Source organism: Pontibacter actiniarum (assembly GCF_003585765.1).
GTDB lineage: Bacteria > Bacteroidota > Bacteroidia > Cytophagales > Hymenobacteraceae > Pontibacter > Pontibacter actiniarum.
This window is the reverse complement of the sequence record NZ_CP021235.1, coordinates 2,299,856-2,357,526: the sequence shown is the minus strand read 5'-3', so window position 1 is coordinate 2,357,526 and position 57,671 is coordinate 2,299,856. Positions and strand designations below refer to the sequence as shown.

Sequence of the window (57,671 nt, the reverse complement as noted above, 5' to 3'; positions counted from 1 at the left end):
GAAGCCGAGCTAACGGCCCGCTATGAAGCGTTACAGCGGGAACAGGAGAATCGCCTTTTGAAGGCGGAGGGGGAGCAAAAGGGGGCGCAGATAGCTAGTCAGCGGCGGGCTCTTTTGCTGCAGTGGACGCTGATCCTGCTGCTACTGGTGCTGCTGGGATTACTGTATGTGAACCGGAGGAGGCTCAAGGCTACCCACGCGGACCTTCGTGTGGCGTACGGCCAGGTGCAGGAGCAACAGGCGGAGATCCTGGCGCAGGCAATGGCCCTGCAGGAGCAGAACCAGCAGCTTGAGCGGCACAATGCCTTTAAGAATAAGGTGTTCTCTATCGTGTCCCACGACCTGCGGAGCCCCTTCAATACCGTCAAAGGCGTGCTGGGGCTGGCTCAGCAGAAGCACATGTCGGAGGGTGAAACCCGGCACCTGTTCGGGCTGCTGGATAAGGCGATGGAGGTGGCCACGGGCATGTTGGACAACGTGCTGGTGTGGGCCAAATCGCAGCTGGATGTCGCCGGGTCAGAGGCGCAGCCGGTGGAGCTATATGCAGTGGCCGAGCAGAGCGTGCTGCAGGTACGGTCGGAGGCGGAGGCCAAAGATATCCGCCTCGTCAACCAGGTGTCCCGGCACTTGGTTGCTTTGGCAGACAGGGAAAGGCTGGCCTTTGCGCTGCGAAACCTGCTGACCAATGCGGTGAAGTTCTCTTACCCCGGAAAAGAAGTCCGGCTGCAGGCAGGGGAGAGTGGCGGAAAAGTAATCCTCTCTGTGCTCGACCAGGGTCGTGGTATGTCGGCTGTGCACCTGGAAAAGCTCTTTTCCGAGCGCCGCTTCACAACGCTTGGGACCGCGAATGAGAAAGGCACTGGCTTGGGGCTGATGCTCTGCAAAGAGCTGGTGGAGAGCTTTGGGGGCTGCATTCAGGTGGAAAGCGAGCAGGGGAAGGGGAGCGTCTTCACTATTATGCTGTCTGCTGTTATAGGGGAGGCTGTCGTAGCGCGGCAGGAGAAGCCTGTGTCATCTTAACGTGTGGACATGGGCCTATTGAAGGGGTTACTCCTTGGGGACATAGGAGATTGCAGCAGTTTGTCGAATCCAAAGGCAACTGGCCTTCCACACGGCCCGCCACACCTTCGCCATCATGGTCTCGCCGTTGAACGGGGTGCTTATGGAGAGCATGTCGAAGAAACTCCGGCCGACCAACCACAGTACAACGCAGCACTATGCGAAGATACTGGCGTAACAATGGGGGAGGACAGGAAAAGTTCTAAAGGCAGCTTGCTTCACGTAACACTTCCTCTTACAGAAGAGGGGCCTGGAAGCAGGGTCAAAAATTTCACTCAGTAGTAGAACTTGAGATGCCTCTTGTGGTCCTTATTTAAGAGCGTGCTGCTTTGTTATACGGATTCTCCTTTATCAGCATGCACCGGCTGGCCTAGGTCCAAGAAACTCTGTCTCTACGCCTAAGCTTACTGTTAAGAGCAGGCGCTGTGAAAAGCGTCTCTCCCGCTGGCGTTGCTCAGATGAATGCTTACCTTTATGACATTGAGTTTGTTTTTCATAACATGGAAAGGGTCGAGGAGCTTCCTGTGCCCTTTCTTCTTTTATGAAGCTAACGAAAGCACAGGCGGCCTCAGAGGCCCATGTTGCTTTTCACAAGAGCACCGGCTGCGGAAGGGGCTGCTCCAGACACCCATCTAGAACGCCTGAGAATAGCGCCAAAATTTCCAGGAACCCGCTACAAGAGCATTCATGCGAATAAAAACAACCTTGAACAAGAATATCGCGGGTGTGCTAAACCCGCGCCTGCGCCTAGCTTTGCAGCCGGTCCTGGTGCCGGTCTCCCGCTTCTGTAATGTTGTTGGAAGCGCTCGCAGATACCCAAGGACACTAATGCTGGGAGCAAGTTTGATCCGGGTACATCAAACCCACTCAGCAGCTGTGCTTCTTGGCCTCAGGCGGCCTACCCAGCACAACCTGTTGAAGCCTGAGAATAGTTAGGAAGGCAGGAATAAGTTTTTCATTGAAGCATTTCTAAACTCCAGGTTATTCCTTGACTGTAGTTTTCTTAAATTGCTCCGCATACCTTACCATTGCTTCGACAGATGCTTCGGGAAATTCTCAGGTAACTGCTGTACAATAATTCACTTTGCAGTGAACCGTCTAAATGGCAGGTAGCTTTAGGGAGAAAAAAGTACCATTTGAATGTTTCGGCACCAGGGAAAGAGAAGGACTTACAGGCATAACCTAAGGCTGGCAGGCCTGCTATCCTTTATTGCCGGGATGGTCAACATTAGCGGAGTACTGTCGGTAAACACCCTGACAACGAACGTCACCGGTCATTTTGCTTTTTTTGCTGAGCAGGTGGAACGGAAGCAATACAGTTTAGCACTTACCTTTCTGCTCTATATTACCGCTTTTTTCCTGGGGTCGTTTCTGTCAAGCCTTGTGACGGAGCTTTCCTTAAGAAAGGGCTATAAAAGGACCCATGTGGGGCCTGTGTTCTGTGAGATTGTCATCCTACTGCTGATGGGCATGGAGGGGGATCGTATGCTGCAAAGCGGGGTGAGCGCCACTACAGTTGCCTTACTGTTGCTATTTGCAATGGGCTTACAGAACGCATTAGTCACACGGGTTTCAAAATCGGTAGTTAGAACTACCCACCTGACGGGGCTTTTCACGGATTTGGGGATCGAGCTGTCACAGTTGCTATTTTGTAAAAGAGGTGGGCAATGGATGAAGCTTGTACGGAGTGTGAATCTGAAGTTTGCTATAATTTTCTCTTTCTTTGGGGGGGGCATTGTTGGAGGTTATGTATACAGCGTGTTAAACTTAGGAACGCTGCTGGTGGCGTGCGGGCTTCTTGCCTTAGCCTTAGCCTACGATACTCTGAAACTCAGCTACTATCGCCTATTCCGTGCTCAGCACCGAACGTGAGACATCATGGGGACCAATTATATGGCTTATCAGACTATTACCACGAACTCTTGGAGAGAGTACACCTCTTTAGGTGATTCTTGACCGCCAGTGTGAGCGCACCTGTCCGATTTGGTTGCCTATGACTGGAACCTATGAGCAGTGGGAACGGGGCTTTAGAACCATGTATGTGTGTACTCCTGACATACGTTCAGCCACTATCGAATGAGTAGGTCGTCTGTTTTATTGATAGGGGGGTACCACGGGGTAGCTGAAGGCTCGATATTTTACGGTACCGCCTTAAAATACCTGGAATAAGTCTTTGGAGGGCTTCCTTTAGGATTTATACTGGTCTGTGAGAGTGCAGTATGTGTGTGGCGGGTTGATACCTGCTAACAGAGCGAAGTTAAAAGCCATTCTTCCAAATCCAGAGGTTATTTAAAATCATCACAACCTTGAAACGGTAACCTCTACCCTTACGATAGTGAAAAAAACACCGTTCAGAAACCTGTTGATGCTGAGTAGGTGCTGCTGCAGGTTTACCTGTCGCCGCCTCTGTTGCTCCGGTGCCTACGATACTACTGGTCCAGCCATTCTTTGAACGCTTGGGCTTTGCTGTTGCTCACGATGATGTCTGTATCTGAGGCCGGTTGAAGTAACAGGTGCAGCCGTCCTTTAAGGTACGGACGGACTTCCTGCACCGCCCTGATGTGCGCGATAAGCTGCCGGTTAGTCCGGAAGAAAACAGTGCGATCCAATTGCTCTTCCAACTGGTCTAGCGTGTAGTTGATGATAAAGCGTTTCCCTTGGTGCGTTACCAGGAACACAACGCCTTCTTCTGCCCGGAAATAAGCCACTTCCTCCACCGAAACAGCCTTGATGGTCTGGCCCTGTTTTACAAGAAACCTTGTTTTAGTTTGCTGCGGTTGTGCTTGCAGGAATTGCTGCCAACCTGTTATACCTTGCCTGAGGTGCAGGGTCTCATACTTTTTCAGGGCCTGGGCCACATCCGCCGTCGTGATGGGCTTTAGCAGGTAATCCACACTGTTTACTTTGAACGCCTCTATGGCATACTCGTTGTATGCTGTCGTGAAAATAACGGGACATTTTACCTCCACCTGCTTAAAGATGCCGAAACTGCTGCCGTCGGATAAGTGAATGTCACAGAAAATCAGGTCCGGGCTCTGGTGCAGGGTAAGCCACTCCACCGCCTCCTCTACAGACCCAACAGAAGAAACAATACTGGCTTCGGGCCTGAGCCGCGTGATAATGGCGCCAAGGGCATCGGCTGCCAGTTGCTCATCCTCAATGATAAGAGTTCTCATGTTACACAACTTTAAGTAAGGGCAGGCGCACGATGAAGTCCTGCTCCGTTTGCGTTACCTCCACTTCCTGCCCGGTAAGGTAGCTGTACCGGGTGCCAATGTTCTTTAAGCCAATCCTGGTTGATTTTACTTCATCGAGTCGCGGCTGCAGGTTATTCTTGACCACCAGTTTTCCGTCTGCCACAAATATAGAAATCTGAAGGGGCTTCTGCGAAGTATAGCCGTTGTGCTTGATAGCGTTCTCAAGCAGCATTTGCACCGCAGTAGGAGGAAGCTCCAACTGCCGGTAGGCATCCGGGACCTCCACCAGAAACTGCACGTTGGCGCCGAACCGTGTCTTCAGCAGGTGAATATAGGCCTGCACCAGTTCAAGTTCCTTTTTCAGAGGCACCAGTTGCTTGCCACTGCTGTCGAGCAGGGAGCGGTAAACCTCCGATAGCTGACTCAGGAAAGCAGCGGCCCTATCCTGATCAACGTAAATGAGCGAGTTGAGCACATTCAGGCTGTTAAAGAGGAAGTGCGGGTTCACCTGGTTTTTAAGCGCTTCCAGCTGTGCCCTGTAGGTCTCTTTTTGCAGTTGCTCTGCCCGTAAGTGCTCCTCCTGCAGCTGCTTTACTTTCCGTTCGCGCTCCACAAGATAATAGAAGAAGAGGGAGATAATGGCCCCTACCACAAAGCCTAGCCTCACCCGGAGAGGCAGCACCTCCGCGCTTGGCAGGAGGAGGTGCGTCGGCAGGTACACCAAGAGCAGACACAGGAAGAGGCTGCCTGCGATAACGGAAGCGGCCTCTAAAGAAGCATAGATGGAAGCAGGTAGCTTTGGGAAAGGAGGCGCATTGAAGCGCGTTGAAATCCTGTCGTGCATCCAGAAGGTGAAGATCAGGAACAGGAACACGAGCAGCAGTTCTCTTAGCGCACTTGCCTCATACCAGAACACAGTGCCTAGGTTGATGAAGACAAACGTGTAGTAAAAGAAGAGGGATGTTAAGGCTGCTGTACCAATTCTAGTAAGTACAAGATTCCGATTAAGGTGCATCTGCTGGGAGGGCGGTTGTAGTGAAAGGTGTATTTCCTGCTTGGTGCTAATTACTGGAAGTTCCTGCCAATTTGCAAGGGTAATAGGCTGACATTGCCCCTCCTGCCGGCTCTAAAGACACCTGCAAAATACTTTGGAGCACCTCTCATACTTCGGAGAGGCTTTTCCTTTCCGTCGGTTTTCTTTTTCATTCAGGTTATATTCCGGTTCATTCCCCCAAAGTCCCGGTTCATCCGAATCTGGTTTCATAGCCTGCTGTGTCTTTTCATCTTTGGTGCACAAACAGCGCAAAGCTGAAGATAAAAAACAACTAAGAAAAGAACAAAACTATGAAACCGTTAAGACTCCTTCTTCTGCTCCTGTCACTGTGTATTAGCCAGCATGATCTGGCTCAGGGTATGCTTTCCGGCACTGTGCACGACGCCAGCGGGCAGCCCTTGGGCTTTGTAAACGTGGCTGTGCTGAAAGCGGCAGACGGTGCCGTGGTGTCCGGAACAATTGCCGGTGCGGAAGGCAGCTTCCAGATCGGAACGCCAGGTGCTGGCAAGTACAAACTCAGGCTAAGCATGGTTGGCTACACGCCGTTAGAAACAGCCGTGTTTGATGTGGATGGAATTGATTCCAGCAAAGACTTGGGCAGCCTTACCCTGCAGGAAGATGCAGAGCTGCTGGGTGAGGTGGTAGTACAGGCCATGCGCCCTGCCGTGGTAACCCAGGCCGATAAGACGGTGGTGAGCGTGGAGGGTACGGCCATGGCAGGAGGCGCCACTGCTTTCGAGGTGCTCACTAAGTCTCCGGGGGTGTGGGTAGACCAGGAAGGCAATATAAAGCTAAACGGCAAGGCTGGCGTGCAGGTCATGATCGACGGCAGGGCATCATACCTGACCGGCAAGGAGCTGCAGAACCTGCTGCAAAGTATGTCGGCGGAAAACATTAGGGACCTGGAGATCATCACTAACCCTTCAGCCAAGTACGAAGCGGAGGGTGCGTCCGGTATCATCAACATCAACCTGAAGAAGAACACGATGGCCGGTATGAACGGTAGTGTATATGCAGGGTATCAATATGCCGAGCTGCACGGTTACACCGCCGGTACCGATCTGAACTACAAGCAGGGCAAGTGGAGTTTTTTTGCGAGCCTGGATGTGGCGGAGCGCACCCGCTTGCGCACCAATAACATGCTGCGCACCACTTCTGATAACCCAGACGTGCGCTTGAAGCAGCGGATGAAAGAAGAGGGCACCCAATTTGTGCCCGTTTTACGGATGGGAACGGATTATGCTCTCAACAACCAGCATAGTGTAGGTGTGTTCGGTAGGGTTTCCCGCTACCTGGCAGAGGATGAGGTGCAGGCAAACACCTATCTGCGTCATGCAAACCCGCAGAAGGACCTGTATGTAAATGCCGCCAACGTATCGAAGACAAGGTACAGCAACAGTGCCCTGAACCTGCACTACCTAGGCAAGTTGGACACCCTTGGCACTACACTCTCGGCTGATGTAGACTATGTGCGCTTGAAGAGTGACGACAAGGCAAGCTTCCTGAACAAGTTTGACAGCCTGGGCAGTGTATCCCCTGTGAGCGAAGACCTGCTGCTATCAGAGAATCCGACCAGTTACGATATATACTCAGCCAGAACCGATTTTACAATGCTGTTTGATAAGGCGGGTAAACTGGAAATGGGAGCCAAGGTAAGCCACGTCGTATCAGATAACGACCTCCGCTTTTACACAACAGCAGACATGGTGAAACACCTGGACGAGAGCAGAAGCAACCACTTTGTCTACAAGGAAAACATATATGCTGCCTACGCCAACTACGCGGCTCAACTTGGCGGAAAATGGAAACTGCAGGGGGGACTTCGCGCTGAACAGACTGTAGCCGAGGGGCGTTCGGTGACCCTGAGCCAAAGCACCGACCGCAAGTATGTGGACCTGTTTCCGAGCCTCTTTGTGCAGCATAGCGTAAATGATGCGTACCAGATCAGCTACAGCTACAGCCGAGGAATAATAAGGCCGCGTTATGAGACGCTTAATCCGTTCATGTTCTACCTTGACCCTTATACACTGGTAGAGGGCAACCCTTACCTAAAGCCACAGTACACGCATTCCTTCTCGCTTACTCAAAGCTATAGGCAGCGCTATAACTTGGTACTGGGCTACTCGCTTACAAAAGACTTCGTGGCAGAGGTGCCGGTTCAGATTTCTGCAGATCAGGTCACTATACTTCAACAGCAGAACGTGGATGACATGGAGAGTGCGAGTGCTACGCTGGTTGCTCCCGTGCGGGTGTCGGCACGGTGGGAAGTGAGTAGCAACGCTACTTTGCTCTACCAGAGCTATGCACAGAAAAGAGACGATCAGGTATTGCAGAACGAGCAGGTAACGGTTCTAGCTCAAACAAACCATCAGATTCTACTCCCGGCGGATGTGCGCATGGAGATGAATGCCTGTTACCAGGGCCCTGTTGCCTACGGCCTGTACAAACTGGAGGCTAATTGGTGGGTGGATGCTGGCTTAAAACGCTCCTTTATGAATGAAAAGCTGGATCTGAGCCTGAGCGTGACAGATATATTTAAAACCAAGAAAATTGCCGGCAACACCACTATAAGCGGAAACGCGATCACCTCAAAGCAATACAATGGCACGCAGAGCTTTAGGATAAACCTGCGCTATCGCTTCAATAGAGGAGAGAAGTTTGAAACTAAGAAGCGTCCGGTTGACTTAAACGAAGCAGACAGGGCCGGGGGAAACTAGGGGGGAATCGTTGGTACATGTGGTTGAAGCAGAAGAACAGGCCAAATGCCTCGCCCATCACAGACAAGTGTGTTTTTATGTGTTACTGAAGGAAGAAGCAGTAGAACCTGCTAACCAAAGAAACAGCAGTGCCAGATGTCAATCAAACGCATTCAAAATAAAGTCGAACCGGAATCAGCTGTATCCAGTCACAACGTTTACCATAGGATGCCTACCTCCTGACATGCCTAGCAATGGGGCCTCAAGCCCCAGCTTCTCCTGTTCGGATCATATAAAATGACTACCTTAGCCGGAACTCTAACCTAAACCCTATACATATGAAAAAAGCACATCTGCTACTGGCCTCCTCACTTATGCTATCCTTTACTTCCTGCACCTCTAATGAGCAAAACCAGGAAGGTGCAGGTCAGGACTCCATGGCGATGCAAGACTCTGTCGCTGCGGCGAACGAAGCTCCTACACCGGCAGGGGATGTGATGAGCAAGGATGGTTTGAGAGTGTATGCGTTTGACGACTCTCCCAAGTTTCCGGATGCAGCCTTGAAAATGATCGAGCCTGCGGCGGGCGGCACGGTGAAGCCGGGCCCGGTGAATTTCTCCTACGAGCTGGAGAACTACCAGCTTACCAAGGCGACATCGTCCCCGCATGCCGAGCATATGGCCAACTCGCACCAGGGCCAGCATATCCATAACCTCGTGGACAACCAGCCTTACACGGCCCACTATGACACCGCTTTTGCAAAGGAGCTGGAAGAGGGTGAGCATGTGATTCTCTCGTTTCTGTCCCGCTCCTACCACGAGAGCCTGAAGCACGAGGGCGCCTATGACCTGCGCGTGGTGACAGCAGGGAATCCAGCGCAAAAGGCAGACTTTGATGTGAACGCGCCGCACATGTTCTATAGCCGCCCGAAAGGGGAGTATACCGGCGAGGAGGCCAAGCGCATCATGCTGGACTTTTACCTGGTTAATACAGGTCTTTCCCCTGAGGGCAATAAGGTAAGGGCCACCATCAACGGAACAACATTCATGCTGGACAGGTGGCTGCCCTATGTCATGGAAGGGCTGCCGATGGGCGAAAACACCATTAAGCTGGAACTGATAGGCGAGGACGGCAAAGTGCTGCCCGGGCCTTACAACAGTGTGGAAAGAACCATCACGCTGAAAGCCAGCTAAGAAAAGTAAACCCTTATTCCAAAGCCCGGTTGTCCGTTTCCTGTATAGGAGGCAGGTACCCGGGCTTTCGCCATTCTTATGCACGTTACTTGTCGTGAAGCCAGGATTTGAGCATCAAGGTAGTGTCAGTTTTAGAGGGCAACAAGGAGCACCGCTCCAGCCGATGAAGCCGTAAAAAGCGGCGCAGGAACGCCAGTACTGTTTTGCGCGCTAACAGCTACCAGAGGGCCACACTTGTGCTTTCCATGAGAGTCGATTGCTTTAGCCACCAGTATCGGGTGCCTGTCAGTTTGCCTGTTTAAAAAGGGGGGGCGCTTTTGGTTACTGTTACCAGCCCCGCTGCCCTTGCGTAGGTATGGTAAAGCGCCTAAAGCCAAAGCATTTTACGCCATATTGAAACAGCAATCCCTCGTTGCGTATAACTGAAAACACCATGGCGGCTTTACCGGTACTTCCAAGAACTCCGGCCTCATGGTGATGTAAACTCTTTTCCCCACACATTAAATGATTGTTATGGATACTATGAGCACCGTTTCGGAAGCTTTGGACAAGCTTAAAAGAGAAGGCTACATTGTGGATTTCAATTTGGACGACAACTGCCTGTCGTGCCACGGTAATACGTTGAAGATTCACCCCGACGAGTTCGTGGTGGATACGTTTTATCGCTTTGAGGGAATATCGGATCCGGGTGACGAGGCCGTGGTGTATGCCATTTCCTCCACCAAATTGGATGTGAAAGGAACGCTCGTGGATGGCTACGGGATGTACAGCGACGCCAGGGCGGGAGACTTGGTAAAGGCGTTGAAGGAAAAGATAAACGTTAAGAGCGCCAAAGCGCCCCAGGCAGCCCCAGCGGGAGGGCTTCATGAACCTGCCCGCCAGCGTGCGTCCGCACCGCTCGATGGCCCGCTGGTAGAGGTAGACCTGTACTCCTTCAGAAGACAGATCAAACAGGAGCAGACCTGGAGCAGCAGCGATCGGAACGCTATCACGGTTTACAAGACCACTGGCATGCGGATCGTACTTGTGGCACTGCACCAGGGCGCGGAGATGAAAACACACACGGCTCCCGGCATCATTAGCGTACAGGTGCTTGAAGGAAAGATCAGGTTTACTACGGAGTAGCGTGCAGCAGAGGTAGGGGAAGGGCAAATGCTGGCACTTCACGCAGGCATTCCCCACAGCGTCCATGCGCTGGAAGAAGCGGTCTTTCTGCTGACGCTGGCTATTTAAAGAGTGCTTAACAGACGCGTCAAGCTTATGTAAGATGACAAATATCATTTTACGCCCCTATCCTGTGTTGTAACTTTGAGTTGAACTAATGCAGTAATTTATGATAACGAATGAGCAAAAAGAACTGATCAAGGCAACAGTACCAGTGCTGCGTAAGCATGGGGTTGCCCTGACCACGCACTTTTACAGCCGCATGTTTACACATAACCCGGAGTTGAAGAACGTGTTTAACATGGGAAACCAAGGCAATGGAAAGCAGCAGCTGTCCCTGGCATTGGCCGTGTTGGCATACGCAGAGCACATTGAGGACCCCAGTGTCCTGGTTTCAGCCGTGACCAAGATTGGCCACAAGCACGTGAGCCTGGATATCCGCCCGGAGCATTATGCCATCGTAGGCAAGCACCTGCTCGCCTCTATCGGGGAAGTGCTGGGTGAGGGAGCCACGGACGAGTTGATCGAGGCATGGGCCGTGGCCTACCAGCAACTGGCGGATTTGATGACGGGGCTGGAGAAGAGCCTGTACAGCGAGGCGGTGGCGAAGGAAGGAGGTTGGACCGGCTGGCGACCTTTTATTGTAAAGCAGAAAGTAAAGGAGTCGGAGGAGATCACTTCTTTCTACCTATATCCTGCCGATGGGGGCAAAGTTGCTGATTTCCTGCCCGGGCAGTACATCAGCCTGCGCTTGTTCCTGCCGGAGCTAAACCTGCTGCAGCCCCGCCAGTACAGCCTCTCGAGCGCCCCGAACGGCAGCCATTACCGCATCTCCGTGAAAAGGGAACCTGGTGCAGGCGGCAACCCGAACGGTATGATCAGCAACAGGTTGCACGATGCAGTACAGGAGGGCGAAGTGATCGAGGTGGCTCCTCCAGCAGGAGATTTTATCCTTGACACAGGCAAGAGCACACCAGTTGTATTTGTAAGTGGCGGGGTGGGGCAGACTCCCCTGCTGAGTATGCTGGAGTACCTGGCTGGCACGAACAGCGACAGAGAGGTTGTCTGGGTGCACGGCTGCAGAAACAAAAAAGTGCACGCTTTCCGGGAGCCGCTTACTACGCTGGAAACGCAGCATGGCGGGCTGAGAAAACATATTTTCTACGATACCCTGGACGAGGACATGCAGGTGGAAGGGGTATACGAGGGAATCGTGGAACTGGGCAAGCTAAAAGAGCAGGCCCTTTTGGAGGGCGCTGACTATTATGTCTGCGGCCCTGCGCCGTTCATTGAAAAGCAGTTTCAGGACCTGACGGCTATGGGGATTCCGGCCACGGCCATCCATTACGAGGAGTTCGGACCGGCCAGCCTTGTGCTCAGCTAAACCGGCAACAGCACCTACAACCATTTTTCAGCCCCGGCACACTAAAGTGCCGGGGCTCTTTCTTGCCGTACACAGGCCGTTGGGCCAACCAAGGGAAAGCAGGAGCTACTCTCTCGCTTTTCCGGAAAAGAACAGCTTCACAAGGTTCACGCAAAGGCCTGCAAACGTAACTGCCCAGGCTAGAAAGGCCAAGTATACAAAATAACTCGGGATTATTTGAAGGTAAGGGATGTTAAGCGCCTGGGCCAGCCGCCAGGTACAGACGGTGTACATGCCCAGTGGAAAAACCATGCCCCAGTACTGCGGGTGATAGAAGATGGGGAAATGGTTGTAAATGTGGCGCCAGAGGCCCAGCACCACGATGATGGGTATCCACCACGTGCCAGTTGCCCAGAAGAATAGGCTGAACCCTTTCAGGAAGGGGATGAAGTCCAGGAAGCCTGTTGCCTCATTGATATTCATGATAAGCGTGGCCCCTGACAAAGTGCTGATAGCCACAGCCCCCATGTTGATCCAGTAGGGCGGGGCGAACTCCTCCGCTTTCATCGGGAAGAAAGTGAGCCGGTAAAAAATGAGCGTGATCAGGATAATGTAGAGCATACAACCCAGCATATAGCCGCACAAGGCCAAAAAGATGACCCGCTCCGTCGGGAAAGGTAGGTGGTGTGCCAGGAAGGTTGCCAGAATTGCCACCGCCTGCGTAGCCACTACGATGATCAGCCACACACCGTTGACACCCTGCTCCAGTGTGGGCTTTTCCTTTTTTGTGGTGATGTCTATGAAGAAAGTATAGGTGAGGAGGAGCCAGGCCACCAGTGCCAGGTACCAGAGTGCTGCTGCGGTGGCGTAACTTTCTTGTAACAGAATGTGCTGAATACCCAGAATGCAGGAAGCTGCCACTAAGGTCAGGAACCCAGCTCCCTTTGCATGGTTCTTTAGGTCATTGGTAAAGGCGGCAAAGAAGAAAAGCACCCGGCACAGGAACATGAGCAGCATAAAGCCATACAGGAAGTTGTTTATCCAGAAAAGTACGATGCTGATGGTTGGAAAGTCCAGCAGGTAAGCGGCGATGGAGACAATGCCTGTAGACATGACAAGCGCAAAGTAAGCGGGGAACAACTCTTTTGTTTCGGATTTTAGTATAGAGAATAGCGACATAGCAGCTTACGTTTCTCTGGTTTTGTTCCTGAACTTGATGGCAAGCAGCCCCAACTTGTTCAACTTCCTATACTTGGCCACAGGCAGGTAGGCAATACGCCTCTTAGACAAAAGCAAACGGGCTTTTCCACAAGATTGTTTTTATACCTGCTAGAAGGGGCGTTCACTTCTGCAGCCTTCGGGTGGCAACACAGAGTTTGAGAAAGTTACAACAGTTCTCTAATTCGAGCCGTACGCAAGGACAATGCAGTTCTGCCCGCAACATACTAGCTGACTAGCTGCTTTTTAAGAATCCGATGGGAGCGCTGTGTCTGACTGTCATAAACGCAGGGGCAGTTCTTTGTCCTTAACCAAAAGGGCAGAGCTAGGGCCCTGATTTTGTTGTACCGGGCTGAACAAAGAAGTTGCTAAACTTAAAAGAGGCTATTATGTTTAGAATATTCTCTACCCTGAACGGAAAAGCGCTGATCAATGCAGCCGTTGCCACGGTACTCCTGATCGTGTTGGTTTACGTGGGCTCCCGCGATCTTCAGAATTTTGATGCTGCCCTGATTGCTTATCTTTTCGGGTCTATCTTCGCCCTGTTCGGTGTGGTTTACCGCTATTCGGTTTGGCTGCAGCGGCCACCGACCAGGCTCTACTGGCGCCGCACCTGGAAGTTCGTTTTCAGCAAAAGGTTTTTCCCCTACCTGGGCTTTGTCATCTCGCAGTTTTTCAAAAATATACTGTTCCAACGCTTCATTTATCCCCGTGGTAAAACCCGCTGGTGGGGACATTTTTTACTCGCTACAGGATGTATGCTAGCTTTTATGGTGACGTTCCCGCTCACTTTCGGCTGGATCCACTTTACGCTGGCGCCTGGTACGTTAGATACATATGAAGCACATGTTTTTGGCTTCAAAGTGGCGGCGTTTGAACTAGGCGGCCTAGTTGCTTTCAACGCTTTTCACATTCTTAACTGGTGCTCTTTGTTTGTTATCATCGGGGCTATTATGATGATGCGCCGCAGGTTAACCAACGGCGGGCTCATTGCCACGCAGTCCTTCCAGGACGATTGGCTGCCACTGGTTTTATTGCTGGCGATTTCCGTCACCGGTCTGGGCCTTACTTTTGATTATTCCTTTATGCAGGGCAAGACCTTTGAGTTTATGTCCGTGACACATGCCATCACCGTAATCCTGTTCCTGATATGGATTCCATTTGGCAAGTTCTTCCACATCTTTCAACGGCCGGCGCAACTGGGTACCAACGTTTACAGAAGAGAGGGGGCCAGACTGGGCATGGCCATTTGCCCGCATACCAAGGAAGCGTTTGCCACACAGCTGCATGTGGACGACCTGAAGAAAGTAACCAAAGAACTTGACTTCAACTTTGACCTGCCGGATGGCGGAAGCCACCTGGATTATAGCCCGGAAGGAAAGCGCGCCGCCCTGGCAAAAGCACAGTTTGCCGCCCGCGAGCAACAAGGACAGTTCTTTGGATAAAAAGGTGTACTTGGAGAAGCATAGCCAGCGCCTGCATGAACTATTCAGGATTAACTAAAATATAAGTTACCTTCTATAACATGGCAAAATTACCTATTACAGTCGATAAAATCATAGAAGACTTCGGTCCACACGAGGCCTATGCGCCCAAACAGGGATTTCAGGGGCACGCCGAGCCGGACAAACTGGTTAAAACCCACTGCTGCTTTTGCGGGATGCAGTGCGGCATACAGTTAAAGGTGAAGGATGATGTAGTGGTAGGCTTTGAGCCCTGGATGGAGTTCCCGTTCAACGAAGGCCGCATGTGTCCCAAAGGTGTGGTGCGCTACCTACAAAACAACCATCCCGACCGCCTGCTCTCGCCCATTGAGCGGGTAGAGGGCGAAGGCTTTAAGCCGATAGATTGGGAAACGGCCATGAGTCGGACAGTGTCGGAGATTAAGCGCATCCAGAGCACCTACGGTAACGATGCCTTTGCCATGCTCTCAGGCGTATCGCTCACAAACGAGCTGAGCTATATGGTGGGTAAGTTTGCCCGGGTGGCGCTTAAAACAGCTAACATCGATTACAACGGACGCCTGTGCATGGTAAGTGCCGGCGCAGGAAACAAAAAAGCTTTTGGCCGCGACCGCGCCTCCAACAGCTGGGCAGATCTAAAGCATGCCGAAGTGATCATGATCTGCGGCTCCAATGTCAGCGAAACGTTCCCGACCCTGATCCATTACATTTGGGAGGCCCGCGACAACGGCGCAAAGCTCATCGTGGTGGACCCGCGCATTACACCGGTGGCCCGCACCGCAGATTTGTACTTGCCCGTGCGCCCCGGCACCGACTCTGCCTTGTTCGGCGCCATGCTGAACTACCTGGTGGAGAATGACCTGCTTGACCATGACTTCATTGATAACTATACCAGCGGCTTTGAGGAGACCATCTCGTCCGTAAAAGACCACACCCTGGAGTGGGCCGAAGGGATTACCGGCATTCCTGCCGCAAGTATAAGACAGGCCGCCGAAATGTGGGGCAGGGCCAAGACCAGCTTCATGCTACACGCACGTGGCATAGAGCAACACTCAAAGGGCGTGGACAATGTGCTGGGTTGCATTAACCTGGTGCTGGCCACCGGCAGAATTGGCAAGCCTTACTGCGGCTACAACACCATTACCGGCCAGGGGAACGGCCAGGGCGGGCGCGAGCACGGCCACAAGTGTGATCAACTCCCCGGCAACCGCGATATCACCAATCCTGAGCACCGCAAGTACATTGCCAGCGTGTGGGGTATCGACGAAAAGGACATGCCGGGTAAGGGGTTGTCGGCTTACGAGTTGGTGGAGGCTATTCACCGGGGTGAGATCAAGGGCTTGATCTCCATCTGTTTTAACCCGATAGTGTCACTGCCGAACAACAACATGGTGCGGGAGGCATTGGAGAAACTGGAATTCTATGTGGCCATCGATTTTTTCCTGAACGAAACGGCCCGTCACGCCAACATTGTGATGGCCGGGGCACTGCACGAGGAAGAAGAAGGCACGGGTACCACGGCAGAAGGGAGGGTCGTGAAAATAAATGCCGCCGTGCCACCGCCGGGCGATGCCCGGGCAGACGCGGCCATATTGAAAGAGCTAGCTGCAAGGCTAGGGGTTGGTGACAAATTTGCCTACCGAAACAGCGAGGACATTTTCAATGAACTACGGGTAGCCTCGAAAGGCAGCTCGGTAGACTACTACGGCATCACCTACGAAAAGATAGAAAAGAACTTCGGCGTGTTCTGGCCCTGCCCTACCCTTGATCACCCGGGAACGCCCCGGCTTTGGGAGGACAAGAAGTTTTTGACACCTGACGGCAAAGCACATTTCAACCCGGCACCCTATCGGCTGTCGGCAGAACCGGTAGATGCGGAATACCCGATCTTGCTGACCACGGGCCGTGTCGTTTCGCAGTATTTAAGCGGGACACAAACGCGCCGCCTGGGTCGCTTGAACGATTCATATCCAGAGCCCTTGCTGGAGATCCACCCGAGCCTGGCGCAGCAGTATGGCATCAAAGAGCGGGAAATTGTTAAGGTCATGACGAGACGGGGAGAGGCGGAGTTTCCTGCCCAGATTGTGACCACCATACGGCAAGACACTGTTTTTATTCCCTATCACTGGGGTGGGCGCAAGTCGGCAAACCAGCTCACTATTGGCGTGCTCGACCCGACGTCTAAAATGCCGGAGTTCAAGGTATGTGCCTGTAAGCTTGTGCCGACCGGGGTCATCGCACCGCCCTCCAAAGAATCATTAGCCTACCAAAGCAGATAATTTATAGTATAACGACAGAACAAACTTATGGCTTTAGAACCAGAAAAGAACTTTAACCCGGACATGGAATTTTTTGTGGACATGCAGCGCTGCATCGGGTGCCGTGCCTGTGAGGCGGCCTGTGCCGAATGCGAGACAAACGGGCAGGAAACCATGATTCACGTAAATTATGTAGACCGCGCCCATTCTGTACAAACAACGGTACAGGTGTGCATGCACTGCGAAGACCCGGCTTGCGCCAACGTTTGCCCGGCCGATGCCATTGCCAAGGACAGCAATGGCGTGGTACACTCCGCTAACACCTCCCGCTGCATTGGTTGCTCAAACTGCGTAATGGCCTGCCCGTTTGGGGTGCCGAAGAAAATGGAGGCAGCCGAACTGATGATGAAGTGCAACCTCTGCTACGATCGTACCAGCGTGGGCAAAAAACCAATGTGCGCCACTGTATGTCCAAGCGGGGCCCTTTTTTATGGTACTCGCGAAGAGATACGGAAAATGCGTCCCAACAGTGATCCTGTGAATACGTTCCAGTTCGGGGCTCAGACGGTGCACACCAAAGTAAACGTCATGATGCCGAAGGGCAGCACCGCGTTGAGGGTACATTAACAACAAATGATCCATACGATGGCTTACTCACCAAAAGATGAAAACCCGCCGGCCTGGAAACGCGACTTTCCCATCCGGCAGGATGAGGCGACCAATATCTCCCGCCGTGAATTCGCAAAGTTCCTTTGCCTGCTCTCTGGCGGTATGGCGTTTGGAAACGGGTATGTGCTGATCAACTCCCTGATGGCTTCAGACAAGGAAATGAAAGGGGAGCATTTTGTTTGCAACACCTCGGATGTTCCGGTTGGCGGGATGACCATGTTTTCCATCACAGGCGAAAAAGAAATCCCTTACATCCTGATTCACTTGGCGGAGCATGAGTGGCGTGCCTTTGAGCAGAAGTGCACTCATCTATCCTGTGCCGTAGTGTACCGCGATGAAGTGAAGAAAATAGAGTGCCCCTGCCACAACGGTTGGTTCAGCGCTGACACAGGAGAAGTACTGCAGGGGCCACCGCCACGCGACCTGCCGCAGTTGAAAGTAGTCGTGCGGAACGAGAAAGTTTATGTAACCGCTTTTAAAGACCAGGTAAACTAAACAGAAAACGTTTATGAGTGATTTTAGAGAGGCACAGAACCAGGCGCATCCAAACAAAACCAGTACACTGATGCTCGGCATCATCATGCTGCTGATCGGAAACATGAGCATTCAGATATGGCTGCTCTACAGTGCTCTGAACAATGCCCTGGACGAGAACTCAGGACTTGCCGTTGCCGCATTTATCTTTTCCCTGATTCTCTTCCTTGTGAATGTGTGGCTGCTGAAGTTCCTGCCCAATGCCGCGGTACTTCATAACAAGCTTCCGTTACCGGAAAAGGATGTAAACAAGTATAAGGGGGACAGGTACAAATAAATTGACCCCGCGGCACATCAACAGAATAGCGTGGGAAGACAGAAGATGCATTGTTCTTGTAACACCTCCTTCCCAGCGTGCCAAAGCTCACCTATTTCTGCAGAGGTAAAAAAGTGGAAAAGTGAACCCATCGTACCTGCTGCTTTGAGCTGTCATCATTAGCTGGAACGGCACCTGGAAAAGACCCAAGGCAAGAAGCGAGAGGTAAGGCTTGGAGCGGAGCGCTTAGCCATATCATACGGAGGTACCGTGCCCTATTTAATTTTTGGTACCTTTGCCCGATGGACTTTAAGAGAAGAAGACTGGCCGCAACGCTTCGGAACCAGTTAAACTACCCGTTGCAGTTCAATCCTTTTGTGTTCAGCAAGCTGTTTTTGCTGTGGATAGCCGTGGGTATTGTGGGCGGTGTGATCGCCGGCTTTTACTGGACGGTGCTGGAAGGACTGCTGCATTTCCTGGCGCAGTTCCAGGGGCTTTATGTCATTCCGGTTATGGCAGTGGCAGGTTTGCTAGCAGGTTTGGTGATTCACTTCCTCGGCGACCCCGGCGAAATGGACCTCATCGTAAACAACATCCGCTTTAAGGGTGGCAGATTGGAGCCCAAGAACAACCCGTCCATGATCCTGTCGTCGTGGTTGTGCATTGCGAGCGGCGGCAGCGCAGGCCCGGAGGCGCCGCTGGTGCAGGTGGTAGGCTCCACCGGCACCTGGATAGCCCGGAAGCTCAGGATAAAAGGCGAAGACCTGCGTTCTTTAAGTATAGCGGGCATGGCCGCTGCCTTTACAGCCCTGTTTGGCGCCCCACTGGGCGGTAGCCTCTTTGCATTGGAGATCCAACACCACAAACACATCAGCGAATATTACCAGGCCCTGATACCCGCCTTGGTGGCTAGTTGCTCCAGCTACGTTATCTTTCTTCTGGTTACGCACATCGGCATTGGCCCTACCTGGGTTTTTCCGATCTATGCCACGCCCGAGCTAAACGATTTTTTCTATGCCATGCTGTATGCGATGGCAGGCACGGCAGCTGGTTGGCTGTTCATTTTTACAGTGCGCCAATGCCGCCGTATTTTTCAAAAGCTGCATGTACCTATTTATATCAAGATGATGATCGGAGGGTTTATCATCGGTACGATTGCCTACTTTGTGCCCCTCTCCCGCTACTTTAGCCACGATGAGCTGAACGTGCTGCTGGAGGAGCAGTTTACAATGGAGTTCCTGCTTATACTTCTGGGAGCCAAGATACTGGCAATCGCCTTTACCGTTACCTCCGGCTGGCGCGGCGGTTTTATCATTCCGCTTTTCTTTGTGGGTGCTACGGTGGGCATGATTGTGAATACTGCCTTTCCGGGCCAGAACCTGCCTCTGATCATGGTAAGCTGCATGGCCGCTATAAATGCCTGCGTTACCCGCACACCTATCAGCACGACCATTTTGCTGGCCACGCTTACAGGTTTTCATTATTTCATCCCGATACTTTTTGCCAGCCTCACCGGCTTTTTCCTGGCGCCTAAAACACCGCTGATAAACGCGCAGCTGGGCGTAAAGGAATAAGTGGGGAATCAACACCCGAAGCGTGGTGCTCTATCACTGCGCGGCCCACGGCAAAAAATGAACCTGGCCTTCCTGAGGGACAACCCTTTGCTAAGGCTGACGGGTTCAAAAGTATTGCACATGGTTCGGTCGACAAATTACTTGCCGACCGAACCGAAACAATCCAAGAGAACAGACAAACAGGAGTTGCCGTAAAAGGTACCGGTTTTTCAAAGTGTGGATGTAAAGATGCTTCTACTGCCTCCTAAACAGATGGCGGCTTGCCGAACACCTCCTACTTAGTTTCCGCAGAAGGAAGCCCCTTGATTGACAAAGGCGTGGATGCCAGGTTGTCCCCATATTTCATATTTCCTGATCTGGGTACATTTGAGTTGAAGAGGGAGAGGGTATCCATATTGCATGTACAATGCGGCTGACAAGTGTTTCTTTATTGATCTTGTCCCTGGTAAATAGCAATTCTTATGCTAGCTAACTAGAGGAGCTCCTGTTTGTTAGGTGATCGCTAACGGGGGAGTAAAGCGCTACTTCGTCTGCACATAAGGGCGTACCAACGCAGGAAGTGGTGTCTGGCTGGTATGGAGGTACTGCCTTATGGGAGATAGCCTTGGACTACGCTTGATGAAGCCTTTCTGCGGCCTACGTCACGACGCAAGGCTACTGAGGAACAGTTTTTATTCACGCTTCGGTCACTGCGTGATCATTTCCAATTGTGCTGCCAGGTCCATCAGTAACACTCATGAGCTCCCACTAAATGGCTATGCCTAAGGAGCCGAGGCAGACCCCAACCATGCGAGCATCGGCTGTAAGGGATGCTTTGGTGTCTACCAAGGCAATATTTATTTTTAGGCTGAATACCTGTGCTTTTTGAGCGGATTATGCCTCTGGTCGCCGTAGCGTTTATGGTCTGTCTACGGCCAGTGGATTGCTCTACGATCTTTTCGAGTTAGACGCGGTTCAACCAGATGCGGCGGCAATTAGGGCAGTAATCAATCTCAACTCCGTGCTTAACGCTCATCAAAAGCCTTTGATTGTAGCAGCGCACTGCTCAGGTGGCAGTTACTTTGTTGTACTCTTCAACAGAAGCAGAAAATCGCATAGCACCGTACTTTAGTAATTTATTGAACGATGTAAGCCCATGACAAAACTGGTTTAAAAGCTCATGAAAGAGGTTATGCAGCAAGGGGAGCCTTTTTCTTTCCAATTCCACCGACTATGTTCAGCAGCGCAGTACTAACAAGACAGTAGAAGAGTTCTAGTTTCGTGTAGCTTTTGTATTGTTTTCTGTCCCGTCCTAAGAAGAGTTTTTGCAAAAGTTGGCACGCGCATGAAGAGGATAAGAACAAGTGAAAGCGAGCATACCAAAACAGACATAGCAAAAGAGCTACTGCTTTTTACTATGTCCAAGCAGGGTTGGTCAAGAGCAGGAACCTTTCTTCCTTTAAACCTCGTAGTATCGGAACCACAGTACATATGCTTAATATGATGTTGTAGCAGGCACTCTCCACATAAGGCAAAACACGATGAAGATTAGAATGAAGGATAATTCTATCCGGTTGCGGCTGATGCAGCAGGAGGTAGAGCAATTTAAAAATAAGGGAAAAGTTGTTACCACTTCGCAGCTGGGGCCCTCTCTGGCACAAGCCATCAGCTATTCATTGTTAAAAGATGAGGAATCAGAAGTAGTTTCAGCCAGCTTTATTGCTAATAACATCAAGGTGCTCGTGCCGAGAGAATTAGCTAAGAAGTGGACCGATACCGACCAGGTGGGGATAGAAGGGCAGATGTTGTTGAGTGAAGGTGAATACCTGTACATTTTAATTGAGAAGGACTTCAAGTGTCTGCAGGAAAGGCCTAATGAAGATGAGTCGGATGCATTCCCGAACCCATTGGATACAAGATGCTAACTGGAGGTGTTGCCGGCTTTGGTGGAAATCGATTGTAGGTGGCATACAGCACATGGACCTTGCATACACTTACCACTCCGCATTCCGAAAGCCTCGTTTGCCCAGACGACGGTTTGGGTTTTCTATTTGGTCAAGTTTTAAACTGACTTTCGGCATAATCTCAAAGCCTGCTCCTATCAAGGCTTATCTCATATACAAACAGTAGTTCTCCTATTTTTCTAGAGCTGCGTTTGCTGTGGCTGCTTAGCCATTCTTTAGGAGTACCTTAACCGTTCACTGCCTTAGGCTACAGTGGTAGGTGCGCCAGTACAGCCACATCAGCTATAAACAACACGCTTTCAATCCACGTTCTTCTGCTAATGGTAGCAGAAGAACGTGGATTTCCTTCCATTTAGGCAGGTGTTATTCCGGCTGGTAAAGGCCGTGTGTGATGGCATACACAGCCAAGCCCACCCGGGAGGAAACCTGCAGCTTTTGAAACAAGTGCTCCCGGGCGGTCTCCACCGCACGGGGTGAGAGGTGCAGCTCGGCGGCAATGGCTTTGTAGGGCAGCTCCGTGCAGGCCAGGCGCAGGACCTGGAGCTCACGCTCGGTGAGGGTCAGACGTTCGCCCTGCAGGTCCTTTTTAAGGACCTCGCTCACGCTGCCGGCGTAGTAACTACCATTGACCAAGAGGGCATCGAGCGCCATCCGCAGCTCCGAGGGGTCGGCTGTCTTGAGCAGGTAGCCGTTGATGCCGCAGCGGAGCATGCGCAGGATCGTTTCCTCCTCCTGGCCCATGGACAGGGCCAGGATCTTAATACTTGGGTGGTGGGCCTGCAGCCAGGCGGCGGTTTCATAGCCGTTCATAACGGGCATGCTGATGTCAAGCAGCACGATGTCGGGGATCTTCTCCGGGAAAAGTTTATGGGTAAGGTCTTTCCCGTTATCGGCTTCCAGAGTGACGGTATAGTCGCTGAATCCATTGATGAGCTCGAGCAGGCCTTTGCGGAAAAGCCTGTGGTCATCCACAAGGGCTACTTTGGTTGTGGTCATAGCTTGTAGTATTTGGTGTGTAATAGGGTAGTTCTATGGAAACAAGGGTGCCCCGGGGCTCCTGGCGCCGGATCAGGAGACGAGCCCCCATCAGCTTGGCCCGGTAGTGCATGTTGAAAAGCCCGCTTCCTTCGGAGCTGCCCACGCGCGAGGAGAGCTCCGAGGGCTTTATTCCCTTGCCGTCGTCGCTGATCTGTAAGAGGAGCTTATCGCTGTGGTAGGCAAGGCACGCCCGAATGCTGGTGGCTGCGGCGTGCCGGATGCTGTTACTCAGGGCCTCCTGCACCATGCGAAAAACAAGGAGCTTTTTTTCCGCAGGTATGTTCTGCTCCTGCCCCTGCAACCGGAAAGTGGCCGTTAGCACACCGGTTTTTTGGATGGACTGGAGCAGGTCGCGCAATAGGTCCGGTAGGGACTGGTGGTCTACATGCCGGCTGTTGAGCCGCCTGGAAAGGTGCCGCAGGTCAGTAACAGCCTGATCGAGGACCTCCTTACAGAATTGTACTTTTTGCCCGGGAGGCTGGGTGCCGGTCATATCTAGGGTGCTCATATGCAGCCTGATAAGTGCCAGCTGCTGCCCCAGGTTATCGTGCAGTTCCTGGGAGACAGCAAGAAGTGTTTGCTCCTGCGCTTCCAGCCGGGCCTGGAGGATCTCCCGCTGGTAAGCCATTGTCAGGTGATCGAGCTCCTTTCGATGCTGCAGGCGCCTTTGCTGGTAGGTAAGCGTCATCAGGGTAATGAAGATGCTGAGCCCTAACAGAAGGGCAGTGCCTGCGCCGATGATCCAAGGTACATCGCTCATAGGAAAGGAGTTGAAATAGGACAATGGCAAGGGCCTTACGTTGCCGGGCGCAGTGCCTGTTTGCTGCCTAGCAGGAAGGCAATCAGGAAAGTAAGATACAAAAGATATCCGAGAAATTCACTAAAATAGTATAACAGGTGGGCTAACTCAAAGGACTCCACCAGGAGCGTATTCATCAGACCGTAGAGAAAGAAGTTACCCAGTGAATGGAACAACAGGCCAGTGCTGACCCAGAACAGGGGGGCCGTGTGCAGGCGCGCTTCACTCAGGTGGGTGAATATATCGTAGTAATACATAAGGGCGCAGCCGGCCAGCAAGAGGTGCTTAAGTGAGGAAGCGTACGAATTGAACGTGTCGGTGCCCTGCAGCAGGGCAAAGAACAGCGACACTAGCAGGAACAGCGGGATGGAGCTCCGTATTGCTTTGGCAGGGAGCCCCGGTTTGAGCGCCTGGTAGAAGACCAGGGCATAACCCGCATACTGCACGGGCGTGAGCAGGTGATACAGGTACAGGTTCCGCATCAGGTGCCACATCAGGTAAGCGGCATAGCCCTCCAGGAGCAGGGTGAGGGCCAGTGTGGCACCCAGCACCCGGAGCGGCCTGAGTAAGGAGCGGTAACAGGCGCCCCAGAGCAGGAGGTTGGCGAGCAGGAGCGCGAAATGAAGGTAAATATCCCACATAGGCTGGTAAGTAAGAGAGGCACAGGGTATTCCTGTGCCTCAAGATAGAAAAATCAGTCCGCTGCGTCAAGCAGCTCGTCTGCCGGACAGTTAAGCCTTGGCGGGCAGTGACAGCAGTCGTCTACAAAGAGCATGTCCGCCGCTTCGGTCGCCGAAAGCGCCATCGGCTCGGTGACAGGGGCCATGAAAAGCCGGTGCGTCCCATCTTCCTCGATACCATAGTAGACACGGATAAAGGCGCTGTCGGGGCTTTGCTCGAGTAGCTGGCGCACCGAGTCGGTGGTGAAGTTGGCAGCCTGAATCATGGTGTGCTCCTGTGATGGCTGCAGCGAAGCGAGTAACGTACGGTAACGGGCACAGCGCGCCTGAAGCTCTTCCAGGGGCACCTGCAGGGCCACCATCTGGGCCTGGGCCGGATCAGTGAAGTTGCAGGAGGGCTGTTGCGAGGAGGCGTCAGTTTGCCTGGTCAGTAAGGTTGCCATAATGGTGTGGGTTTGAATGAAACATAGATAAACTCGCCTCAAGTAGTACAGGACAAAACACGCATGCAAGGCTGCTCTGCGAGGACACAAGACAGGGGATGACGCTTGTTGTTGTAGGTCAGGGTTTTATGCCTTGCCTGGTGCGTGGCGTAGTGAATATTCCCCGGCAAAGCGGTAACACCCACGGGTGCTGCCTGTATGTTCCCGCGGGCGCAGTGCGGAAGACCCTCTTTTACAGGGGCATTTCCCCTTGCAAAAGGAGAGATGTCAAAAGAGTAAGATCTAGAGCCCTTTCGTGTAGAGGGGGCAGGGCGCTCTTCCAGACCAGCCGAGCGTGCAGGAGGCGCTTCTCCATGAGAAGCAGCCCGTCATTGAGAACTGCTTGTTCGGCGGTGACATTGACCCGAGCTTGGCGGAGACATGCCACCTGCACCTCTGGACAGCGCTGCACCAGGACGCCTACTATCAGCAGGAGACAGGCAGCTACAGCCTCTGCCCAACATCGGCATCAACATGAGGCATAGCAACTTGCGCAAGAGCCGCTACCCGCTCTCTGACGACCTTCAGGATGACTTCGGCAAGAAAGGGCATCGTTTGCATGGCGACTGCGGAGCGGAGCTAAACGACAAGCACACCTACTTCAAGGGGAATAAGAGGCGGCAGGTGACCTTACAAACTGCAGCTTTTGGACATTTAACAGACAGGATTCGAATGGTTCTCTGACCGTTAGTGTAACGAAAGTGCACTCCGAAAAGGACAGTTTCGCCTAGGGGAAGCGAAACTGTACATGCTGTGTTGCTTTAGGTTAATTTCCTCTGTAGGTGGCGTAGCCGTAAGGGGACAGGGTGATGGGAACATGGTAGTGTTCCTTGTCCTTAATTTGAAAGACCACTTCGATAAACGGGTAAAAGCTCTCCGTTTGTTTGCCCTTGAAGTAACCAGCTACTAAAAAGCGAAGCCTGTATATGCCCACGTTAGGACTTTTGGTGGACAGAAATTCCTTTATTCGTCCGTTGTCGTCCGTTCTCTTTTCATCGACCTGTATCCACTGCTGGGTTGTTTCATCCAGTTTTTCCAGCTGAACCGGGACACCTTTGGCCGGCATGCCAGTGGCCACATCCAAAATATGGCTCGACAACTGGTAGGATGAAGTTTGGGCATGCGTAACTGTCGTTATGAGAACAAACAGGAGTAATAAAGCTAGGTTTTTCATGTTGTGCGTGTTAGAGTTAAGGTATAAATAGTGCTGTTGCTGCGGCTTTGGCGATGGTATGGTCGTTTTCAGGTCCGCCGCCGCCAGCTACGCCGATACCTCCTATCACCTGACCGTTATGCCAGATGGGGTATCCGCCGCCAAGCAGCAACAGCTCCGGAAGGTTGGCCAAGTTCTGAGTGTCGGCATTGGCTCTGGCACTGCGGGCCAACATGAGGGTAGGGGTTTTGGTGGAGAGCGCCGTGTGAGGTGGTTCTAATCTTTGCCCAGAGAGGTTTCCAAAGTATTCTTTGTCATGAACAACCTGCAGCGCTAGAAACAAGAAGGTGATTGGAGTGGGGCTAAGACCTTTCAGTCGGGCGAATGTAACGCTAGTTGATAAGGTTAAAGCGGGAAAAGCGTTCGAATGGCGTCCGGAGTGCAATAAAAAAGGCCTTCAGCGTTAACTGAAGGCCTGTCGTGTAGACCGAAGGATTAAATTATCGAACCTTATCCACAGGGACTTCGCTATTTTGAATGATTATCTGCAAGTGGAAGAACAGCGCATCTGTCTGTCCTGCTGAACATAACATGTGTTATGAGAAATACCTACCTGATTGGCTGGAATTGCAGGGTCGGGTTCAGGTACTTTGGCAGGAACAGAAACTTATAGATGGCTTCTTTATACTTAACTTAGTATATCCTATAACCGGAAGTCCAGTTACGTTTAGCCAATTCTTATTGAGCGGCTAAACGTAACTATCATTTAGATCCAGTAGTTAAGCAAAAGTATGACAACAGTAGAAACAACAGTGTTTTCAGACGGCGAAAAAGGAGGAAATCCCTGTCCTTTGATATTTGATCATGGAAATCTATCCACCAATCAAATGTTACAAATAACTAAATACTTTGGATTTGAAAGTGTTTTTATTTCTGAGTCTTCGATGGAAGATATAACTTACAAGTTTAGATATTTTGTGCCAAATCATGAAATGGAAATGTGTGTTCACGCTACCATTGCAGGAGCAACTTTTTTAGCAAAACACGGATTAGTAAAAGAAAATAAAATTCAAATTGAAACTCTTCTAGGCATTATAAATATCAAATTGAATCAAAATATTAATGATTCGATTCTAGTCACGGTAAATCAATTTCCTCCAGAATTTGTGCAAAATAATCCTAGCAAAGAAGAAGTTGCTAAATGTCTGAATACAAATATGGAAAATATAGATACCACCGATTTTCCTATACAATCTGTTTCTACTTCAAGACCCAAATTGATAGTTCCTATTATAAACGATGAACAATTACATGCTTTAAAACCCAATTTTAACGATTTATGGGCTTTATGTACCAGGTATGGTACTACTGGTTTTTATCCTTTCAGCCTTCAGACTAAAAATCAGAACTATGATTTTGAAGCTAGACAATTTCCTAACAACGCAGGATATAATGAAGACCCGGCTACAGGAGTAGCAGCTTGTGCATTAGGCGCTTATTTAACAAAATATAGCAAAAAAAATGATTTGAACAACAAAGGAATTATAATTGGTCAAGGTAAAGCGATGAACAAGCCCAGTAAAATTATGGTTAAAACTTCAAGAATAAATAATGTAACAACTACAGAGGTGAGTGGTTATGCAGGCATATTTGATGAGAAAGATTTGCCTACAAGCGTCTATAGAAACTAGCAGTCTAGGGCTAAATAAAAAAAATAAATTGCCCCACCTGCTTTCAGCCATTGCTTGTGCAGACCGTGAGCTTTTCGTACGCTCAGCAGAGGCCAGTGAAAGGCATATTTATTTCTACGGACGTTGCTCTTGCTTAACATAAGAGGGCCTATGTGCCTGATATAAATAAAATAGAGCCACCCTTCCAAAAAGTATGGCAAAACAATTTTTCAAAAGGACAATGGATTAAGAAAAACTGGAATCTTAGGAAGCTTGATAAACCCATTGACAATGGTTAAAATGCCTGCTGCCAACACGGTACAGGCTCCATGCTCGGCTACGCCTCACTCGCAGCCTGTACAAACCGTTGTAGCATATTTAAATCAATTAAGAATTGGAAAAAGTTAAAAACACTTTTGTTCTGACAGTGCTATTTTATAAAATGCCCTACTCATTGGTGTTAACTCTTTTACTAATTTCTCTCCTAACTTTTTCCTGTAACAGTCAAAGTAGTAGCGTTCAACGAGAGTATTATTCTAGTGGGGCGTTAAAAGCCGAAACTGAAGTACTAAAAAACAATTGGCACGGTAAAAGGGTGGTGTATTACCCAACCGGAAAGGTCGAGACGATAGGCTACTATAAGCATGGTAAAAACCATGGAACCCTTACCGATTATTACGAAGATGGCTCTGTAGAGGGGGAAGTTCATTTTAATGATGGACGCTTGAACGGCATTTCCAAATATTACTACCCTAACGGCACCCTGGAAATGATGGTCCCCTATAAAGATGGTATTAGGGTTGGCTGGGGGAAATTCTATCGTAAAGATGGAAGTTTGGAGTCTATGGAAAGCAAGGTGGTTGATATGTACGAGCAGAATGGAAAGGAAGAGGTGAATCAGGTGCTCATTTTCAATGAAGAGGGGAAAATAATGAAGGACAGCAGCTATTATTTGAGCGTAAGTAATAACTGCGATACACTGGAGCTGGGTGATACCTGTCAGGTAACTGTTACGCTGGAGACACCGATGCTAAAAAAGAACATGCAGTTGCTGGTTGGTGGCTATGATGAGTTTTACAGGTTAGTGGATAAGAGCCAGCAGGATACTGTCCTTGGTAAGGATTTTAAGGCTACCTATACCTTTATTGCAAGAAGTAGGGGACGCCATATACTGCGGGGGCGCGTGGACGACTTCAGAGAGTCTGGTAAAAGCGATACGACCTATGTCCGGCGTGAGCGACGTAGTTTCTTCTCCAAAAAAGTCTTTGTTAAGTGAGTTGAAAAGAAAAACATGCTCCAACGCGCTTGGCTATTAGGTAGCTACGCCACCTAATAGCCAAGCGCGTTGGAGCAAATTTAGAAGATGAAAATAAAAGAGATACTGAAGAAAACAGAACACCGACCTTGGGTACTTCCTACTGGAAACTGGAAGTACTATCAGGAATGGAATAATGCGGTATTTCTACACTGGCAGGTTGACATCAACGAATTAAAGAAATTTGTTCCTGACGACTTAGTGATTGATCTGTTTGAAGGCAAGGCTTGGGTCTCATTGGTAGCTTTTACAATGGAAAAAATAAGGCCAAGAAATCTACCTTCTTTCTCTCCTGTATCTGACTTTGACGAAATCAACATTCGGACATATGTGAAGTACAACAATAAAACAGGTGTATACTTCCTAAGTATTGAAGGCGGAACAAAAATATCTTGTCAAGTGGCCAAAAGCCTATCAGAGCTTCCTTACCGACACTCAACAATAAGAAGGGAAAAAAATTACTATTGCTCTGAGAACAGTAGTTTCAAAGATAGGCTTGAATTAAGATACCAAGTTGGTCCAACAGTGTCTGAGAAAACTAAACTTGACAAATGGCTAACCGAGAGATATGCTCTGTTTCAAGACACAGACGCTTCAATCAACGAATTTGAGATTCATCATATCGAGTGGCCAACATTTAAAATAGAATTTAAGAGCATTGACGTCAAATACCCTAGATTTGACAAACTATTGAGCAGCACCCCAAATCTGAGTCATTATTCGACAGGAGTTGAAGTAGTAGCTTGGGACAAAAAGAAGTATAAAAAACTGGCTCCAACACAAGCTATAGCGCATTAAAAAGCGCCATAGCCAAGTCCGTTGTGCGGCATTATAAGCCACTAAACCCACCATCAAAATTGACTACAACAAGACTTCATTACCTGTCTGGCCTCATGCTAGCCGTTTTTATCGGGCTCCATTTACTCAACCACCTCTATAGCGTTGCAGGGCCTGACCAGCATATAGCATTCATGAAAGTTCTTCGTCTTTTTTACCGCAACGTTCTTGTGGAGGCTGTTTTACTGATGGCCGTGCTTCTACAAATAGTCTCGGGAATAAAACTCTTTAAGAACAACTCAAAGGCAACTGTCAGCAACTTCGACAAACTGCATCGGTGGACAGGGCTTTACTTGGCGGCTTTCTTCGTCATACATGTAGGCTCTGTATTAGCGGGACGTACTGTTTTACACCTGGATACCAACTTTTATTATGGCGTGGCAGGATTGAACACCTTCCCATTCAGCCTGTTCTTTATTCCCTATTATGGACTTGCCACCGTTTCCTTTTTCGGGCATACGGCAGCGATCCACAGTAAAAAAATGAAACAGGTTGTCTTTGGCTGGACACCACAAAGGCAGGCAAAAGCAATTTTAGCCTTGGGTGTTATCGTAGCGGCCTTTATGTTTTATTGCTTGACAAACAAATTTAGAGGAGTGGAAATCCCAACAGAGTACAAGGTTCTAGTTGGAAAATAAAACAGTCGCACAACACTGTATTGCCGCTATGCAAAGGGTATGATACAATCATCTAACACCCGTAAGAAGTAACAAGCTGTTGCCCACGATATGCGCGCACAGCGGCAATACCTGCCACGTTGTAGCACATTAATAATATGAATTGGTTCAAGTCAAGAAAGGAAACAGTTTTCAAAAATGATTGCTGTAGACTTGAGCGAAGAGTATAGAAAGATACTTATTGCTCCTTTCTTTGTTGATGAATCTTGGCTTCGTTATGAGCAAGAGGACGTTGAGGTTTTAAGTTTCGACGTAACTGATGAGCTGTTAGGTGAATCTATAAAGCGGAGCCTAAAAAATTTTGCTGAAAAGAATAAGTACTTGACAAAACGTAATTTGACGGATTGGCCAGCATTTAAAGCCAGCAAACTAAAAACGGTGAAAGAATTTGAAAAGAAGTATTCAAGAATTTCAATAAGTGGATTAAATGAAGCAAACATCTTCCTAGCGATGGACGCTGAAACAAAATCTGGGCATCATGCGCCACTGGATGCCCCCTTTGCTCACATAGAAGATGGCGTTGAGGATGCTGCGAAGAGGCCAAATGCGCTTCCTGCCGAGCATTTCATCTTCCAGTACCTTTTCTATACATTGCCATTGGGTGTCGGTTAAATCACTTGGGTAAGCCATAAGTCTGCAAACTTTTCTTACCCGACAGCCGGCACCTGCTTTTCTATTCAACTAAATCAAAACAGCCTCTTATAGAAGCAGTTGATTTACCTACCCAGAAGGAAGAATAACTCCATACAACAAAGTGCATAATACAGGTTTCGGCTACGCCTCACCCACACAATAGCATGCATACGTTAGACCAAAGGGAATCGATCCGTAGGCTCTTTCCTTCGTGCTGCTACAGCTTCTTTGTGGCAGCACGTATGTGCATGAATAAAAAGAGGGGCTAGAGAAGCCCCTCGTCTGCCAGCGAGTAGTAGCCCTCGCTGGTAAGGATGATGTGGTCGAGCACGGCGATGTCGAGCAGTTCCCCGCCCTGCTTGATCTTCTTGGTCAGCTGCAGGTCCGCTTGGCTGGGCTTGAGGTTGCCTGAGGGGTGGTTGTGTGTAAGGACGATGCCCGATGCGCAAGCTTTTAACGCGGCCACGAAGATAAGCTTGGGGTCCGCCACGGTGCCGGCCACGCCGCCGGTGGAGAGTTCATAGACGCCCAGCACCCGGTTAGCGCGGTTCAACAGAAGCACTTTGAACTGCTCCACGAACTCCAGTTTGCCAGTGTCCCAGCTTTCCTTCAGTACCCGGTAGGAGTCGGAGGAGGAGGTGACCTGCGGCCTTTCGGAAGGTTTCACGCGGTTGCGGTAAGAGAGCTTCACTTCGGCTACTCGGGTGCTGGCGGATTTGAGTGTCTTTTCCATAATCATCTGGTTTTTTAGTGTGAGGAATTGATTATGGTGCCCCTCCTGCCTTCGGCGCCGGACTAAGGGCAAGGTGGAGGCCGGGAAAATGCGGAGGGTCCACGTCCCGTGGATACCCATTTTGCTGGCACTACCTTGTCCCGTGTCCGGTCCGCAAGGCTACCTTTGCCCCAGAATGAATGCCCCCGGTTTTCGCTTTTAGATGGTTATGGGGGATATTGCAGTGGCCGGAGGCAACAGGCTTTGCAGCCGCCCCCTTCCCACCCAAAGCTAACTTCCGTTACTACTACCACGCTGTGGGCATGTGGGAAACCCCTACCGGGTGTTTTCCATATGTCCACAGTCCTCCTTGTAGCAGCATGGCTTCTGCTCTTGAGTGGGATACTTCCCCTTGGGCCTTCACAGGGTGTCCTTGCCGCCTCGGCCTTACGCAAGGATACCCCTTGTTTAGACGCTGATCTGCCTAATTCGTGCAACTCGGCACATCTCCCCGGGCAGTTGTGGGCGTACCGAGGACTACAGCCCGCCATTTCCATGGCGGCAAGGGAAACAGGTCTGCAATGCTGGCGCCGGGAAAGATGGCAAGCGATGGGGGCCTGTCTGAAAGCGGTCTCACCAAACTCGCTTATCATGATACACTTCACAGACCAGCTGCATGTCCGCCTGACGGAGGAACTGCAGCGTATTGCCTTGGAATCAGAAAACCACTTACAGCGGGCCGAGCGTTCCTGTCGAGCCGTGGAGGCCTCCCTGGAGGAACTCAAGGCTTACACCAAAACACATGCCTTCCCCGACCAGCAGGCCGAGATCACCTTTTTCAAAGAGGTCAAACCGCGCTTTCTCAAGGAATTGTTCTATTTCATTGAGCTGTTTTATTTGGAGGCTTTCCAGCCAGTCGGAGGCCGGAAAAAGCGGCGGGCCTATCTGCAGCAGGCGCTCGATCGCGTATCTGTTTTCTTTGACCGCCACCAGCTCCTATATACCTACTACCGCATGAACCAGTCCCACCTGGACCACCTTTTCTTCCTGCGCGGGGCCGGTACCGCCCTTCTATGGCCGGATTCTACCCAGGAGCTGGATCCCTGCTTTTCTACCCTGCACAGTCATCAGTTGGCCCGGCTGCAGGCCAGTGAGGCACTGCGCGATTACCTGCAGGGTCAGCTGCAGCAGCTCGACCGCTTGCCCGAGGCGACACCAGGTGCGCCTAGGAAAGGCATGCGCCTGGCCTGGACGGCGTCCAAGGCCTCTTTGATTGAGCTGGCCTATGCCCTGCGGAGCCGGGGGCGGTCAATTTCGGACAAGGAGAAGTGAAAGAGTTAATTTCGGGGCTGGAGCAGCTTTTCAATATCCGACTCGGGAACTTCTACCGGGTGTACCAGGGCATGCGCATTCGCAAAAAGAGCCGCACGCCTTTCCTGGACAACCTCAAGGAGAGCCTGGAACAGCGCATGGACGAGGCGGATGAGAACTGACTTTCTTGGGAAATACGCTTTTGACAGCTCACACGGCAGTGGCAGCAAAAGCGGTGCCGACCACTCTGAAAACCCTCCTGCCGGGGCTAGGTCGCCCTCTTGCGTCCTCCAACCGGGGAATTTCCGCTGTCCAGGCTGGGAAAATCCACCATCCCACGGCCAAAAATAAATAAGTGTGAGCTCACAGGGACTTGTCATAAATCCCTTGTCGGTCGCTGCATCTTTGTCTCAGTCGAAGGGGAAACGGATCCCCTGAGAATAAACACGAAACGATGCTGAACGGAATTTCCTGGAGCATGTACCTAGCCAGCGCCGGGGGGCTCCTTGCGCTCTACTACCTAGCGCTGGTGCTCTGGCTGTACAGGCACCGCATGCAACGGCTGCTGCAGGCAGGGAGGCAACCAGCTCCCACTCTCGCCGGGGTACCGGGGGGGAGTGGGGGGAACGACTTAAGCTACGAAGAACTGACAAAAGTGGCGTCTCAGATACGCCACGGCATCCTCACGGAGGCAGGCAAGAATGCCAGCAAGCCGGATCTGCTCCGCCGGATCCACGCGGTACTGGCCAGCCGGGGCGGGTTACGCCAGCCTGCCTCCCGGGGTGCCCTTAACCAGTACATCGTGCAGCAGGCCCACATGCTGTCTGGGGTAAGCTTCACCGAGGCGGAGCTGGAGCAAGCTTGGATAGGGCTTTTCTCGGAAGAGGGGACTGTTGCCGAAGCAAAACCGGATGTTTCACAAGTTAACCCATAGAAAAATGCAAACTGTCAACTCAACTTTCTCTAAACAAGCGGGTGGAATGTTCCCGCGCCCCTGGGCTGGGCTGGCCCTGCTCTGTGTCCTGACTCTGGTAAGCTTCTGGGCCCAGGCCCAGGACGGCAATGCGGGCATCCTAGAGGCCAACCAGAAAGTGCGAAGCTACTTTGACTCGGGCACCCAGCTCATGTATGCGGTGGGGGCGCTTTTAGGGCTGATCGGGGCCGTGAAGGTGTACCAAAAATGGAACGCCGGGGACCAGGATACCGGCAAGGTGGCCGCCGCCTGGTTTGGCAGCTGTGTCTTTCTAGTGGTGGTGGCTACGGTGATTAAATCCTTTTTCGGGGTCTAGGCACAGGGCGCACAAGCACATGGCCACAAGTGTCTATACTCTCCACAAAGGCATCAACCGCCCCATAGAATTTAAAGGGCTGAAGGCCCAGTATATCTGGTACCTGGGAAGCGGGGTGATCGTCCTGTTGCTGGCCTTCTGTCTGCTGTACGCGCTGGGCCTGAGCACCTTCTCCTGCCTGGGCCTGGTGCTCCCGGCTGGGGCTTGGATGATGCGCCGGGTGTACCGGCTGAGCAATACCTACGGCGAGCACGGCCTGATGAAAGAGTTAGCCCGGCGGCGGGTGCCGCGCCTGGTACGCCAGACCGGCCGGGCTGTTTTCCTTGGCAGCGGTCGGGAGGAACAAAGGCTTTCAAACCAATACTAACAAGACGTGATGATGAGCAAAACACTACAAGAACTCTGGCCCCTGCTGGGCGTCGAACATGACTGCCTTCTTTCACGGCGGGGGGAGGTCACGGTGGCCTTCCGGGCGGAGTTGCCGGAGCTTTTTACCCTGTCAGACCAGGAGTACGAGGCCTTTCACCAAGCTTGGGTGAGGGCAATCAAAGCCCTGCCCGAGCAGACAGTCTTTCTCAAACAGGACTGGTTCCTGGAAAGGGGCTACCAGCCGGACTATGCCAAGCCGGAAGCCAGTTTCCTGGCGCACAGCAGCGAGCGCTTTTTTAACGAGCGCCCCTACCTGGAGCACAGCTGCTATATCCTGCTGACCAGGAAGCCGGAGGGGCGCAGGGCATCTACTTCGCTGCGCTCCGCCCTGCTGCGCGCCTCTTCAGTACCGGCGCTGACGCTGCAGCCGGCCCTGCTGCAGAATTTTCTGGACAGCGTGGACCAGTTCCGGCACATTCTGGAGGACAGCGGGTTTGTGCGGCTCATGCGGCTGGGGGAGAGTGAATTGCTCAGCCAGCGCCGGAAGCAGGGCCTGGTCGAGCGCTACTGCACACTGGCTGAAGAGGAGGGGGAGCCGCTGCGCAAGGACCTGGTCTTTGCCGAAGACATCCAGGTAGGGCGTCAGCACGCCAGGCTCTACACGCTGGGTGACGCGGCTGACCTGCCGGCGCTGTGCGGGCCCCGCCTGACCTATGCGCGCTATTCCACGGACAGGACCAAGTTCAGTGTTGGCTTTGCCGCCTCGCTGGGCCAGCTGCTGCCCTGCAACCACCTCTACAGCCAGTACATTTTCCGGGAGGATGCGCAGCGTACGCTGCACCGGCTGGAGCGCAAGCGCCTGCGCCTGCAGTCCCTGTCGGCCTATTCGCGCGAGAATGCCATCGCCCGCGACGCCACCAACGCCTTTCTCAACGAGGCCCTGAGTGCACAGCGCCTGCCGGTGAAGGCGCACTTTAACCTCCTAGTCTGGGCAGAGGAGGCGGCCAAGACGAAGGAGCTCAAGAGCAAGGTCACCGCCGCCCTGGCCCAGCTGGATGCGGTGGCCAAGGAGGAGACGGTCGGTGCCCCGCAGCTTTTCTGGGCCGGCATCCCGGGCAACGCCGGGGACTTTCCGATGAACGAGACCTTTGACACTTTCGCCGAGCAGGCCAGCTGCTTCCTTAACCTGGAGACCGGTTACCGCTCTTCAGTGAGCCCGGTGGGCCTGCGCCTGGGCGACAGGCTGACAGGCCGGCCGCTGCACGTGGACCTTTCGGATGAGCCGGTCAAGCGGGGAGTCTGTACCAACCGCAACAAGTTCATCCTCGGTCCCTCCGGCAGTGGCAAGTCCTTTTTTACCAACCACCTGGTGCGCAGCTATTATGAGCAGGGCACGCATGTGGTACTGGTGGACGTGGGCCACAGTTACCGAGGGCTCTGTAACCTGGTGGGGGGCTGCTACTTCACCTACGATGAGGGGCACCCGATCTGCTTTAACCCCTTTCACATTGAGGGCGGCGGCATGCCGGACACGGAAAAGAAGGAGAGCATCAAAACGCTCCTGCTGGCCCTGTGGAAGAAGGATAACGAGCCGTTCCTGCGCTCGGAGTACGTGGCCCTCTCCGGCGCCCTGCAGGGCTACTATGAAAAGCTCGCGAGCCAACGTGGCCTGCGTCCGGGCTTTGACAGCTTCTATGAGTATGTGCGGGACGAGTTCGTCGTCTCCCTTTCCCGGGATAAAGTGAAGGAGAAGGACTTTGACATCGGTAATTTCCTCTACGTGCTACGGCCCTACTACCGGGGCGGCGAGTTCGCTTTCCTGCTCAATGCCACCGAGCACCTGGACCTGCTCTCCGAGCGCTTCATCGTCTTTGAGCTCGACAATATCAAGGACCACCCGATCCTCTTCCCGGTGGTGACCATCATCATCATGGAGGTCTTCATCTCTAAAATGCGCAAGCTCCAGGGTGTGCGGAAAATGATTCTCATCGAGGAGGCCTGGAAGGCCATTGCGCGGGAGGGCATGGCTGAGTACATCCGCTACCTGTTCAAGACCGTGCGCAAGTTCTACGGGGAAGCCGTGGTCGTGACCCAGGAAGTAGAGGATATCATCTCCTCGCCGGTGGTAAAGCAGGCCATAATCAACAACTCAGACTGTAAGATCCTGCTGGACCAGAGCAAGTATCAGAACAGGTTCAGCCAGATTCAGGAGCTGCTGGGGCTGACCGAGAAAGAGAAGGCCCTGGTGCTGTCGGTGAACAGGGCCAACGACCCCATGCGAAAGTACAAAGAGGTTTTCATCAGTCTCGGGGGAACGCTCTCCAAGGTGTACCGCACCGAGGTGTCCCCGGAGGAGTACCTGGCCTATACCACCGAGGAGCGCGAGAAGGTGCAGGTAGCTGCCTATGCCCGCCGCTACGGAAGTGTGCAGCAAGGCATTGCTGCGCTGGCCCGGGACTTGCAGCAGCCTGATTGCTCACAGCCATCCTTAACGACAACATCATGCGAAAACGCATCCTAATGCTTGTACTGGTCCTCCTGGCAAGCCTGGTCAGCCCACACGGCGCCTGGGCGCAGGATCCCGTGACCGAGGTCATCAAAGCCGGCGTGAAGAAGGCCATTAAGGCTGTGGACCTGCAGATCCAGCGGCAGCAGAACAAGGTGATCTGGTTTCAGAATGCCCAGAAGCAGCTCGAGAATACCATGTCCCGGTTGCGGCTGGGTGAGATCCATGACTGGGTGGAGCGGCAGCGCAGCCTGTATGCCCAGTACTACCGGGAGCTCTACCAGGTCAAAAGCCTGGTGGCTGACTACCAGCGCCTCAGGGGCCTGGCCCGCAAACAGGCGCAGCTGCTGGCCGAGTATGAGCGTGTCTGGCGCCTGCTGCGGCAGGACCCGCACTTCAGCGCCGAGGAGTTGGCCTATATGGCCCGCGTGTACGGCGGCATGCTTGAGGAGAGCGCGCGCCACCTAGACCTAGTCCTGCTGGCGGTGCAGGCCCTCACCACCCAGATGGGGGACGCAGGGCGGCTGGCGCTGCTCAACCGCGCTGCCCAAGGGGTGGAGGCCACGTACAGCGATCTGTTGCGCTTCAATAACCAGAACGTGCTGCTCAGCCTGCAGCGGGCCCGTTCCCGCCAGGAGGCCGAGACCCTCCGCCGGCTCTACGGGCTGCCGTAACGCCGGCTTGCCGACAGGAAACACATTACTTTAACCTTTAAGACAGACAATATGAAAGTACAGATGCTATGCCTGCTCCTTGCGCTTGGCTCGCTGGCGGCCCGGGCGCAAACCTTTGACGAGTGGTTCCGCCAGAAAAAGACACAGCAAAAATACCTGCTCGAGCAGCTGCTCGCCCTGCGGCTGTACGGGAGCTACATGCAAGAGGGCTACGGGCTGGCCCGAGAAGGCCTCTCGGTGATCGGTTTGGCCGAGGCAGGGGAACGGGACGAGCACGCTGCTTACTTCAGCGCCCTGGCCGGTGTGAGACCGGCGGTGGCTACGTCGCCGCGGGTGGCCACCGCCGTGGCCCTGGGCACAAGGCTCCAGCAGTTGTGCCTGGAAACAGGAAGCCAGGCGCAGGGCAGCAAGCTGCTCACCCCAACGGAAAAGGCGTACGTGCACCGGGTGCTGGGCCGCCTCCTGGACGAGCAGGAGGCGGTGCTCGCCGCCCTGGCACAGACGCTTTCCCCGGGCCAGCTGACCATGGGGGACGCTGCCCGGCTGGAACGACTTGATGCCGCCTGCCAGGCCCTGCAGGAGCTCTGCGGTGTGGCCAGGCGCCTGGATGAGCACGTCCGTCTGCTAGCCCTAGCCAAGTGGCAGGAACAAGGCGCCCTGCAGGGCGAGCGACAGTGGCTTTATAGGCAAGGGGAGGGCGAATGAAAAAGTTCTGTCTCCTCCTGCTCTTTGCCATGGCCTGTGGCCTGCGACTACAGGCGCAGTCTGCCGAGGCGCAGCAACTGCTGCTCAACGTCGAAAAGCTTGCCCAGCTCAAGCAGCTCCTCTCGGATATGAAACAGGGCTACCAGGTAATCAACACTGGCTACACCGCGATCCGGCAGGTGTCGGAGGGAAACTTCCGCCTGCACGAGGCTTTCCTAGATGGCCTGCTGCAGGTACGCCCTGCCGTCCGCCACTACAGGCGCGTGGCGGATATCCTGCGCGATCAGTTCCAGCTTGTGCGCGAGTCCGAGCAGGCCCTTCGGCGCTTCCGCGCAGCCGGCTGCTTCAGCGCGCAGGAGCTGGATTACCTGTCTGGGGTCTACGGGCGGCTCTTGGAAGAGAGCTTGCTGCAGCTTGAGGCCCTTTCGCGGCTAATCACCGACGGGCAGCTGCGCATGCAGGACGAAGAGCGCCTGCAGGCCATCGATGCCCTCTTTCTGGACGTGGAAGAGGCCCTGCTGTTTTTGCGGCGCTTCAACGGCAGCACCAGCCTGCTGGCTCTGCAGCGGGCCCGGGCGGGGAAAGACGTGGCGGCTGCGCGCGCTTTGTATGGTATCACCCCTTAACTCACTCCACATGAAATACTGGAAACACAGCCTAATACTGCTGGCCTGTGCGCTGTTGCTACCCGGCCTGCTGCAGGCGCAGGGCCTATCGGGCGAGACGGGCAGCCTGCACCAAGTGCTCGAGCAGCTTTATGGAGAAATGCTGCCCCTGTGCAGCGGCCTCATGCAAGTGGCGCAGGGTATCGCGGGCTTGGGAGCCCTGTGGTATATCGGCTCCCGGGTTTGGCGGCACATCGCCCAGGCGGAGCCCATTGATTTCTATCCCTTGCTTCGGCCTTTTGCCCTAGGCCTGGCCATTGTGTTATTCCCCGCGGTGCTGGACCTTTTGAACGGGGTGCTGTCTCCTACGGTAGCGGCCACCTCGGCCATGGTCGGCGACTCGGACAAGGCCATCGCCGTGCTGCTACAGAAGCGGGAGGAGGCGCTGCGGGGGACGGCTGCCTGGCAGATGTATGTGGGCGAGGCGGGTGCCGGCGACCGGGATCGCTGGTATGCCTACACCCATGAAGAGGCGCCCGCGGGGGAGGGCCTGGTGGAAGGCATCGGCAACGATATCCGCTTTGCCATGGAGAAGGCCTCCTACAGTTTTCGCAACTCGGTGAAGGAGTGGCTAAGCGAAGTGCTGCGTCTGCTCTATGAGGCGGCGGCCCTGTGCATCAACACTGTCCGGACCTTCCAACTGGTGGTGCTGGCGATCCTGGGGCCCCTGGTGTTCGGTCTGGCGGTCTTCGACGGCTTCCGACATACGCTCACTGTCTGGTCTGCCCGCTACATCAACGTGTACCTCTGGCTGCCGGTAGCCAACATTTTCGGGGCCATCCTGGGCAAGGTGCAGGAGATGATGCTCACGCTGGACCTCTCGCAGGTGGAGGAGGCCGGGGAGACATTCTTTAGCCCCACGGACACGGCCTACCTGCTCTTCCTGGTCATGGGGATTGTTGGTTACCTGACGGTGCCCTCGGTTGCCAACTACATCGTGCACGCCAGCGGCGGCAACACGCTGCTCTACAAGATCAGCAACCTCTTCAGCGCCACGTCCCAGGGCACGGCGCAGGCGGTGTATGCCGGAGCCGCTACGGCGGCCGGTGGGGTCGGCAGCACCGCTGTGGCCATCAGCCATTTGGGCAGCTGGGCAGGTGGGGCAGTCTCCTCCCCCGGATCGGGACAAAGCCCGGACGCGCCTTCGGCCTTCCAACACGATCGCATCTCCGGTGAGAAGTAGTGAAGAACCCATAAACCTCTTTATGCTATGTTCACACAAATGAAAAACATTGACAGCGCCTTTCGCCTGGTGCGCGGCTTTGCACTGCTCACCGTGTGCGGCAGCCTGCTGTTGAGCGGCTTTGCCCTGTACCGGAGCCTCCGGCTGGCCCAACAGCTCCAGGACCGTGTCTATGTGCTGGCAGGGGGGCAGGCCCTGGAGGCCTTCGCCGCAGACCGGGACGAGCATCTCCCGGTGGAGGCCCGCCACCATGTGAAAACTTTCCATGAGCTCTTTTTCTCGCTGGACCCGGACGAGCAGGTCATTGAGCGTCACGTGGCCAGGGCCTTGTACCTGGCCGATGCCTCAGCCAAGCGCGAGTACGACAACCTGCAGGAGCAGGGTTTTTACACGGGCCTGATCGCCGGCAATATCAGCCAGCGGGTGGAGGTAGACAGCGTGGCCGTGGACCTGAAGGTCTACCCGTACTTCTTCCGCTGCTACGCCACCCAGCGGCTGGTGCGGGCCACCAGCACGGTATGGCGCAGCCTGGTTACGGAAGGCTATCTGCGCAGCGTCTCCCGCTCGGACCATAACCCGCACGGGCTCCTGATTGAGCGCTGGGTCACCCTGGAGAACCGGGATGTGAAGGTCGAGCGGCGCTAAGCCGTGAGGTGCCTCCTGGAGCAACTGTATCTAACGCACACTAAATCCAAGCCATCATGAAACATCCGACTTCAACCATGTCCTCCTCACGCAGGCGCAGACTCCTGCTTGTCCTGCCTCTTTTAAGCTTTCCCTTCATCACCCTGCTGTTTTGGGCGCTGGGGGGAGGTCAGACGCGGAAGCTGTACCCGCAGGACAGTGCCCAAGTTGGCCTAAACCCGTCCCTGCCCCACGCGCAGCTGGAAGAAGGGATGGCGGCGGGGAAACTGGGCTACTACCAGCAGGCAGCGCACGACTCTGCGCAGTGGCTGGAACTGCAACATAAGGACCCCTATGCCCCGGGACTGGTGGTGGGCGGCCTTCCGCCGGTACAGACTTCTGGTGCCCTGTCTTCCCTAAGCGGAAGCGCTTCAGAGGGATACCAAACGCAGCAGGCGCAGGTGTACCAAAAGCTCCGGCAGCTTGAGGCAGCCCTCGAGGACGTGCCGGTCGTGGCACCTGCGGCGCGTACGCAGGCCCTCCCACAGCAAACTGTCGCCGACATACAACTGGGCCGGCTGGAGCAGCTGATGCGCTCGGCCCAGCACGAGGGCGGCGCAGATCCAGAGATGCAGCAGGTCAGCGGCATGCTGGATAAGATTCTCGATATTCAGCACCCACAGCGGGTCCTGGAAAGGAGCATGCACTCTTCCCAGACGGGGGCAGGGCAGGTCTTTTCGCTATCCTTTGCTGGCCCGGGCGCCCCCATAAGTTTATTAGGACAACATGGACAGGAGGCACCTGTAGATAGTGTGCAAGGCTTTTATGGCTGGGATACCCCCGTAACAGCTGATTTAGCCCCGAATATGCTTCCGGCCGTGGTGCAGGAGACACAGGCGCTAGTTACAGGGGCTATCGTGAAGCTGCGGCTGGAGGCGGATGTACTGCTCAACGGCACGCGGATTCCCCGAGGAAGCTTTGTGTTTGGGACGGTTGCCCTGGAGGGAGAACGGCTCCGGATCAAGGTCAGCAGTATTCGGCGGGGCCAGCGTCTGTTTCCCGTGGATTTGTCGGCCTATGACCTGGATGGGTTGGAGGGACTTTACATCCCCGGGGCTATCACCCGGGAGGTGGCCCGTCAGTCGGCAGACCGTGCCGTGCAGGGCTTCGGCCTTCCCTCGCTCGACTCTTCCCCGGAACTCCAGGCAGCACGAGCAGGAGTGGCGGCCGCCAAGTCCCTGTTCAGCAAACAGGCAAAACTCGTCCGGGCAACAGTGAAGGCGGGCTACCGGGTGCTGCTGCGGGATGCCCGGCAAACCTAGGCTTGCGGTCCATCACCTTTCCTGGCTATATGTCACACGCTTATTTCCAATCATATGAAAAAGAACAACTTCCTTCTGGCATTCCTGTGGCTGCTTACCGCCAGCCAAGCCTTTTCCCAAACTGGCCTACGGGCAGTACGGGGTACCGCCTTGCCCGTGTGCCAGTTGACCGTCTCCCCGAACAAAACCACACACCTTGTTTTTCCCTTCGCCGTCCAAAGCGTAGACCGGGGGAGCGGGGATATCCTGGTGCAGCAAGCAGCCCCTGCCGAGAACATGCTTCGCGTCAAAGCGGCCAGCGCCGGTTTTCGCCAGACAAGCCTGACCGTGCTCACTGCCGACGGGAGCCTTTACACCTTTGTGGTCTCCTACGCTCCGGAGCCGGGTGCGCTCTCGCTGCAGCTGCCCCGGCTACCGCTGTCCGCCGCTCCGGTTGCTTTTCTGCCGGGAAAAGCGAACAGAGCCGTGCTCGAGCGCGATGCGGCCTGTGTGGCGGCAACAGCCGGGGGCAAGCACCGCACCGCCCGCTCAGGGGGCATGCGCCTGCAGGTAGGGCAGTTTCATATCCGTGGAGAGGTCCTCTACTGCCAGTTCCGGATTCGCAACAGCACCAGCACCCGCTATAACTTAGACCAGTTTCGCTTCTATGTCCGGGACCGGCAGGGCCGTCGACGTACGGCATCACAGGAACTGGAGCTAAAGCCCTTGTACATCCACGGGGCAGGTGCGGTGGAAGGGCATACAGAACGTGTACTGGTGGTGGCCCTGCCTAAAGTGACGCTGCCTGATAAAAAGTACCTGGTTGTGGAGCTGATGGAACGAAACGGCGGACGTCACCTGCAGCTTAAGCTGTCCAGCCGTCTGCTGCTGCAGGCCAAGGCTTTCGACCAAGTAGACTAACTGATCTGCATACTTGTTTCATCTAACATGAACGACCATGAACGAGAAAAACTTTGCCTATCTGCGGGACCAGGTCAAGTACACCGGTTTCGGCGAGGGCCTGGAGAGCCAGCTGCGCGAGAAAATGCAGCAGGGGGGAGCTTCCTTTGAGCTCTTCCACAACGTGAGCTATGGTAAGGACCAAATGGCCACGGTACTGGAGTTTCGCAAGTCCAGTCAGCAGGACATGTACTTTTTTAACCGCTACTTGGCGGCCCTCAAGCCCGAACGCGCCGCCGACAGCACCGAGCAGACCTTCTACATCAACAAAGGCAACAATATTACGCTGAAGGAGGCCTACAACCTGCTCAGCGGCCGGGCCGTCAACAAGGACCTGACCAACAAGGAGGGAGAGCTCTACAACGCCTGGTTGCAGCTGGACTTCAAGCAGACCGATGACCGGCAGAACTACCTGGTCAAACAGTTTCACCACAACTACGGCTATGACCTGGAGCTTGCCCTGGGCAAGCACCCGGTTAAGGAACTAAAAGATGCGCAGGAGAAAAGCCTGCTCCTGGAGTCCCTGCGGAAAGGCAACCGGCAGGCCGTGACCTTTGAGCTAGGTGAGGGGCGGGAGGCACGTTATTTCGTGGAGGCCAGCCCCCGGTATAAGTCTGTGAACGTCTACGATGAGCACATGCAGCGCGTGCGGCCGGCGTTAAGCCAGCAGCAGGCCCAGACCGCCGGGCAGGAGCCCCAAAAGACATCGCAGCTGGCGGCCTGGAAGGAAAATCGCGAAGAGGTCAGGCAGAAGCCCCCTCGGAAGGGCCGGTCCATTGGGTCATGAAAAGCGTGTGGCCTGGTTCTCCCGCCCCGGAAGCTAAGGTGCCGGCCAAGCCAGTGGAATGCCCCACGCAGCCGCTCCTGTGGTTTTTCACGGCCATACGTCGGGACCCGCGCATTGGTCCATCCCATATTGCCCTGTATGCGGCCTTGTACCGACGCTGGTTGGAGCAGGCAGGGACGGACCCCGTGCTCGGCTACAGTCATGAGCTGATGCCGGCTGCCAAGCTCTGCAGCAGCGGCACCTACCACCGTGTCCTGCGTGAGCTGCACGCCTACGGCTATGTGCGCTACGTGCCATCCTATAACCGACTGCGGCCGAGTCAGATCTTCCTGCACCCTGAAAGCCGGGGCAGAAAATAGCCGCGCCCTGTGCGGGCAAAAAGGCGGGACTCGGTTCCGCCTTTTTGCATGCTATCCAAGCAACGTTGAAGATATGACCTATGAAATCAAAAGGGAAAAACCCGCTCAGCCCGGAGAAAGCGTTGGAGATCCTGCGGAAAGAGGGGGTGCAGGTGTCGCTGGAGCAGGCGAAATCTATTTTAGAATTTTTGCGGAACTTAGCTAACGCAGCTGTAAGTCAATATTTAAGAAATAGAGACAGCTAATAGACCTTCTCCCGAAAAACCGGAAGGCTGTAGCGTAGCGAATCCGGGTAATACCCACATAGAGTTAAAGGCGATTCGACACAAAGGGCCAGCGTTTACCAAGGCACAGACCACCTCTGCCCTCAAGCAGCCATCGGCAGGTGTTTCTGTAGCCGAGATATGCCGCAAAAGGAGCATCTCCAAGGCCATTTTCTATGCATTTCTGGTTTAGGAGTATCGGAATAACTGAAGCTAGCCCAACTGGAGGAGGGCCGTCAGCTCAAAAAGCTGGAGACCGACCAGAGGTTAGATTAGCAGGTGCTGCAGGGCGTGCTGTATAAAAGGCTCTGTGGCTAACCCAGGTAAAGTCTCACAGGCCATACAAGGCTCCTAATTTGGGAGGTGAGCGGGGGATACGAACGGGCTGCCAACTCTACGCCTCAGCTAGGTCTTATAGATGGGGCGCATCAAGTTTGTCAGGGAGAGTATTAACAAAGCAGCCGACAGGTAACGCAAGAGAAGTGTCTGCCACAGATGCTTTATCTCCTTAAGAGGCTGATTTGATTTAGGAAGATAAAAAAGCAGGTGCCGGCTGTTGGACAAGAAAAGTTTGCAGACTAACAGTCTACTACTATTACCGCAAATGGCGGCGCAATGGTTTCTGGGATCTGCTCCATGACTGCCTCCACAAGGAAGTGAGGGGCAGGCATGGCAAAGATCATTCCCCGAGCGTGGGCATCCTGGACTCGCAGAGCGTGAAGACCGTGCAGCAGGGAGGGCAAAGGGGGGATGATGCGGCCAAGCGGGTGAAGGGACGCGAGCGGCACCTGGTGGTGGACACGCTGGGGCTGCTGATCATGGTGATAGTGCACCGGGCCGACATCAGTGAGCGGCGGGGAGGCCGCTACTTGCTCCTGCGGGTTGCCTCCAGGGTAGGCGATTTCGGCAGGCTCCGCGTCTTCTTCGCTGACCAGGGCTACGGCGGGCAAAAGCTGCGGAACTGGGTCAGGAGCACCTTTAGGGCGCGGGGCTGGAGGCTTCAGATAGTGAACAGGATTCACAAGAATTGCCCAAACGCTGGATTGTGGAGCGAACCTTCGGCTGGCTTAACCTCTACCGAAGGCTCTCCAAGGCCTATGAGCGCAGCACCAAGTCAGCTGAGACCATGATTCAGATTGCCATGACACATATCATGCTTAAGAAACTAGCTGATTGAATTCTAAACAGCCGCTTTCTTCCACTTTATGTTTTGGAAGAAAGTGTAATCTGCTAAAAGCAGGTGCAGCAACCTGCTTAGCCAGTAGTGGTGAAGGGCGGAAGAACCGTACAGGTTATTCGGTGCTATTTGTTGCAGGGCCTCCACTTATATCAACGAGGTACCTGTTTCCTCTTTTGACACCTCGTTCGCAGTTAAATAATTTGATTATTCTGATAGGGGAATAGTGACCTGCCCAACGGTATGCACACTTTGATGTGCCATAACAGCGCAAAACTTTGCAATTGAGGTGGTTTTCCTGTATTATGATTTTTCAAACCTCACTTTAAGAGACAAATACCTATGAGTACCGCTACGCCTGGCGATGGGGTGATAAGGCAGCTGAAAGTTTTGCCGTGGGAGGATCTGAAAGCGTTTGAAAGTTTTTACAAGGAGCACTTTGTTAAAATGGTGATTTTCTGCGAAGGCATCACCGGAGACAAGGACCTGGCAGGGCAGCTGGTGCAGGAGGCCTTTTGTAAGATCTGGGAAAACCGGCACTCCCTACAACACGTCACCACCCCATCCGCTTACCTGTGTCAAACCGTTCGCAACACAGCCCTTGACTATATCCGAAGGTATAGGCGAGAACTGCACGACCAAACGTTTTCCGATGTTGAGTCGGAGAGAGGTGAGCTGCCCTTGTCAGAGCAGCTGACCCCCTTGGTGAAAAGGGCCGCTGCCAAGCTGCCCACCAAGTGCCGCCAGATCTTTGAGATGAGCTATCTGGAGGGCTTGAGCAAAGAGGACATTGCCACCTATTTAGATATTTCCCCCCTAACGGTGAAGAAGCAGCGCGTCATTGCGCTCCGCAAAATCCGTGAGGAGCTCCTGCCGCTTATGGATAAGCTGCTCCTGCTGGTATGGTTGCTAAAATAATGTAGCTGCTTTGCCCTCTCAGCCATTCTCTTTCTTCTCCCGCATGATCTCTGAACTTGTGGGAGTTCGCCATGTCCGGTTGAACACTTTGTCATAGGAATATGAACTCCTCTCAAATATTTTCTGATTTTTTTATAACATTTTACTCCCCTTGGCGTAGCCGCTCGTCTTTTCCCTGAAAGACTTAAACATTGGACTCACAAGATAACATACCTGAAGTGAAATGGCCCGAATACCTGGAAGCTTGGTTTTCCGGGGAGGCGGATGCCGAAACAACGCAGGCGCTGCTGGCCTGGAGGCAGGCCTCGCCCGAAAACGAACGGCTGTTCCGTGCTTATCAACGAGCCTTGGTACCCCATCCACCGGATTGGGCACAGCAGCTGGATGTAAACCGTTCCTGGCAGGAGCTTCTTCCCCGCTTAACAGAGGAGAGCGGGCAGGAGGCTGCAGCGGAAACGAGCCATCGCATAACATGGCGTATACATGCCGTCGCGGCCGCAGCGGCATCAGTGTTGCTGTTGCTTGCCTGGTGGATGATGAGCCCGAAGGTGCACAGGCTGCAGGTAGCTGCGGGGCAGAAAATGGTGTGGCTGCCCGATAGTTCGCAGGTATTGCTCAATGAGCATAGCGTGCTGACCTATGAGGAGGGCTTCGGTGAGGAACACCGCAACCTGACCTTGGAGGGACAAGGCTTTTTTGAGGTAAGGCCAGATAAGCAGCTCCCCTTCAGGATTAAAAGCAAGGCGGCGATCACACAGGTAGTAGGGACAAGCTTTGACCTGCAGGCTTACCCCTCGCAGGCGCGGGAACGTTTGGCTGTGGTGACGGGGGTGGTGCAGTATCAGCCGCTGTCCCCGGAGGGAAAGCCCATAGGGGCGCCTAGGGTGGTGAAGGCAGGACAGAGCCTTACCTCCCAGGGAACGGCGGGAGGAACGGTGTTCAACCCCGCTATTCCAATTGAACAGCTCATCTGGAGCGGCCGCCTGGTATTCCAGCAGGCTACCCTTGAGCAGGTGCTGGATGTGATGGAACGCTATTACGGAAAGCAATTCGTGCTAGAGAACCCCGCCGCCGGTAAATGCCTGCTGACAGCTTCTTTCTACCAGGAAAAACCAAGCGATGTACTGGATGTGATTGCCCTGTCAATGCGCATGGAATGGAAGCAACAGGGGGAGACTTACCTACTTAGTGGAAACGGTTGTACTAACGATATATGAAGAAACGTCTACTCTTATTATTAGCGCTTGGCTGTTGCCTGCGTGTGACCACTGTGCAGGGGCAGCATCCATTGAGTCAGCCCGTTTACCTAGACATGGGAAAGGTAAGCCTGGAGGAGTTGCTGGATGCGCTGGAAGAGAACTACGGGTATGATTTTGCCTACAGCCCGAGCCTTTTGCCGCTGGACACACAAGTGTCTACGCAGTACCAGGGGCAGCCGCTGGCACTGATCCTGGATGAGCTCTTTGGCTCTCTCAATATCTCTTACCAGCTGAAGGGAAGCCGGATCATTCTTACCAAGCCAGCAGCAGTTGCCCAAGAGGTGAGAACGGTCAGCGGTCAGGTGCTCTCCGAGAAGGACAGCGAGCCGCTGATTGGGGCAACTGTGGTCCTGAAAGGGACCAGCAAAGGAACGGTGACGGACCAGAACGGCCGGTATAACCTTCCTGTCTCCTCAGAGGACGCGGTGCTGGTCTTTTCTTACATGGGTAAGCTGCCGCAGCAGGTACCTGTAAAGGCACGCAAGGTTGTCAATGTCATGCTCCGGGATGATTTAGTTCAGCTGCAGTCGGTTGTTGTTACCGGGTACGGTACGGAGCAAAAAAAAGAAGACCTGGTGGGCAGCGTGGAGTTTGTGACGGCTGAGAAGCTCAAGCACCGGCCGGCAGACCGGGTGGACCAACTGCTGGAGGGGGTGGTGCCGGGCCTGCGCTTTGAGGTGCAGAGCGATGATGCCAGCAGTGCCCGCCCCCGCTACCAGACCCGGATCCGGGGAGCAGCCTCCTTTAGCGCCTCCAACGAGCCGCTATGGATCGTGGACGGGGTGCCGGTGTACACCGGGGGGAGCACAAACCTTATTCCAGGCGTTAGCGCCAGCGTGAGCCCCCTATCTTACCTGAATCCCAGTGACATTGAGTCGATTACCGTACTAAAAGATGCCTCGGCCACCTCCATATACGGGGCCAACGGTGCCAACGGGGTGGTCCTGATTACGACCAAGCGGGGCAAGAGCGGAGAGGACCGCCTGAATGTGCGTGTCCGCAGGGGCATCAACAGCATCAGCGATACTAAGTTTCAAGTGCTCTCCGGGGATGAGTTCCGGGAACTGGCGCGCGAGGCCTACGCCAACAGTGGCCTGGATCCGGCTGCCTATCCGTATGGCGGAGAGGCGGATACAGTCAACACGGACTGGTATGATGCTTTCTTCCGCACCGGTCAGACGTCGGATTACAACCTTTCGCTGACCGGGGGAAATGAGCGAACAAAATACTTCATTTCGGCAGGCTATTACAAGGAAGACAAAACCATGCTGGCCAACAGCACGCAACGCCTGTCTACCCGCATCAACCTGGACCAGCGTATCGGTAAGCGGCTCAACCTGAACTTCCGCATGGGCGGCTCCTATAATAAGAACAAGCTGTTCACGCCGGGCGACTACTATTATACGACGCGGCCCAACATCAATCCTTACCAGCCAAGCGGTGACTTCGCCCTGTACGATGGGGTGACAGGCAGCAAGCTGTTCAACAAGCTGGCCGAGGCGGCCCAGAACGATCACAGCCAGAACACCTTTGCCGTGAACGGGAACGTGGGCGCGGTGCTGGTCATTTTGGACGGACTGGATTTTACTTCCCGTAACGGGATTGATTTTTACAACATCCGCGAAGACCAGTATGCCTCCCGCAAGAACTGGTCGGGCAGGGATTTAGAGGGCAACCCGATGGGGTATGCCGACAGGGCGCAGACGAACTTCTTGAAGTGGATCAGCATAAACCGGCTCAACTACAGCAAAGCCATCGGCAAGCACCAGGTGGATGCACTCCTGGGCACGGAAGCCTCAGATGGCAGGCGAACCTCCCTGTCCGGCTCGGGCTACAACTTTGCCAACGACCACATCAAGGAAATCACCTACACGCCCTATGAGACGCAGCGGGCCAACAGCAGCGCCGAGGAGGAGAGTGCCTTCTCAGTGTTCTCCAACCTGAGTTATAACTGGGACCGCCGCTACTACGTGACGTTGAACTTCCGGCGGGATGGCAATTCACGCTTCGGCGATGATGTAAGGTGGGCGAACTTCGCCTCGGCAGGGGCTTCGTGGAACATCCACAATGAGGCCTTCTGGAAAAGCAAGACAGTGAACTTCCTCAAGCTAAAAGCCAGTTACGGAACAAACGGAAACTCGCGCATCGGCAATTATGCGGCCAAAGGGCTCTATAGCTTCGGGGCCGACTACGCCTACAACAACAGCCCCGGCGCGGTGATCTCCACCGGGGAAAACCCGGACTTCAGTTGGGAGACGACCTATATGTTCAACACGGGGCTCCGCATCGGCTTTTGGGACAGGGTGTATTTGGAAGGTGAGTTTTACAGCAATATCACCGACAATCTGATTGACAAGGTGGATGTGACGAGGGCCACCGGCCAGACCCGGATCTACCGCAACGTAGGGAAGGTGCAAAACGCGGGCGTGGAGTTTACCCTTTCCACAGTAAACATCAACTACAGAGACCTGCAGTGGACGACAGATGTGAACCTGGCGCATAACCGCAACAAGATCCTGGAGCTTTACAACGGCAACGATAAGTCCTTTGGCACGAGCATACGCCAAGTGGGTGAAGACGCCAGCACGCTTTACCTGGTGCGCTGGGCCGGGGTGGACCCCCGGGACGGGGCCCCGCTTTGGTATGATGCGGCCGGCAACCTGACCCGGGTGTACGATGTCAACAACCGGGTGCCTGTCGGTTCGACAAACCCTGATTTCTTTGGCGGGATCACCAACAGGGTCAGCTACAAGAACTTCTCGCTGAACGTGCTGCTCAACTACACGGTGGGCGGCTATGCCTTCAGCAGCCTGCGGCGCAATGCGGAGTCTGACGGGGTATACTATATGGAGGACAACCAGTCTAAAAACCAGCTCGACCGCTGGCAGCGCCCGGGGGATATGGCTACTACCCCTAAGCTGATCTGGGGCGTGAGCCAGTCTTCCATGCGCAACTCCACCCGTTTTATCCATAAGAAGACGAACCTTCGCCTGCAGAACATCAGCCTGGGCTATAGCCTGCCGGCAGAGCTGGTCAGCAGGTTCTTCCTGCAGCACGCCAATGCCTATGTGCAGCTGGACAATGTGGGCTTCTGGACTCCTTACAGGAATAGAGAAGACCGGAACACCTATAAAAACTCCTTCTCGCCCTATCCTGTGGAGCAGGTGATATCAGCAGGGCTTAACCTTGGAATATAGTCAAAGTATGAAGAAACGATACAGAAGCCTGTGTGCAGGGCTAATGCTGCTGCTGAGTGCCGGGTGCACCAAAGATTTTCTTGAGAAAGAGCCTATCGGGCGGGTCAGCAAGGAGGTCCTGCTGCAAGACATGGATGGAGCTCGGGCCGCGCTGGCTGGGGCTTATAACCGGATGTCTTATTATTATAGCCGGGAGTTTTTGATGTACCCCGACATAGCCAGCGATGATGTACGCCTGAAGATGACGGGCAACAGCTCGGATGCGCAGTTGGTCCTTTTTAACGAGCATAACTTCCAGAGCAACCCTGACGATGATGAGCTGGCTGTGGGGCACATCTGGCTCAACATCTTTGAGGCCCTGGATAATGTGAACAACCTGATCAACGCTATCCCCCGGCTCAAAGAGCTGGAGCCGACCTTTGTACAGGAGCTGGAGGCCATAAGGGGCCAGGCCCTGATCATGCGGGCCCTGTGTCACTATGACCTTAGCCGGGCATACGCGCAGCATTACACCTTTACGGCAGATGCCCAGCACTGGGGGGCTCCTATCCTGCTGAAGACCCCGGGGCCGGACGATCAGGTGAGGCGTGCCACGATGAAAGATACCTATGCCCAGATTATCAAAGACCTGGAGGAAGGGGCATCGGTTCTGCAGAATGGGCCGGTATTAAGTCCGTTTGAGGCTTCGCACTACAGTGCCTGGGCTTTGCTCTCGCGGGTGTATTTGTACATGGAAGACTGGGAGAAGGCCAAGGCCTATGCAGATAAAGTAATTGAGGCTCCTGTTTATATGCTTACCGACAGTGCCAATTACAAAGCCATGTACCTGGAGCAGCAGCCGGGCGCCGAGGTAATCTGGCAGCTTTATAACCGCGACTACAGTGCCAGCACCGTGGCGGCCGTCTATTCTACCCCTTCCTTTCGCGCGTATGCCTCCGAGCAGCTGTGGGGCCTGTATGATCCGGCAGATGTGCGCGGTACCGTGTTTGGCGAAAGTGGCGGGAAGCATTATTCCCTGAAATACGGGAAGGCCGAAGACCTGCAGGATGACCAGTGGCCGATTGACCCCAAAGTGGTGCGCCTCTCGGAAGTAATCTTAAACAGGGCAGAGGCAGCCTGGCATCTGGGGCAGCAGGCCTTGGCTGCCGCGGACCTAAAGCGTATCCGGGAACGCGCCATGCCTTCGGCTGCGCCGGTGGAGGAGGAGCTGACCGGGGAGCAACTCTATCAGGCCATCAACGTGGAGCGCCGCAAGGAGCTGGCCTTTGAGGGACACAGGCTGTTTGATGTGACCAGACGGAAAGAAGACCTGGTGCGGGGAGAAGGCTGTGCCGCCGCTGTCTGCTTCCTGGAATACCCGAATGTCCGGTTTATCCTGCCGATCCCCTCGCTGGAATTGGATGCAAACAAAGCCATGCAACCTAACCCTGTAATTAATTAAACGATGAAAAAACTGCTGAAGATCGTATTGGTAGCGTTTGTGCCGTTGGTGATGGCTGCCTGTAACAAAGAAGAGGTGGAGCCGTTTGATCACCCCTTCTTCCATATTCATGTGGATAACCAGGATACGGTGGAGGTGCGCTATAACCGCCGGGACACGGTGGCCTACCACATTTACCTGAGCGCCGAACGCCAGTTTGACCCTATTCAGGTGACGTATTCGGTGACTCCGGGTAGTGGCCTGGAGGAGGGGCGCGACTATAGGGTGCTCCACAATAGTAACACGGTGGTTTTCATACCAGGGGTGTTTCAGGTGCCGGTTAAGATCGCCTGGCTCGAACATGACCTGGACCCTGCGCAGGACAACAGCCTTTCTATCAAAATTGAATCGAACTCCAAAGACTATACGCTCGGGTTACCGGGACCGGACCATATCCAACAGCAGCTCGTGCTGATCAAGAAGAAATAACACACCTATGATATCTTATCGAAGTAAATTATTGGTACTGCTGGCAGTACTATGGACCTGTATTGCCTCTGCGCAAGAGTTGCCGCAGGATCCAAACCTGGTAAAAGGAACGCTGCGAAACGGGCTGACCTATTATATTTACCCACATGCAGAGCCAAAGAAGCAGGCCATTGTGCGCCTTTACCTCAAGGCCGGCTCGATCCTGGAAGAAGAGGACCAGCAGGGCTTGGCGCACTTCCTGGAACACATGGCCTTCAACGGAACCACGCATTTTGAGAAGAATGAGCTGATTACTTTCCTGGAGTCACAGGGGGTGAAGTTCGGTTCTGACCTGAATGCCCACACCAGCTTTGACGAAACTGTCTATAAACTGCAGGTACCCCTGGAAAATGAGCAGGTGCTTGAAAAGACCATGACCATCATGGCTGACTGGGCGGGCGGCGTACTCAACGACAGCCTGGAGATTGAGAAGGAGCGCGGGGTGGTACTGGAGGAGTGGCGTAAAGGGCAGGGGGCGTCTGACCGCATGCGAAAGGCGTACCTGCCTATCCTATTGAATAACTCCCGCTATGCCAAGCGCCTTCCGATCGGGAAGACCCAGGTATTGAAGACTTTTCCGCGGGAGCGCATTGTCTCCTTTTACCAGGACTGGTACCGGCCGAACCTGATGGCCGTTGCGGTCGTGGGGGATGTGGATGCCAAAAATGTAGAAAAGCTCATCCGAAAAAACTTCAAAAAGCTTCGAAATCCCAAGCACGCGCGGGAGCGCCAGTATTATGGGGTGCCAGCCCACCGGGATACGCTAACAGCCATTGTGACGGATGCAGAGGCTACTAACCTGGACTTCAGTTTCTTCCGGAAAATGGAGGGCATGTCGGCCATTACCACCAAAGAGGCATACCAGGCTTACCTGATGCGTGTCTTCTTTGACCGCCTGGCCTCTGAGCGCTTTAGAAGGGTTTCTGAAACGGAGACTCCTTTCCGTAGCGGCAGCCTTTCTGTGAGCAACCTGCTGGGCAGCACGGATGCCTTGGCGGGAGGCACCTCCCTTTACCGGGAGCAGATAGCGGAAGGAGTGAAAGGCTATGTGGTGGAGCAGGAGCGCATTATGCGCTACGGGTTTACCCCAAGCGAGATCGAAAAGGTGCGCAAGAACTACATGATGCAGCTCATCCAGTCGGCTGACGGGGAGGAAAAAAGCGACGCCGGGACTTACCTGAATGAGATCAAGGCCAACTTCTATGAGGGCCACGCCATGGTCAGCCGTCAGACGGAGCTGGAGCTGGCCCGTGAATTCATGCCCAAGCTGGATTCCGTGGCTGTGATGAACTACATCCTTTCCCTGCAGGGGGAGGGGAACGTAGTCCTTTTGCTGACAGCACCGAAAAATGACAGCATCCAGGTACCGAGCGAGCAGGAGCTCAAAAGCTGGATTGCCCAGGCAAAGGCCCAACAGGTGCTGCCCTGGGAAAACGCCGAGGAAATCCCGGATAAGTTGCTGCCAGTGCTCCCCACGCCAGGCAATGTGGTGGCCGAGCAGCGTGTTGAGGCCATTGACGCGACTGTCTGGCAGTTGTCAAACGGCGCGCGCGTGGTCATTAAGCCAACGGACTTTGACCATGACCGCATCATCCTGTCCGGCTTCCGCCAGGGCGGCATTTATGCGCTGGACTCCTCTAAATACGTAACGGGCCTGTTTGCCAAGTCTGTGATCGGACTAAGCGGGGCCGGGGAGTTTAGCCGTAGTGGCCTGAGCCGCTTTCTGGCTGGCAACACGGCCTCGGCGACCATGGTGATCGCCCAAAGCAGGGAAGGGCTTGCCGCCAGTGCTGATACCCGCGATACCGAATCGATGTTCCAGTTGCTGCACCTCAAGTGGATGTCCCCGCGGGCCGATTCAACCACCTTTGTCACCACCAAGCAGCGGGCGATTGAGTCCATCGAGAATTCCCTGCTCAGCCCATCCTATGCCTATGGCCGGGCTCTCACTACAATGCTCAACGGCGAGAGCTATGTGACGGCAGCGCTTACGCCGGAGCGTGTACAGCAGCAGCTGCGCTATGAGGACGTGGTGTCGGTGTACAAGGAGCGCTTCGGCTCGGCCAGGGGCTTTACCTTCATCATCCTGGGAAACTTTACGCCCGCGCAGATGAAGCCTTATGTAGAGCAGTACCTTGCCTCGCTGCCGGCCACAGAAGTGCGCACCGACTATGTCTACCATGGGCCTGAGGTGAAAGAAGAGGAAGCCACCCTGGTCGAACACGCCGGAGAGGCTCAGAAAAGCCAGGTAAACCTGTTCTACCAAGGGGATAACTTTGAGTTTAACTATCCTTACATGCTACGCCAACAGCTGCTAGAGGAGGTCCTTAAAGCCAAACTGCGCGTGAACCTGCGCGAGGAAAACGGCGGAGTATATGGGGTAGGGGTGGCCTCCTCCTCCACGGTAAAGCCGGCGCCGCTCTACCGTATTCGCATTGCCTTTACCTGCGCCCCGGAGAATGTGGACTTCTTGGTAGGGGAGGTGGAAAATGAAATTGCTCATGCCGCGGCTGATCCCACCTACTTTGAAGAGGAACTGGTGCGGGTTAAGAAACAGCTGCTAGAAGAGCGCAAGAAGGACATAAAACGCAACACATTCTGGAGCGCTGAACTTCGCCGTCACTTCTACTACGACTTGGCGGGCTGGGAGTACTTCACAGACTACGAAAAACTGCTCAACGGCATCACGGCGGCCGACTTATCCCGCGATGTCCAAAAATACCTGGTGCAGCAGCCTAAGATCAAGGCGATCCTGATGCCAAAAGAAACATCTAACCTTTAAAACCAATACGTATGAAAAACCTTTTCAAACTGAGCAGCCTGATGGCGCTGCTCTTGTTAGTGCTTGTCTCCTCGTGTAAAGACGATGAGGACGATGTAAAGCCCAATGCGGCCAAGGATTTTGCCTCCTTTAGCCTGTTAGCCAGCCACAACGAAGGCGTGGATGAGGATGTAGCAGGAGTGATCACAGGGGATAAGATCGTGCTGAAGGCGCCGAACGCAGCAAACCTTGCGGCACTGGTTCCTTCCTTTACGACTACCTCTGAGCGCTCGATCGTGACCGTCGGCAACGAGGTGCAGGTGAGCGGCACCAGTGTGGTTGACATGACCGCTCCTGTGATCTATACCATTACGGCGGAAGATAACACCACCAAGAACTACACCGTCGAGGTGGTACGTTCGGCGGCTATCCTGTCCTTTGGCTTTTATGCCGAAGATAACCCGGGCGTGCTCTTCAAAGATTATGAAGGCACGGTGAACGGTACGGCTATTTCAGTAGAGGTGCCGTCTGACGCGGCGATCACAGAGCTGGTGGCGCGCTTTGAGACGACAGCCGGCGCTGAGGTGCAGGTAAACGGCGCGGCGCAGACAAGCGGCGAGTCAAGCAATGATTTCACCAGCCCTGTGGCCTATACAGTCGTGGATGGAGAGGACTCTGATGTATTTACCGTAACGGTTGGGCGCCTGACAGCGCCTGTCTGGTCGGTGATCGGCAATGAGGGGTTCCTGGTACCAAGAACAGACGGGCTGGTGATGGCTATTAACCCGGCTACCCATTTGCCCTACCTGGCTTTCCAGATAGACGGTACCATCAACGGAGAGTCTGTACCAAGTGAAGAAGAAAAGATCGCAGTGGTCGCCTATGACGGCACCGCCTGGGACTACCTGGGAGCCAGCACCGGCTTTTCAGAGGAAAAGGCAGATTACGTTTCCCTGGCGTTTGATAAGGATGGGAAACCGTATGTTGCTTACAAAGACTACGTAGACAGCAAGCAGGCTGTGACGGTACAGGCGTATAGCGGAAGCAATTGGGCACCGGTTGGTAACAAGCAGTTCACCGAAGGGCGCTCAGACTATGTGTCTTTGGGCCTGGCCGAAGACAACACCCCTTACGTTGCTTTCAGCGACAGGTCAGAGGCTAGCCTACCTTCCAGAGGCCTGAACATCTACGGTTACAACAGTGCCTGGGTGTCTAACCCGCCTGCCGGTGTGCTGACCTCGGCGACAAAGTTTGTGCGCAGGAACGGAGAGCTATACCTGGCGATCATGGAACGTACGGGCGATGCCAACAAGCCATCGGTGTACAAGTTAGAGAACGGCATGTGGTCAGCGGTCGGTGCCACGCAGTTCAGCGCCAATGGGGAAAACGGCTACATCAACGTAGACATGGACGTAGCCCCGGACGGCACCATCTATGCGGCCTACCAGGAGTACTCTGCCAATGGACGCATTAACTATGTGATGAAGTACGACGGCAGCACTTGGAGCGCTATCGGGGAGCCGGTGAACGTAGGCAGCGAGCGCGATAACTTTAACATTGCCGTTCACCCGGACGGACGTCTCTTCTTTGCTTATGTGGATGATGCGGGACTTAACATCAGGACCTTTAACGAGGCGACCAATAACTGGAATGCAAGCCAGATGCTGATCAGCGGTGGCGTTGGCGAGTATGATATGCAGATCTCTGAGGTGGGTGTCCCTTACGTGGCCGCCGTGCTGGATGAGTCTGACATGACTAAAGTGATGAAGTATGATATT

General features: G+C 53.8%; 54 protein-coding genes and 2 pseudogenes (3 of these 56 only partly in view). 43 read left to right on the top strand and 13 right to left on the bottom strand.

Going from position 1 to position 57,671, the window contains the following annotated elements; genetic code table 11:
* Both CA264_RS10205 and CA264_RS10195 read left to right on the top strand, forming a co-directional pair.
* Positions 1-1,020, top strand: the 3' portion of a protein-coding gene (locus CA264_RS10205) for an ATP-binding protein (protein ID WP_025606861.1). The gene continues 957 nt to the left of window position 1, outside the view; only the last 1,020 of its 1,977 coding nucleotides appear in the window; the start codon falls outside the window, past its left edge; it ends in the stop codon at positions 1,018-1,020.
* A gap of 1,179 nt (positions 1,021-2,199) precedes the next feature.
* Positions 2,200-2,931 (top strand): YoaK family protein, encoded by a 732-nt coding sequence (locus CA264_RS10195; protein WP_025606858.1) that lies wholly within the window; start codon positions 2,200-2,202, stop codon positions 2,929-2,931.
* A 557-nt stretch (positions 2,932-3,488) separates the two neighbouring features.
* Here CA264_RS10195 and CA264_RS10190 read toward each other — a convergent pair.
* The 3 genes from CA264_RS10190 to CA264_RS22090 are packed head-to-tail and all read right to left on the bottom strand — an operon-like array spanning position 3,489 to position 5,462.
* Positions 3,489-4,235, bottom strand: a complete 747-nt coding sequence (locus CA264_RS10190) for a LytR/AlgR family response regulator transcription factor (protein WP_025606856.1) — start codon at positions 4,233-4,235, stop codon at positions 3,489-3,491.
* Between the two features lies 1 nt (position 4,236).
* Positions 4,237-5,271, bottom strand: a complete 1,035-nt coding sequence (locus tag CA264_RS10185; protein WP_084196202.1) for a sensor histidine kinase — start codon at positions 5,269-5,271, stop codon at positions 4,237-4,239.
* Positions 5,272-5,321: 50 nt separating this feature from the next.
* Entirely contained in the window at positions 5,322-5,462 is a 141-nt protein-coding gene (locus tag CA264_RS22090) for a hypothetical protein (protein ID WP_169728053.1), read from the bottom strand.
* Between the two features lie 138 nt (positions 5,463-5,600).
* Between CA264_RS22090 and CA264_RS10180 the strand changes: the two genes are divergently transcribed.
* The 4 genes from CA264_RS10180 (at position 5,601) to hmpA (ending at position 11,747) form a co-directional block, all read left to right on the top strand.
* Positions 5,601-8,027, top strand: a complete 2,427-nt coding sequence (locus tag CA264_RS10180; RefSeq protein WP_025606852.1) for a TonB-dependent receptor — start codon at positions 5,601-5,603, stop codon at positions 8,025-8,027.
* A 317-nt stretch (positions 8,028-8,344) separates the two neighbouring features.
* Positions 8,345-9,199 (top strand): hypothetical protein, encoded by an 855-nt coding sequence (locus CA264_RS10175; RefSeq protein ID WP_025606851.1) that lies wholly within the window; start codon positions 8,345-8,347, stop codon positions 9,197-9,199.
* Between the two features lie 513 nt (positions 9,200-9,712).
* The gene (locus tag CA264_RS10170; protein WP_237151207.1) at positions 9,713-10,324 is read left to right on the top strand and encodes a cupin domain-containing protein; all 612 of its coding nucleotides are present in this window, start codon (positions 9,713-9,715) and stop codon (positions 10,322-10,324) included.
* Between the two features lie 208 nt (positions 10,325-10,532).
* Complete coding sequence (hmpA, locus tag CA264_RS10165) at positions 10,533-11,747, top strand: NO-inducible flavohemoprotein (protein ID WP_036776028.1); 1,215 nt, start codon at positions 10,533-10,535, stop codon at positions 11,745-11,747.
* A gap of 105 nt (positions 11,748-11,852) precedes the next feature.
* Here the strand turns inward: hmpA and CA264_RS10160 are convergent, their stop codons facing one another.
* A complete protein-coding gene (locus tag CA264_RS10160; RefSeq protein WP_025606848.1) occupies positions 11,853-12,905 on the bottom strand; it encodes a tellurite resistance/C4-dicarboxylate transporter family protein in 1,053 nt (350 codons plus the stop codon).
* A 428-nt stretch (positions 12,906-13,333) separates the two neighbouring features.
* On the opposite strand from CA264_RS10160, the gene CA264_RS10155 reads away from it, so the two are divergent.
* The 6 genes from CA264_RS10155 (at position 13,334) to CA264_RS10130 (ending at position 19,698) form a co-directional block, all read left to right on the top strand.
* Positions 13,334-14,389 carry a hypothetical protein gene (locus tag CA264_RS10155; protein WP_025606846.1) on the top strand — a complete coding sequence of 352 codons (1,056 nt, stop codon included), beginning with the start codon at positions 13,334-13,336 and terminating at the stop codon, positions 14,387-14,389.
* Between the two features lie 80 nt (positions 14,390-14,469).
* A complete protein-coding gene (locus tag CA264_RS10150; RefSeq protein ID WP_025606844.1) occupies positions 14,470-16,686 on the top strand; it encodes a molybdopterin oxidoreductase family protein in 2,217 nt (738 codons plus the stop codon).
* Between the two features lie 27 nt (positions 16,687-16,713).
* Positions 16,714-17,292 carry a 4Fe-4S dicluster domain-containing protein gene (locus CA264_RS10145; RefSeq protein WP_025606843.1) on the top strand — a complete coding sequence of 193 codons (579 nt, stop codon included), beginning with the start codon at positions 16,714-16,716 and terminating at the stop codon, positions 17,290-17,292.
* 18 nt (positions 17,293-17,310) lie between these two features.
* The gene (locus tag CA264_RS10140) at positions 17,311-17,829 is read left to right on the top strand and encodes a QcrA and Rieske domain-containing protein (protein WP_025606841.1); all 519 of its coding nucleotides are present in this window, start codon (positions 17,311-17,313) and stop codon (positions 17,827-17,829) included.
* A gap of 13 nt (positions 17,830-17,842) precedes the next feature.
* Entirely contained in the window at positions 17,843-18,145 is a 303-nt protein-coding gene (locus CA264_RS10135) for a DUF6755 family protein (RefSeq protein ID WP_025606839.1), read from the top strand.
* Positions 18,146-18,426: 281 nt separating this feature from the next.
* Complete coding sequence (locus CA264_RS10130; protein ID WP_025606838.1) at positions 18,427-19,698, top strand: chloride channel protein; 1,272 nt, start codon at positions 18,427-18,429, stop codon at positions 19,696-19,698.
* 943 nt (positions 19,699-20,641) lie between these two features.
* On the opposite strand, the gene CA264_RS10125 is transcribed toward CA264_RS10130, so the two are convergent.
* Positions 20,642-20,740 (bottom strand): zf-TFIIB domain-containing protein, encoded by a 99-nt coding sequence (locus tag CA264_RS10125; RefSeq protein ID WP_084196201.1) that lies wholly within the window; start codon positions 20,738-20,740, stop codon positions 20,642-20,644.
* Between the two features lie 490 nt (positions 20,741-21,230).
* On the opposite strand from CA264_RS10125, the gene CA264_RS10120 reads away from it, so the two are divergent.
* Complete coding sequence (locus CA264_RS10120) at positions 21,231-21,602, top strand: DUF7009 family protein (RefSeq protein WP_162912073.1); 372 nt, start codon at positions 21,231-21,233, stop codon at positions 21,600-21,602.
* 402 nt (positions 21,603-22,004) lie between these two features.
* Here CA264_RS10120 and CA264_RS10115 read toward each other — a convergent pair whose 3' ends face one another.
* From CA264_RS10115 to CA264_RS10100, 4 genes are read right to left on the bottom strand one after another with little or no spacing between them, the layout of a single operon-like run.
* The gene (locus tag CA264_RS10115) at positions 22,005-22,637 is read right to left on the bottom strand and encodes a response regulator transcription factor (RefSeq protein ID WP_025606835.1); all 633 of its coding nucleotides are present in this window, start codon (positions 22,635-22,637) and stop codon (positions 22,005-22,007) included.
* A complete protein-coding gene (locus tag CA264_RS10110; protein ID WP_025606834.1) occupies positions 22,606-23,439 on the bottom strand; it encodes a sensor histidine kinase in 834 nt (277 codons plus the stop codon). Before CA264_RS10110 ends, CA264_RS10115 begins: the two co-directional genes overlap by 32 nt.
* A gap of 35 nt (positions 23,440-23,474) precedes the next feature.
* A complete protein-coding gene (locus CA264_RS10105) occupies positions 23,475-24,119 on the bottom strand; it encodes a hypothetical protein (protein ID WP_025606833.1) in 645 nt (214 codons plus the stop codon).
* Positions 24,120-24,172: 53 nt separating this feature from the next.
* Positions 24,173-24,601, bottom strand: coding sequence for a ribonuclease H family protein (locus tag CA264_RS10100; RefSeq protein WP_025606831.1), 429 nt, complete (start codon positions 24,599-24,601; stop codon positions 24,173-24,175).
* 334 nt (positions 24,602-24,935) lie between these two features.
* Between CA264_RS10100 and CA264_RS21855 the strand changes: the two genes are divergently transcribed.
* Together CA264_RS21855 and CA264_RS10095 are read left to right on the top strand one after the other, a co-directional pair.
* Positions 24,936-25,118, top strand: a complete 183-nt coding sequence (locus tag CA264_RS21855) for a hypothetical protein (protein ID WP_157593683.1) — start codon at positions 24,936-24,938, stop codon at positions 25,116-25,118.
* The gene (locus CA264_RS10095) at positions 25,115-25,324 is read left to right on the top strand and encodes a hypothetical protein (protein ID WP_157593682.1); all 210 of its coding nucleotides are present in this window, start codon (positions 25,115-25,117) and stop codon (positions 25,322-25,324) included. Before CA264_RS21855 ends, CA264_RS10095 begins: the two co-directional genes overlap by 4 nt.
* 82 nt (positions 25,325-25,406) lie before the next feature.
* Here the strand turns inward: CA264_RS10095 and uraH are convergent, their stop codons facing one another.
* Together uraH and CA264_RS22370 are read right to left on the bottom strand one after the other, a co-directional pair.
* Entirely contained in the window at positions 25,407-25,814 is a 408-nt protein-coding gene (gene uraH, locus CA264_RS10090) for a hydroxyisourate hydrolase (RefSeq protein ID WP_025606828.1), read from the bottom strand.
* 16 nt (positions 25,815-25,830) lie between these two features.
* Positions 25,831-26,136: a heme-binding protein gene (locus CA264_RS22370; protein WP_025606826.1), complete on the bottom strand. Its 306-nt coding sequence runs from the start codon at positions 26,134-26,136 to the stop codon at positions 25,831-25,833.
* A gap of 448 nt (positions 26,137-26,584) precedes the next feature.
* On the opposite strand from CA264_RS22370, the gene CA264_RS10075 reads away from it, so the two are divergent.
* The 4 genes from CA264_RS10075 to CA264_RS10060 all read left to right on the top strand — a co-directional run bounded on the left by CA264_RS10075 (position 26,585) and on the right by CA264_RS10060 (position 30,253).
* Entirely contained in the window at positions 26,585-27,484 is a 900-nt protein-coding gene (locus tag CA264_RS10075) for a PhzF family phenazine biosynthesis protein (RefSeq protein WP_025606824.1), read from the top strand.
* 373 nt (positions 27,485-27,857) lie between these two features.
* Positions 27,858-28,739 carry a toxin-antitoxin system YwqK family antitoxin gene (locus tag CA264_RS10070; protein WP_025606823.1) on the top strand — a complete coding sequence of 294 codons (882 nt, stop codon included), beginning with the start codon at positions 27,858-27,860 and terminating at the stop codon, positions 28,737-28,739.
* An 87-nt stretch (positions 28,740-28,826) separates the two neighbouring features.
* Complete coding sequence (locus CA264_RS10065; protein WP_025606822.1) at positions 28,827-29,576, top strand: YqjF family protein; 750 nt, start codon at positions 28,827-28,829, stop codon at positions 29,574-29,576.
* 59 nt (positions 29,577-29,635) lie between these two features.
* On the top strand, positions 29,636-30,253 hold the full coding sequence (locus CA264_RS10060) for a succinate dehydrogenase/fumarate reductase transmembrane subunit (RefSeq protein WP_025606820.1): 618 nt from the start codon (positions 29,636-29,638) through the stop codon (positions 30,251-30,253).
* Positions 30,254-30,736: 483 nt separating this feature from the next.
* Here the strand turns inward: CA264_RS10060 and CA264_RS22490 are convergent, their stop codons facing one another.
* Both CA264_RS22490 and CA264_RS10050 read right to left on the bottom strand, forming a co-directional pair.
* On the bottom strand, positions 30,737-30,856 hold the full coding sequence (locus CA264_RS22490) for a transposase (protein ID WP_418313994.1): 120 nt from the start codon (positions 30,854-30,856) through the stop codon (positions 30,737-30,739).
* A 334-nt stretch (positions 30,857-31,190) separates the two neighbouring features.
* The gene (locus tag CA264_RS10050) at positions 31,191-31,658 is read right to left on the bottom strand and encodes a JAB domain-containing protein (RefSeq protein ID WP_025606816.1); all 468 of its coding nucleotides are present in this window, start codon (positions 31,656-31,658) and stop codon (positions 31,191-31,193) included.
* A 333-nt stretch (positions 31,659-31,991) separates the two neighbouring features.
* On the opposite strand from CA264_RS10050, the pseudogene CA264_RS22485 reads away from it, so the two are divergent.
* Positions 31,992-33,130, top strand: a pseudogene (locus tag CA264_RS22485) (RteC domain-containing protein).
* Between the two features lie 272 nt (positions 33,131-33,402).
* A complete protein-coding gene (locus tag CA264_RS10035) occupies positions 33,403-33,882 on the top strand; it encodes a hypothetical protein (protein WP_025606813.1) in 480 nt (159 codons plus the stop codon).
* A 4-nt stretch (positions 33,883-33,886) separates the two neighbouring features.
* The gene (locus CA264_RS10030) at positions 33,887-34,237 is read left to right on the top strand and encodes a DUF4134 domain-containing protein (protein ID WP_025606812.1); all 351 of its coding nucleotides are present in this window, start codon (positions 33,887-33,889) and stop codon (positions 34,235-34,237) included.
* Positions 34,238-34,256: 19 nt separating this feature from the next.
* On the top strand, positions 34,257-34,604 hold the full coding sequence (locus CA264_RS10025) for a DUF4133 domain-containing protein (protein WP_025606810.1): 348 nt from the start codon (positions 34,257-34,259) through the stop codon (positions 34,602-34,604).
* Positions 34,605-34,613: 9 nt separating this feature from the next.
* Positions 34,614-37,127, top strand: a complete 2,514-nt coding sequence (locus CA264_RS10020) for a TraG family conjugative transposon ATPase (RefSeq protein WP_335682916.1) — start codon at positions 34,614-34,616, stop codon at positions 37,125-37,127.
* Positions 37,109-37,786, top strand: a complete 678-nt coding sequence (locus CA264_RS10015) for a hypothetical protein (RefSeq protein ID WP_025606808.1) — start codon at positions 37,109-37,111, stop codon at positions 37,784-37,786. The genes CA264_RS10020 and CA264_RS10015 overlap by 19 nt, the downstream gene beginning before the upstream one ends.
* Positions 37,787-37,837: 51 nt before the next feature.
* Positions 37,838-38,491 carry a hypothetical protein gene (locus CA264_RS10010; RefSeq protein WP_025606806.1) on the top strand — a complete coding sequence of 218 codons (654 nt, stop codon included), beginning with the start codon at positions 37,838-37,840 and terminating at the stop codon, positions 38,489-38,491.
* The gene (locus CA264_RS10005; protein WP_025606804.1) at positions 38,488-39,117 is read left to right on the top strand and encodes a hypothetical protein; all 630 of its coding nucleotides are present in this window, start codon (positions 38,488-38,490) and stop codon (positions 39,115-39,117) included. Before CA264_RS10010 ends, CA264_RS10005 begins: the two co-directional genes overlap by 4 nt.
* 10 nt (positions 39,118-39,127) lie before the next feature.
* Positions 39,128-40,339 carry a conjugative transposon protein TraJ gene (gene traJ, locus CA264_RS10000; RefSeq protein WP_025606802.1) on the top strand — a complete coding sequence of 404 codons (1,212 nt, stop codon included), beginning with the start codon at positions 39,128-39,130 and terminating at the stop codon, positions 40,337-40,339.
* 39 nt (positions 40,340-40,378) lie between these two features.
* Positions 40,379-40,984, top strand: coding sequence for a conjugative transposon protein TraK (gene traK / locus CA264_RS09995; protein ID WP_237151205.1), 606 nt, complete (start codon positions 40,379-40,381; stop codon positions 40,982-40,984).
* A 56-nt stretch (positions 40,985-41,040) separates the two neighbouring features.
* Positions 41,041-42,285 carry a conjugative transposon protein TraM gene (gene traM / locus CA264_RS09990; RefSeq protein WP_025606798.1) on the top strand — a complete coding sequence of 415 codons (1,245 nt, stop codon included), beginning with the start codon at positions 41,041-41,043 and terminating at the stop codon, positions 42,283-42,285.
* A 54-nt stretch (positions 42,286-42,339) separates the two neighbouring features.
* Positions 42,340-43,185 (top strand): conjugative transposon protein TraN, encoded by an 846-nt coding sequence (gene traN, locus CA264_RS09985; protein ID WP_025606796.1) that lies wholly within the window; start codon positions 42,340-42,342, stop codon positions 43,183-43,185.
* 37 nt (positions 43,186-43,222) lie between these two features.
* Positions 43,223-44,011, top strand: a complete 789-nt coding sequence (locus tag CA264_RS09980; RefSeq protein WP_025606794.1) for a hypothetical protein — start codon at positions 43,223-43,225, stop codon at positions 44,009-44,011.
* Entirely contained in the window at positions 44,008-44,370 is a 363-nt protein-coding gene (locus tag CA264_RS09975; RefSeq protein ID WP_051364405.1) for a hypothetical protein, read from the top strand. Before CA264_RS09980 ends, CA264_RS09975 begins: the two co-directional genes overlap by 4 nt.
* Before the next feature lie 80 nt (positions 44,371-44,450).
* The gene (locus tag CA264_RS21850) at positions 44,451-44,615 is read left to right on the top strand and encodes a hypothetical protein (RefSeq protein WP_162912072.1); all 165 of its coding nucleotides are present in this window, start codon (positions 44,451-44,453) and stop codon (positions 44,613-44,615) included.
* Between the two features lie 674 nt (positions 44,616-45,289).
* A pseudogene (locus tag CA264_RS22435) lies at positions 45,290-45,810 on the top strand (IS5 family transposase).
* 342 nt (positions 45,811-46,152) lie between these two features.
* Complete coding sequence (locus tag CA264_RS09960; RefSeq protein ID WP_025606790.1) at positions 46,153-46,728, top strand: RNA polymerase sigma-70 factor; 576 nt, start codon at positions 46,153-46,155, stop codon at positions 46,726-46,728.
* Positions 46,729-46,946: 218 nt separating this feature from the next.
* A complete protein-coding gene (locus CA264_RS09955; protein WP_211332071.1) occupies positions 46,947-47,945 on the top strand; it encodes a FecR family protein in 999 nt (332 codons plus the stop codon).
* 95 nt (positions 47,946-48,040) lie between these two features.
* The gene (locus tag CA264_RS09950; RefSeq protein WP_162912070.1) at positions 48,041-51,184 is read left to right on the top strand and encodes a SusC/RagA family TonB-linked outer membrane protein; all 3,144 of its coding nucleotides are present in this window, start codon (positions 48,041-48,043) and stop codon (positions 51,182-51,184) included.
* Between the two features lie 7 nt (positions 51,185-51,191).
* Positions 51,192-52,625 (top strand): RagB/SusD family nutrient uptake outer membrane protein, encoded by a 1,434-nt coding sequence (locus CA264_RS09945; RefSeq protein ID WP_084196194.1) that lies wholly within the window; start codon positions 51,192-51,194, stop codon positions 52,623-52,625.
* 3 nt (positions 52,626-52,628) lie between these two features.
* Entirely contained in the window at positions 52,629-53,093 is a 465-nt protein-coding gene (locus tag CA264_RS09940; RefSeq protein ID WP_025606785.1) for a hypothetical protein, read from the top strand.
* 7 nt (positions 53,094-53,100) lie between these two features.
* Positions 53,101-55,914 (top strand): M16 family metallopeptidase, encoded by a 2,814-nt coding sequence (locus tag CA264_RS09935; protein ID WP_084196193.1) that lies wholly within the window; start codon positions 53,101-53,103, stop codon positions 55,912-55,914.
* Between the two features lie 11 nt (positions 55,915-55,925).
* On the top strand, positions 55,926-57,671 hold the 5' portion of the coding sequence (locus tag CA264_RS09930; RefSeq protein ID WP_025606781.1) for a hypothetical protein. 6 nt of this gene lie beyond the right edge of the window; the window shows 1,746 of its 1,752 coding nt (coding positions 1-1,746); it begins with the start codon at positions 55,926-55,928; its stop codon lies off the right edge, out of view.
* Positions 57,664-57,671, top strand: the 5' end (the start) of a protein-coding gene (locus CA264_RS09925) for an alkaline phosphatase D family protein (RefSeq protein WP_025606780.1). The gene runs 1,573 nt beyond the window's last position; 8 of the gene's 1,581 nt are visible here — the first part of the coding sequence; the start codon lies at positions 57,664-57,666; its stop codon lies off the right edge, out of view. The genes CA264_RS09930 and CA264_RS09925 overlap by 14 nt, the downstream gene beginning before the upstream one ends.

Coding starts and splice junctions, on each gene's coding strand:
- CA264_RS10195 (WP_025606858.1), top strand. CDS start 2,200: ATGTTTCGGCACCAGGGAAAGAGAAGGACTTACAGGCATAACCTAAGG.
- CA264_RS10190 (WP_025606856.1), bottom strand. CDS start 4,235: ATGAGAACTCTTATCATTGAGGATGAGCAACTGGCAGCCGATGCCCTT.
- CA264_RS10185 (WP_084196202.1), bottom strand. CDS start 5,271: ATGCACCTTAATCGGAATCTTGTACTTACTAGAATTGGTACAGCAGCC.
- CA264_RS22090 (WP_169728053.1), bottom strand. CDS start 5,462: ATGAAAAAGAAAACCGACGGAAAGGAAAAGCCTCTCCGAAGTATGAGA.
- CA264_RS10180 (WP_025606852.1), top strand. CDS start 5,601: ATGAAACCGTTAAGACTCCTTCTTCTGCTCCTGTCACTGTGTATTAGC.
- CA264_RS10175 (WP_025606851.1), top strand. CDS start 8,345: ATGAAAAAAGCACATCTGCTACTGGCCTCCTCACTTATGCTATCCTTT.
- CA264_RS10170 (WP_237151207.1), top strand. CDS start 9,713: ATGGATACTATGAGCACCGTTTCGGAAGCTTTGGACAAGCTTAAAAGA.
- hmpA (WP_036776028.1), top strand. CDS start 10,533: ATGATAACGAATGAGCAAAAAGAACTGATCAAGGCAACAGTACCAGTG.
- CA264_RS10160 (WP_025606848.1), bottom strand. CDS start 12,905: ATGTCGCTATTCTCTATACTAAAATCCGAAACAAAAGAGTTGTTCCCC.
- CA264_RS10155 (WP_025606846.1), top strand. CDS start 13,334: ATGTTTAGAATATTCTCTACCCTGAACGGAAAAGCGCTGATCAATGCA.
- CA264_RS10150 (WP_025606844.1), top strand. CDS start 14,470: ATGGCAAAATTACCTATTACAGTCGATAAAATCATAGAAGACTTCGGT.
- CA264_RS10145 (WP_025606843.1), top strand. CDS start 16,714: ATGGCTTTAGAACCAGAAAAGAACTTTAACCCGGACATGGAATTTTTT.
- CA264_RS10140 (WP_025606841.1), top strand. CDS start 17,311: ATGGCTTACTCACCAAAAGATGAAAACCCGCCGGCCTGGAAACGCGAC.
- CA264_RS10135 (WP_025606839.1), top strand. CDS start 17,843: ATGAGTGATTTTAGAGAGGCACAGAACCAGGCGCATCCAAACAAAACC.
- CA264_RS10130 (WP_025606838.1), top strand. CDS start 18,427: ATGGACTTTAAGAGAAGAAGACTGGCCGCAACGCTTCGGAACCAGTTA.
- CA264_RS10120 (WP_162912073.1), top strand. CDS start 21,231: ATGAAGGATAATTCTATCCGGTTGCGGCTGATGCAGCAGGAGGTAGAG.
- CA264_RS10115 (WP_025606835.1), bottom strand. CDS start 22,637: ATGACCACAACCAAAGTAGCCCTTGTGGATGACCACAGGCTTTTCCGC.
- CA264_RS10110 (WP_025606834.1), bottom strand. CDS start 23,439: ATGAGCGATGTACCTTGGATCATCGGCGCAGGCACTGCCCTTCTGTTA.
- CA264_RS10105 (WP_025606833.1), bottom strand. CDS start 24,119: ATGTGGGATATTTACCTTCATTTCGCGCTCCTGCTCGCCAACCTCCTG.
- CA264_RS10100 (WP_025606831.1), bottom strand. CDS start 24,601: ATGGCAACCTTACTGACCAGGCAAACTGACGCCTCCTCGCAACAGCCC.
- CA264_RS10095 (WP_157593682.1), top strand. CDS start 25,115: ATGAGGCATAGCAACTTGCGCAAGAGCCGCTACCCGCTCTCTGACGAC.
- uraH (WP_025606828.1), bottom strand. CDS start 25,814: ATGAAAAACCTAGCTTTATTACTCCTGTTTGTTCTCATAACGACAGTT.
- CA264_RS10075 (WP_025606824.1), top strand. CDS start 26,585: ATGACAACAGTAGAAACAACAGTGTTTTCAGACGGCGAAAAAGGAGGA.
- CA264_RS10065 (WP_025606822.1), top strand. CDS start 28,827: ATGAAAATAAAAGAGATACTGAAGAAAACAGAACACCGACCTTGGGTA.
- CA264_RS22490 (WP_418313994.1), bottom strand. CDS start 30,856: ATGCTCGGCAGGAAGCGCATTTGGCCTCTTCGCAGCATCCTCAACGCC.
- CA264_RS10050 (WP_025606816.1), bottom strand. CDS start 31,658: ATGGAAAAGACACTCAAATCCGCCAGCACCCGAGTAGCCGAAGTGAAG.
- CA264_RS10035 (WP_025606813.1), top strand. CDS start 33,403: ATGCTGAACGGAATTTCCTGGAGCATGTACCTAGCCAGCGCCGGGGGG.
- CA264_RS10030 (WP_025606812.1), top strand. CDS start 33,887: ATGCAAACTGTCAACTCAACTTTCTCTAAACAAGCGGGTGGAATGTTC.
- CA264_RS10025 (WP_025606810.1), top strand. CDS start 34,257: ATGGCCACAAGTGTCTATACTCTCCACAAAGGCATCAACCGCCCCATA.
- CA264_RS10020 (WP_335682916.1), top strand. CDS start 34,614: ATGATGAGCAAAACACTACAAGAACTCTGGCCCCTGCTGGGCGTCGAA.
- CA264_RS10015 (WP_025606808.1), top strand. CDS start 37,109: ATGCGAAAACGCATCCTAATGCTTGTACTGGTCCTCCTGGCAAGCCTG.
- CA264_RS10010 (WP_025606806.1), top strand. CDS start 37,838: ATGAAAGTACAGATGCTATGCCTGCTCCTTGCGCTTGGCTCGCTGGCG.
- CA264_RS10005 (WP_025606804.1), top strand. CDS start 38,488: ATGAAAAAGTTCTGTCTCCTCCTGCTCTTTGCCATGGCCTGTGGCCTG.
- traJ (WP_025606802.1), top strand. CDS start 39,128: ATGAAATACTGGAAACACAGCCTAATACTGCTGGCCTGTGCGCTGTTG.
- traK (WP_237151205.1), top strand. CDS start 40,379: ATGAAAAACATTGACAGCGCCTTTCGCCTGGTGCGCGGCTTTGCACTG.
- traM (WP_025606798.1), top strand. CDS start 41,041: ATGAAACATCCGACTTCAACCATGTCCTCCTCACGCAGGCGCAGACTC.
- traN (WP_025606796.1), top strand. CDS start 42,340: ATGAAAAAGAACAACTTCCTTCTGGCATTCCTGTGGCTGCTTACCGCC.
- CA264_RS09980 (WP_025606794.1), top strand. CDS start 43,223: ATGAACGAGAAAAACTTTGCCTATCTGCGGGACCAGGTCAAGTACACC.
- CA264_RS09975 (WP_051364405.1), top strand. CDS start 44,008: ATGAAAAGCGTGTGGCCTGGTTCTCCCGCCCCGGAAGCTAAGGTGCCG.
- CA264_RS21850 (WP_162912072.1), top strand. CDS start 44,451: ATGAAATCAAAAGGGAAAAACCCGCTCAGCCCGGAGAAAGCGTTGGAG.
- CA264_RS09960 (WP_025606790.1), top strand. CDS start 46,153: ATGAGTACCGCTACGCCTGGCGATGGGGTGATAAGGCAGCTGAAAGTT.
- CA264_RS09950 (WP_162912070.1), top strand. CDS start 48,041: ATGGGAAAGGTAAGCCTGGAGGAGTTGCTGGATGCGCTGGAAGAGAAC.
- CA264_RS09945 (WP_084196194.1), top strand. CDS start 51,192: ATGAAGAAACGATACAGAAGCCTGTGTGCAGGGCTAATGCTGCTGCTG.
- CA264_RS09940 (WP_025606785.1), top strand. CDS start 52,629: ATGAAAAAACTGCTGAAGATCGTATTGGTAGCGTTTGTGCCGTTGGTG.
- CA264_RS09935 (WP_084196193.1), top strand. CDS start 53,101: ATGATATCTTATCGAAGTAAATTATTGGTACTGCTGGCAGTACTATGG.